The sequence below is a fragment of the Streptomyces sp. NPDC098789 genome (genome assembly GCF_044759975.1).
Taxonomy (GTDB): Bacteria; Actinomycetota; Actinomycetes; order Streptomycetales; family Streptomycetaceae; genus Streptomyces.
In genome coordinates this window covers 6,140-63,810 of sequence record NZ_JBIWAJ010000005.1, presented here as the reverse complement: position 1 = coordinate 63,810, position 57,671 = coordinate 6,140, and the positions used below count along the sequence as shown (strand labels likewise).

At 73.7% G+C, this 57,671-nt stretch carries 38 protein-coding genes and 2 riboswitches (1 of these 40 cut by a window edge); of the genes, 17 read left to right on the top strand and 21 right to left on the bottom strand.

Going from position 1 to position 57,671, the window contains the following annotated elements; translation table 11 throughout:
* Positions 1 to 1,592: the 5' portion of a PucR family transcriptional regulator gene (locus ACIQWR_RS12830; RefSeq protein WP_404007645.1), read on the bottom strand. Its footprint begins 94 nt before the window's first position; only the first 1,592 of its 1,686 coding nucleotides appear in the window; its start codon is at positions 1,590 to 1,592; the stop codon falls past the left edge of the window.
* 253 nt (positions 1,593 to 1,845) lie between these two features.
* Here ACIQWR_RS12830 and ACIQWR_RS12825 point away from each other — a divergent pair, with 253 nt between their 5' ends.
* The 8 genes from ACIQWR_RS12825 to ACIQWR_RS12790 all read left to right on the top strand — a co-directional run bounded on the left by ACIQWR_RS12825 (position 1,846) and on the right by ACIQWR_RS12790 (position 12,866).
* Complete coding sequence (locus ACIQWR_RS12825) at positions 1,846 to 2,742, top strand: FAD binding domain-containing protein (protein WP_399268368.1); 897 nt, start codon at positions 1,846 to 1,848, stop codon at positions 2,740 to 2,742.
* A gap of 2 nt (positions 2,743 to 2,744) precedes the next feature.
* Positions 2,745 to 3,353 carry a (2Fe-2S)-binding protein gene (locus ACIQWR_RS12820; protein WP_404007642.1) on the top strand — a complete coding sequence of 203 codons (609 nt, stop codon included), beginning with the start codon at positions 2,745 to 2,747 and terminating at the stop codon, positions 3,351 to 3,353.
* Positions 3,354 to 3,355: 2 nt separating this feature from the next.
* Positions 3,356 to 5,758, top strand: coding sequence for a xanthine dehydrogenase subunit D (pucD, locus tag ACIQWR_RS12815; protein ID WP_404007640.1), 2,403 nt, complete (start codon positions 3,356 to 3,358; stop codon positions 5,756 to 5,758).
* A gap of 337 nt (positions 5,759 to 6,095) precedes the next feature.
* The gene (locus tag ACIQWR_RS12810; RefSeq protein WP_404007637.1) at positions 6,096 to 7,559 is read left to right on the top strand and encodes an NCS2 family permease; all 1,464 of its coding nucleotides are present in this window, start codon (positions 6,096 to 6,098) and stop codon (positions 7,557 to 7,559) included.
* Positions 7,560 to 7,638: 79 nt separating this feature from the next.
* Positions 7,639 to 8,790 carry an XdhC family protein gene (locus ACIQWR_RS12805; RefSeq protein ID WP_399268376.1) on the top strand — a complete coding sequence of 384 codons (1,152 nt, stop codon included), beginning with the start codon at positions 7,639 to 7,641 and terminating at the stop codon, positions 8,788 to 8,790.
* Positions 8,791 to 8,922: 132 nt separating this feature from the next.
* Complete coding sequence (locus ACIQWR_RS12800; RefSeq protein WP_404007634.1) at positions 8,923 to 10,206, top strand: YncE family protein; 1,284 nt, start codon at positions 8,923 to 8,925, stop codon at positions 10,204 to 10,206.
* A 138-nt stretch (positions 10,207 to 10,344) separates the two neighbouring features.
* Entirely contained in the window at positions 10,345 to 11,565 is a 1,221-nt protein-coding gene (locus ACIQWR_RS12795; protein ID WP_404007631.1) for a glycoside hydrolase family 6 protein, read from the top strand.
* Between the two features lie 32 nt (positions 11,566 to 11,597).
* Positions 11,598 to 12,866, top strand: coding sequence for a GNAT family N-acetyltransferase (locus ACIQWR_RS12790; protein WP_404007628.1), 1,269 nt, complete (start codon positions 11,598 to 11,600; stop codon positions 12,864 to 12,866).
* Between the two features lie 27 nt (positions 12,867 to 12,893).
* Here ACIQWR_RS12790 and ACIQWR_RS12785 read toward each other — a convergent pair whose 3' ends face one another.
* Positions 12,894 to 15,149 (bottom strand): germacradienol/geosmin synthase, encoded by a 2,256-nt coding sequence (locus ACIQWR_RS12785; RefSeq protein WP_404007625.1) that lies wholly within the window; start codon positions 15,147 to 15,149, stop codon positions 12,894 to 12,896.
* 266 nt (positions 15,150 to 15,415) lie between these two features.
* Between ACIQWR_RS12785 and ACIQWR_RS12780 the strand changes: the two genes are divergently transcribed.
* The gene (locus tag ACIQWR_RS12780) at positions 15,416 to 16,387 is read left to right on the top strand and encodes a hypothetical protein (protein WP_404007622.1); all 972 of its coding nucleotides are present in this window, start codon (positions 15,416 to 15,418) and stop codon (positions 16,385 to 16,387) included.
* A gap of 125 nt (positions 16,388 to 16,512) precedes the next feature.
* Complete coding sequence (locus ACIQWR_RS12775) at positions 16,513 to 18,534, top strand: trypsin-like serine peptidase (protein ID WP_404007620.1); 2,022 nt, start codon at positions 16,513 to 16,515, stop codon at positions 18,532 to 18,534.
* A gap of 74 nt (positions 18,535 to 18,608) precedes the next feature.
* On the opposite strand, the gene ACIQWR_RS12770 is transcribed toward ACIQWR_RS12775, so the two are convergent.
* Positions 18,609 to 19,082, bottom strand: a complete 474-nt coding sequence (locus ACIQWR_RS12770; RefSeq protein ID WP_404007617.1) for a hemerythrin domain-containing protein — start codon at positions 19,080 to 19,082, stop codon at positions 18,609 to 18,611.
* A 29-nt stretch (positions 19,083 to 19,111) separates the two neighbouring features.
* Entirely contained in the window at positions 19,112 to 22,753 is a 3,642-nt protein-coding gene (cobN, locus tag ACIQWR_RS12765; protein WP_404007614.1) for a cobaltochelatase subunit CobN, read from the bottom strand.
* Between the two features lie 53 nt (positions 22,754 to 22,806).
* Positions 22,807 to 22,891, bottom strand: a riboswitch (cobalamin riboswitch).
* A gap of 240 nt (positions 22,892 to 23,131) precedes the next feature.
* On the opposite strand from cobN, the gene cobG reads away from it, so the two are divergent.
* From cobG to ACIQWR_RS12750, 3 genes are read left to right on the top strand one after another with little or no spacing between them, the layout of a single operon-like run.
* The gene (gene cobG / locus ACIQWR_RS12760) at positions 23,132 to 24,538 is read left to right on the top strand and encodes a precorrin-3B synthase (RefSeq protein ID WP_404007612.1); all 1,407 of its coding nucleotides are present in this window, start codon (positions 23,132 to 23,134) and stop codon (positions 24,536 to 24,538) included.
* Positions 24,539 to 24,545: 7 nt separating this feature from the next.
* The gene (locus tag ACIQWR_RS12755) at positions 24,546 to 25,193 is read left to right on the top strand and encodes a precorrin-8X methylmutase (protein ID WP_404007609.1); all 648 of its coding nucleotides are present in this window, start codon (positions 24,546 to 24,548) and stop codon (positions 25,191 to 25,193) included.
* A complete protein-coding gene (locus ACIQWR_RS12750) occupies positions 25,190 to 26,713 on the top strand; it encodes a precorrin-2 C(20)-methyltransferase (RefSeq protein ID WP_385775807.1) in 1,524 nt (507 codons plus the stop codon). Before ACIQWR_RS12755 ends, ACIQWR_RS12750 begins: the two co-directional genes overlap by 4 nt.
* Here the strand turns inward: ACIQWR_RS12750 and ACIQWR_RS12745 are convergent.
* The 3 genes from ACIQWR_RS12745 to cbiE are packed head-to-tail and all read right to left on the bottom strand — an operon-like array spanning position 26,701 to position 29,691.
* Positions 26,701 to 27,657, bottom strand: coding sequence for a cobalt-precorrin-6A reductase (locus tag ACIQWR_RS12745; RefSeq protein ID WP_404007606.1), 957 nt, complete (start codon positions 27,655 to 27,657; stop codon positions 26,701 to 26,703). The genes ACIQWR_RS12750 and ACIQWR_RS12745 overlap by 13 nt on opposite strands.
* Positions 27,647 to 28,396: a precorrin-4 C(11)-methyltransferase gene (gene cobM / locus ACIQWR_RS12740; RefSeq protein WP_404007603.1), complete on the bottom strand. Its 750-nt coding sequence runs from the start codon at positions 28,394 to 28,396 to the stop codon at positions 27,647 to 27,649. Before cobM ends, ACIQWR_RS12745 begins: the two co-directional genes overlap by 11 nt.
* Complete coding sequence (gene cbiE, locus ACIQWR_RS12735) at positions 28,393 to 29,691, bottom strand: precorrin-6y C5,15-methyltransferase (decarboxylating) subunit CbiE (protein WP_404007600.1); 1,299 nt, start codon at positions 29,689 to 29,691, stop codon at positions 28,393 to 28,395. Before cbiE ends, cobM begins: the two co-directional genes overlap by 4 nt.
* 192 nt (positions 29,692 to 29,883) lie before the next feature.
* On the opposite strand from cbiE, the gene ACIQWR_RS12730 reads away from it, so the two are divergent.
* The gene (locus ACIQWR_RS12730) at positions 29,884 to 30,816 is read left to right on the top strand and encodes an oxidoreductase (RefSeq protein WP_404007597.1); all 933 of its coding nucleotides are present in this window, start codon (positions 29,884 to 29,886) and stop codon (positions 30,814 to 30,816) included.
* A 19-nt stretch (positions 30,817 to 30,835) separates the two neighbouring features.
* On the opposite strand, the gene ACIQWR_RS12725 is transcribed toward ACIQWR_RS12730, so the two are convergent.
* Complete coding sequence (locus tag ACIQWR_RS12725; RefSeq protein WP_404007595.1) at positions 30,836 to 31,549, bottom strand: hypothetical protein; 714 nt, start codon at positions 31,547 to 31,549, stop codon at positions 30,836 to 30,838.
* Between the two features lie 117 nt (positions 31,550 to 31,666).
* On the opposite strand from ACIQWR_RS12725, the gene ACIQWR_RS12720 reads away from it, so the two are divergent.
* From ACIQWR_RS12720 to ACIQWR_RS12710, 3 genes are all read left to right on the top strand, one after another.
* Positions 31,667 to 32,314 (top strand): TetR/AcrR family transcriptional regulator, encoded by a 648-nt coding sequence (locus ACIQWR_RS12720; protein WP_404007591.1) that lies wholly within the window; start codon positions 31,667 to 31,669, stop codon positions 32,312 to 32,314.
* A 223-nt stretch (positions 32,315 to 32,537) separates the two neighbouring features.
* Positions 32,538 to 34,172 carry an esterase/lipase family protein gene (locus tag ACIQWR_RS12715; protein WP_404007588.1) on the top strand — a complete coding sequence of 545 codons (1,635 nt, stop codon included), beginning with the start codon at positions 32,538 to 32,540 and terminating at the stop codon, positions 34,170 to 34,172.
* A 288-nt stretch (positions 34,173 to 34,460) separates the two neighbouring features.
* A complete protein-coding gene (locus ACIQWR_RS12710) occupies positions 34,461 to 35,522 on the top strand; it encodes a phosphatidylinositol-specific phospholipase C domain-containing protein (RefSeq protein ID WP_404007585.1) in 1,062 nt (353 codons plus the stop codon).
* Between the two features lie 61 nt (positions 35,523 to 35,583).
* Here the strand turns inward: ACIQWR_RS12710 and ACIQWR_RS12705 are convergent, their stop codons facing one another.
* The 13 genes from ACIQWR_RS12705 to ACIQWR_RS12645 all read right to left on the bottom strand — a co-directional run.
* Positions 35,584 to 37,209 (bottom strand): ABC transporter ATP-binding protein, encoded by a 1,626-nt coding sequence (locus ACIQWR_RS12705; RefSeq protein WP_404007582.1) that lies wholly within the window; start codon positions 37,207 to 37,209, stop codon positions 35,584 to 35,586.
* Positions 37,210 to 37,349: 140 nt separating this feature from the next.
* Positions 37,350 to 37,838 (bottom strand): DUF4430 domain-containing protein, encoded by a 489-nt coding sequence (locus ACIQWR_RS12700; RefSeq protein WP_404007579.1) that lies wholly within the window; start codon positions 37,836 to 37,838, stop codon positions 37,350 to 37,352.
* Between the two features lie 40 nt (positions 37,839 to 37,878).
* Positions 37,879 to 38,017: riboswitch (cobalamin riboswitch) on the bottom strand.
* 66 nt (positions 38,018 to 38,083) lie between these two features.
* Positions 38,084 to 40,414 (bottom strand): immune inhibitor A domain-containing protein, encoded by a 2,331-nt coding sequence (locus ACIQWR_RS12695; protein ID WP_404007577.1) that lies wholly within the window; start codon positions 40,412 to 40,414, stop codon positions 38,084 to 38,086.
* A gap of 59 nt (positions 40,415 to 40,473) precedes the next feature.
* Positions 40,474 to 41,214 carry a 4'-phosphopantetheinyl transferase family protein gene (locus ACIQWR_RS12690; RefSeq protein WP_404007575.1) on the bottom strand — a complete coding sequence of 247 codons (741 nt, stop codon included), beginning with the start codon at positions 41,212 to 41,214 and terminating at the stop codon, positions 40,474 to 40,476.
* Between the two features lie 9 nt (positions 41,215 to 41,223).
* A complete protein-coding gene (locus ACIQWR_RS12685; protein ID WP_404007571.1) occupies positions 41,224 to 42,519 on the bottom strand; it encodes an MFS transporter in 1,296 nt (431 codons plus the stop codon).
* Complete coding sequence (locus tag ACIQWR_RS12680; protein ID WP_404007568.1) at positions 42,519 to 42,890, bottom strand: hypothetical protein; 372 nt, start codon at positions 42,888 to 42,890, stop codon at positions 42,519 to 42,521. Before ACIQWR_RS12680 ends, ACIQWR_RS12685 begins: the two co-directional genes overlap by 1 nt.
* Positions 42,887 to 44,173, bottom strand: a complete 1,287-nt coding sequence (locus tag ACIQWR_RS12675) for a glutamate synthase-related protein (protein WP_404007565.1) — start codon at positions 44,171 to 44,173, stop codon at positions 42,887 to 42,889. Before ACIQWR_RS12675 ends, ACIQWR_RS12680 begins: the two co-directional genes overlap by 4 nt.
* Entirely contained in the window at positions 44,170 to 45,198 is a 1,029-nt protein-coding gene (locus ACIQWR_RS12670; protein WP_404007563.1) for an asparagine synthetase A, read from the bottom strand. Before ACIQWR_RS12670 ends, ACIQWR_RS12675 begins: the two co-directional genes overlap by 4 nt.
* A gap of 56 nt (positions 45,199 to 45,254) precedes the next feature.
* Positions 45,255 to 46,529, bottom strand: coding sequence for a methylaspartate mutase (locus ACIQWR_RS12665; protein WP_404007560.1), 1,275 nt, complete (start codon positions 46,527 to 46,529; stop codon positions 45,255 to 45,257).
* Positions 46,526 to 46,948, bottom strand: coding sequence for a cobalamin B12-binding domain-containing protein (locus ACIQWR_RS12660; RefSeq protein WP_404007559.1), 423 nt, complete (start codon positions 46,946 to 46,948; stop codon positions 46,526 to 46,528). The genes ACIQWR_RS12665 and ACIQWR_RS12660 overlap by 4 nt, the downstream gene beginning before the upstream one ends.
* Before the next feature lie 176 nt (positions 46,949 to 47,124).
* A complete protein-coding gene (locus ACIQWR_RS12655) occupies positions 47,125 to 47,331 on the bottom strand; it encodes an MbtH family protein (protein WP_385787964.1) in 207 nt (68 codons plus the stop codon).
* Positions 47,328 to 53,684 carry an amino acid adenylation domain-containing protein gene (locus tag ACIQWR_RS12650; protein ID WP_404007556.1) on the bottom strand — a complete coding sequence of 2,119 codons (6,357 nt, stop codon included), beginning with the start codon at positions 53,682 to 53,684 and terminating at the stop codon, positions 47,328 to 47,330. The genes ACIQWR_RS12655 and ACIQWR_RS12650 overlap by 4 nt, the downstream gene beginning before the upstream one ends.
* Before the next feature lie 189 nt (positions 53,685 to 53,873).
* The coding region (locus ACIQWR_RS12645; RefSeq protein ID WP_404007553.1) for a condensation domain-containing protein at positions 53,874 to 57,671 on the bottom strand (3,798 nt) is incomplete at its 5' end.

Sequence of the window (57,671 nt, the reverse complement as noted above, 5' to 3'; positions counted from 1 at the left end):
CGCAGCGTGTTGACGTGCAGGTGCAGCCGGGTCGCACAGCGGGTCCAGGACCCGTCGCAGTCCAGGAACGCCTCCAGGGTTGGGATCAGCTCCGCCCGGTGGCGCCGGTCGTAGTCCCGCAGCGGGTCGAGCAGCCGCGCGGTGAAGGCGCGGCGCACGTCGTCCGGGACGAAGGGCAGCAGCAGGACGTGCGAGGCGAGCTCGTGGTGGCCCGCCGCGCAGACCCGGCCCGGTCGGGCGGCCGCGACCCGGCGGGCGTGCCGGGCCTCCTCCAGCGCCCCGCGCAGCCCCTCGGCGGAGTACACCGCGGCGCTGACGCCCAGCGTGAGCCGCCCGTCCTCGGCCAGACCGGCCGCCAGGGGCTCCCGTACGGTCGTCAGGAGCACGTCGGCGTGCAGGGCGGTGTCGGGGCCCTTCTCGTGCGTGGGCTCCCCGGAGTCCGCGGACAGCGCGGGCAGCGGTACGAGGGCGATCGCCTCGTCGCCCGCGTGGGCGACGGCGATCCGGTCGGAGGGCTCCGGACCCGACAGGGACGGGTCGACCAGGATCTCCTCCAGCAGCGACTGGGCCACGGGACCGCCGGGGATGTCCCCGCCGTCCCAGTCGACCCGGGCCACCACGACCTGCCAGTGCGGGGCGGCGCCCAGCCCGGGCAGCAGCACGGGGGCCGCGACCCGCAGGCGGGCCGCGATCTCGGCGGGCGGAGCGCCCGTCTGGACGAGCTCCAGCACCTCCTGGGCGAGGCGCCTGCGGACGGTGCGGGCGGCGTCGCGCCGGTCCCGCTCGACGGCGATCAGCTGGGTGACGCCCTGGAGCAGGTCCAGGCGCTCTGCGGGCCAGTCGCTCGCGTCGGCCTCGACGGCCAGCAGCCAGTCCGACAGCACGCTCTCGCGCACGTCACGGGCCGCCGGGCCGGTGCCCCGCCCGTGTCCCCTGATCGGGAAGAGCGAGTAGGTAATACCCTGGATGGAGATCCGGTGCGGGCCCCTGCGGCCGGTCCGGACCGCCGCCAGGTGTTCGCTGGCCAGCGCCGCGCAGATGCCGGGCGCCAGCGGTTCGCCCGCCCCGGCGATCTGCCGTCCCGTAGGGGACAGCACCCAGGCGCGCAGATCGAGGTCCGTGGTGAGCAGATCGAGGACCACATCGGGGCCACCGCCGGCGGGACCGGACGTCATCAGGCGCCGGTGGCGGTCCACGACGGCCGCGAGGTCCCCCGCGCGCTCCCCGGAGACCTGCCGCACGACGTACTCGGTGATCGTGGCGAATGCAACGTCTTCGTTCACGGCGAACAGCGGCAGCCGATTGCGCCGACAGGCTGAGACCAGATCGTCCGGGATGTCTCCCAGCTCGGCCTCGCCGGCGGCCAGGCCCGCCACCCCGGCGCTCGCGAGCAGTCGTGCGAACGGCTCGGAGTCGTCCGAATTTCGCCGCCAGGCCAGGCCGGTCAGCACGAGTTCCCCGCCGGAGAGGTATCGGCTGGGATCCCTCAGGTCCGTCGTCATGACGCCCCGGACCGTGCGGTCCAGCTCCTCCTGGCCGCCCAGCAGCCGCAGCCCCAGCGCCTCGGTTTCCAGCAGTGCGCGCAGCCGCATGATGTCGCCGCCGATCTGTCTCGATGTTGCCGTTGGAAATCGGGCAGGTCAGTGCATCCTGCCTTTCATACGAATCTACAAGACGAGGGAGGCCGTCAGCCAACTCCTTCATGGTTTCAGTGACTGCACCCGGGGGACGCGCGGCTTGTGTACTGGCTCCACACCGCATTAACAGCACGTGAACGACCAGTCGAGGGTCTTTGGGCCCGCTGGCTTGAAGTGATCGACACGATGAAGAAGAAGAGAGCCGCACATGGACTTCCTTCGCCCCGCCAGCTGGGAGGAGGCGCTCGCCGCTAAGGCCGAGTACCCCTCAGCTGTGCCGATTGCGGGTGGCACCGATGTGATGGTCGAGATCAACTTCGACCACCGTCGGCCGGAGTACCTTCTGGACCTGAACCGCATCGGCCTCCTGCGGGAGTGGGAGGTCGGCGAGGATGTGGTCCGGCTCGGCGCTTCCGTCCCGTACACGCAGATCATGGAGAACCTCCGCACGGAGCTCCCCGGTCTCGCCCTGGCCTCGCACACGGTCGCCTCGCCGCAGATCCGTAACCGCGGCGGCGTCGGTGGCAACCTCGGCTGCGCCTCCCCGGCCGGCGACTCCCACCCCGCGTTGCTCGCGGCGGGCGCGCAGGTCGAGGTGGAGTCCGTACGCGGTTCCCGCCTGATCCCGATCGACGAGTTCTACACCGGTGTGAAGCGCAACGCGCTCGCCGCCGACGAGCTCATCAAGTCCGTCCACATCGACAAGGCGGACGGCCCCCAGCAGTACTCCAAGGTCGGCTCCCGCAACGCGATGGTCATCGCGGTGTGCGCGTTCGGTCTGGCACTGCACCCGGAGACCCGCACGGTCCGCACCGGCATCGGCTCGGCCGCGCCGACCCCGATCCGTGCGAAGGCCGCCGAGGAGTTCCTGAACGCCGCGCTCGAAGAGGGCGGCTTCTGGGAGTCCGGCAAGGTCATCACCCCGTCGATCGCCAAGCAGTTCGGTGACCTCGCCTCCGGCGCGGCCAACCCGATCGACGACGTCCGCGGCACGGCGAAGTACCGCCGTCACGCGGTCGGCATCATGGCTCGCCGCCAGCTCGTCTGGACCTGGGAGCAGTACCGCGGTACCGGAAACGGCCGCTCGCTTGAAGGGGCTGCGTAATCATGCGCGTCAATTTCACTGTCAACGGCCGTCCGCAGGAAGCCGACGACGTCTGGGAGGGCGAGTCCCTCCTCTACGTCCTGCGCGAGCGCATGGGCCTGCCGGGTTCGAAGAACGCCTGTGAGCAGGGCGAGTGCGGTTCCTGCACCGTCCGCCTCGACGGCGTGCCGGTCTGTTCCTGTCTGGTCGCGGCCGGTCAGGTCGAGGGCCGCGACGTCGTGACCGTCGAGGGCCTGGCGGAGTTCGCCAAGCAGCGCGACGAGCACGGCCACGGCGGTGCCTGTGGCACCGGCGGCGGCTGCGGCAGCAAGGGCGGCGTCTCCCTGGACGCGGCCAAGCAGTGGCAGGCCAAGCCCGCCGACTCGCAGACCGGCGAGGGCGTGCAGCTCTCCAACATCCAGCAGGCGTTCATCGACGCCGGCGCCGTGCAGTGCGGTTTCTGCACCCCGGGCCTCCTGGTCCAGGCCGACGCGCTGCTGGAGGAGAACCCCTCCCCGTCCGACCAGGACATCCGTGAGTCCCTGTCCGGCAACCTCTGCCGCTGCACGGGCTACGAGAAGATCCTCGACGCGGTCCGCCTCGCGGCCGCCCGTCAGGGAGAGGTGGTCTGACCATGGCCCAGAACACGCGCACGGTCCCGGCGGGTACGCCGACCAACGTCACGCAGAAGCACACCAAGGGCGGCATCGGCGAGTCCACGCTGCGCCCCGACGGCACCCTCAAGGTGACCGGTGAGTTCGCGTACTCCTCGGACATGTGGCACGAGGACATGCTGTGGGGCCAGACGCTCCGCAGCACCGTCGCCCACGCCGAGATCGTCTCGATCGACATCTCCGAGGCCCTGGCGATGCCGGGCGTCTACTCGGTGCTGACGTACGACGACCTGCCCGCCGAGATGAAGAACTACGGCCTGGAGATCCAGGACACGCCGGTTCTCGCCAACGGCCGGGTACGCCACCACGGTGAGCCGGTCGCCCTCGTGGCCGCCGACCACCCGGAGACCGCCCGCCGCGCGGCCGCCAAGATCAAGATCGACTACAAGGAGCTGCCGCTCGTCACGGACGAGGCCTCCGCCCTCGCCCCCGGCGCGCCGCTGATCCACGAGGGTCGCGACGACCACCACATCGGTCACGTCCCGCACCCGAACATCGTGCACCGCCAGCCGATCCTCCGCGGCAACGTGGAAGAGGCCCGCAAGCGCGCCGACGTCATCGTCGAGGGCGAGTACACCTTCGGCATGCAGGACCAGGCCTTCCTCGGCCCGGAGTCCGGCCTGGCCGTGCCGTCCGAGGACGGCGGTGTCGAGCTGTACGTCGCCACCCAGTGGCTGCACTCGGACCTCCAGCAGATCGCGCCCGTCCTCGGCCTGCCGCCGGAGAAGGTCCGCATGACGCTCTCGGGCGTCGGCGGTGCCTTCGGTGGCCGCGAGGACATCTCGATGCAGATCCACGCCTGCCTGCTGGCCCTGGCCACGAACAAGCCGGTCAAGATCGTCTACAACCGGTTCGAGTCCTTCTTCGGTCACGTGCACCGCCACCCGGCGAAGCTCTACTACGAGCACGGCGCGACCAAGGACGGCAAGCTCACGCACATGAAGTGCAAGATCGTCCTGGACGGCGGCGCGTACGCGTCGGCTTCCCCGGCGGTCGTGGGCAACGCGTCCTCCCTCTCGGTGGGTCCGTACGTCCTGGAGGACGTGGACATCGAGGCGATCGCGCTCTACACGAACAACCCGCCCTGTGGCGCGATGCGCGGCTTCGGCGCCGTCCAGGCCTGCTTCGCCTACGAGGCCCAGATGGACAAGCTCGCGGCGAAGCTGGGCATGGACCCGGTCGAGTTCCGCCAGCTGAACGCCATGGAGATGGGCACGGTCATGCCGACCGGCCAGGTCGTGGACGCGCCGGCGCCGGTCGCCGAGCTGCTGCGCCGGGTCAAGGCCCGCCCGCTGCCGCCCGAGCGCCAGTGGGAGACCGCGGGCGAGGGTGCGGACGTCCGGGCGCTGCCCGGCGGCCTCTCCAACACCACGCACGGCGAGAGCGTCGTCCGCGGCGTCGGCTACGCGGTCGGCATCAAGAACGTCGGCTTCTCCGAGGGCTTCGACGACTACTCCACCGCCCGCGTGCGCCTGGAGGTCATCAACGGCGAGGCCGTCGCGATGGTCCACACGGCCATGGCGGAGGTCGGCCAGGGCGGCATCACCGTCCACGCGCAGATCGCCCGTACCGAGCTGGGCGTCACGCAGGTGACCATCCACCCGGCCGACACGCAGGTCGGCTCCGCCGGTTCCACGTCCGCCTCGCGGCAGACGTACATGACCGGTGGCGCCGTGAAGAACACCTGCGAGGCCGTCCGCGAGGCGCTCCTGGAGATCGGCCGTCGCAAGAACGGCTCCTACCACCCCGCGTGGGCCACCGCCGAGCTGCTGCTCGAAGGCGGCAAGATCGTCACCGACGGCGGCGAGGTCCTCGCGGACATCGCCGAGATCCTCGAGGACGAGGCCATCGACCTCGAACTCGAGTACCGCCACCACCCGACCGTCCCCTTCGACCTGGTCACCGGTCAGGGTAACGGGCACGTCCAGTACACCTTCGCCGCGCACCGCGCGGTGGTCGAGGTGGACACCGAGCTGGGTCTGGTCAAGGTCGTCGAACTCGCGACCGCGCAGGACGTCGGCAAGGCGCTGAACATGCTCTCGGTGGTCGGCCAGATCCAGGGTGGCACCACCCAGGGCCTCGGCGTGGCGATCATGGAAGAGATCATCGTGGACCCGAAGACCGCGAAGGTGCGCAACCCCTCCTTCACGGACTACCTGATCCCGACGATCCTCGACACCCCGACCATCCCGGTCGACGTCCTGGAGCTCGCCGACCCGAAGGCCCCCTACGGCCTCCGCGGCATGGGCGAGGCCCCGACCCTCTCGTCCACCCCGGCCGTCATCGCGGCGATCCGGCAGGCGACGGGTCTGGACATCACCAAGACCCCGATCCGTCCCGAGATGCTCACCGGAACCCTCTAGGGAATCCGGTCCCGCCGGGACCAAGACTCTCCGGGCGGTGTGACGCGGGAACGTCACACTTGCCGGTCGCACCGCCCGGAGTACGAAGTACCGCACCGCTCGCGGTCCGCTTCACCCGCAGTACCGGAAGTACCGCAACACCAGCAGTAACCGCAGTAACCGCAGTACCAGCAGTTACAGGCAGTACCAGTGGTAACGAAGTAGCAGCAGTACAAGAGCAGCTCACTTGCTTCGTCTCGGGCCGTCCCCCGGGTCGTGCAGCCAAACGCACCATCCCAAATCCCGCGTCTCCAATCTTTTCTGCGGGTGCCCCTTTGAACCTTGGGAGTTAGGCACCATGACCCAGTCGTCTGTGGAGCCCAAGACCACCGCGGAAGAGGCCGGCGACGGCTCTCTCACACCCGCCGGGCGTTCTTGGCTCGACCGGTACTTTCACATAACGCACCGCGGATCCACCGTCTCGCGAGAAGTGCGCGGCGGCGTCACCACCTTCATGGCGATGGCGTACATCCTCCTGCTCAACCCCCTGATCCTTTCGGGCAAGGACGTCGCTGGCGACACCCTGAGCCAGAAGGCCCTGATCACGGCCACGGCCTTCGCCGCCGCCCTGACCACCCTCCTGATGGGCTTCATCGGCAAGGTGCCGCTGGCCCTCGCCGCCGGCCTTTCCGTCTCGGGCGTGCTCTCCTCGCAGGTCGTGCCCCACATGACCTGGCCGCAGGCCATGGGCATGTGCGTCATGTACGGCGTGGTGATCTGTCTCCTGGTCGTCACCGGCCTCCGCGAGATGATCATGAACGCGATCCCCCTCGCGCTCAAGCACGCCATCACCATGGGCATCGGCATGTTCGTCGCCCTCATCGGCCTCGTGAAGGCCGGCTTCGTGGGCCACGGCTCCGAATTCGGTCCCCCCGTGAGCCTGGGCGCGACCGGCGAGCTCGCCGGTTGGCCCGTCCTGATCTTCGCCGTGACCCTGCTCACCATCTTCATGCTGCAGGCACGCAAGGTTCCCGGTGCGATCCTGATCGGCATCGTCTCCGGAACCGTCCTCGCGGTCATCCTCAACGCCGTGGCGGACATCGACCCCAAGGCCTGGCGCAGCGGCGCCCCGGAGCTCACCGGCTCCGCGGTCTCCATGCCCGACTTCTCGCTCTTCGGCAAGGTCGAGTTCGGCGGCTGGGGCGACGTCGGCGTGATGACGGTCGGCATGATCGTCTTCACCCTGGTGCTGGCCGGCTTCTTCGACGCGATGGCCACCATCATCGGCGTCGGTACCGAGGCCAAGCTCGCCGACGACAAGGGCCGCATGCCGGGCCTGTCCAAGGCGCTCTTCATCGACGGTGCCGGCGGCGCCATCGGCGGCATCGCGGGCGGCTCCGGCCAGACCGTGTTCGTCGAGTCCGCGACCGGCGTCGGCGAGGGTGCCCGTACGGGCTTCGCCTCCGTCATCTCGGGCCTGCTCTTCGCGGCCTGCCTCTTCTTCACCCCGATCACCCAGATCGTCCCGGGTGAGGTCGCCTCGGCCGCCCTGGTCGTCATCGGCGCGATGATGATGCAGAACGCCCGCCACGTGGACTGGTCCGACACGGCCACCGCCATCCCGGTCTTCCTGACCGTCGTGCTCATGCCCTTCACGTACTCGATCACCGCTGGTGTCGCCGCCGGTGTCATCTCGTACGTCGCCATCAAGGTGGCGCAGGGCAAGGCGCGGGAGATCGGTGGCTTCATGTGGGCGCTGACCGTGATCTTCGTGGTCTTCTACGCTCTCCACCCGATCGAGGGTTGGCTCGGCGTCAGCTGAGCCGTCCCGGCCTGATGCACCACTCCTGAACCCTCCACGCAATCCCGTCACCGGAAACCGAACCTCCGAGGAGGCCGCAATGCTGGACATCGCCGAAGAACTCAACCGGTGGGTCGAGCAGGGACGCGACTTCGCCGTCGCCACGGTCGTGGCGGTCGGCGGCAGCGCGCCCCGGCAGCCCGGAGCGGCCCTCGCCGTCGACAGCGAGGGCACCGCGATCGGTTCGGTCTCCGGCGGGTGCGTGGAGGGTGCGGTGTACGAGCTGTGCCAGCAGGCGCTCGAAGACGGCGAAACCGTCCAGGAGCGCTTCGGGTACAGCGACGACGATGCCTTCGCCGTAGGTCTGACCTGCGGCGGAATCATCGACATCCTGGTCACCCCGCTCCCCGTGAACTCCCCGGCCCGCGCCGTCTTCGAGGCCGCGCTGGCCGCCGCCGCCAAGGGCGAGGCGGCCGCGATCGCCCGGATCACCGACGGTCCCGCCGAGCTGATGGGCCGGGCGATCCTGGTTCGCTCCGAGGGCCCGTACGAAGGCGGCCTCGGCGGCCACCCCGAGCTGGACCGCACGGTGGCCGAAGAGGCCCGCGCGATGCTGGACGCGGGTCGGACCGCGACCCTGGAAATGGGCGCCGACGGGCGGCTCTGCGGCCGCCCCATCACCGTCCTGGTCGAGTCGAGCGTGCCGCCGCCGCGGATGATCGTCTTCGGTGCCATCGACTTCGCCTCCGCGCTCGTGCGGGTGGGCAAGTTCCTCGGCTACCACGTCACGGTCTGCGACGCGCGGCCCGTGTTCGCGACGAAGAACCGTTTCCCCGATGCGGACGAGATCGTGGTCGACTGGCCGCACCGGTACTTGGCGGCCACCTCGGTGGATGCCCGTACGGTCCTGTGCGTGCTGACGCACGACGCCAAGTTCGACGTGCCGCTGCTCGAACTGGCCCTGAAGCTCCCGGTGGCCTACGTCGGCGCGATGGGATCGCGGCGCACGCACGAGGACCGCAACGCGCGGCTGCGCGAGGTCGGCGTCACCGAGCTGGAGCTGGCGCGGCTGCGCTCGCCCATCGGCCTCGACCTGGGCGCCCGTTCCCCGGAGGAGACGGCCCTGTCCATCGCCGCCGAGATCGTCGCCAGCCGGCGCGGCGGCAGCGGACGCGCCCTCACCGGCGCGCACACCCCGATCCACCACGACGGCTCGGCCGCCGTCGTCGGCCGGATAGGCGTCGTCGCTTGAAGCGGTGACCACGGATCCGCGAAGGATCCACGTACTGAGCACAGGACGTGACCCCACGGGGGTTGCGTCCTTTTGCCGTTCCCCCTATTTTACCCGCCGGTAACAGCGCCTCCCCGCAACGGAGTTGAGCGAATGTCCCGGACCTCCTCGGTACGCGTCCTGTCGGCCGTCTGTGCCCTGGCCGCGGCCCTGCTCGCGGCGGGCCCGGCGCCCGCGGCCACCACCGCCACCGCCACGGTCACCGCCACCGCCACGGCCGACCCCGCCGCCCTGCGGGAGGTCCTCTTCGTCGGGAACAACTGGGAGGGGACCGCCGACGTACTCGCCTCCACCGGGGAGCTCGGCAAGGTGGGCCGGATCAACGTGATCCCGGACAAGGAGGAGCGGCTCCGGGAGATCTACCTCGACCCGGTCAAGCTCGGCTTCTTCCTGGGGATCCGCAACACCGCGGGCGAGGGCCACGACCAGTTCGTGGACGACATGTACACCACCCCGGACGGCAGCGCCGTCGTCGTCTCCCGCCCCAGCTTCGCCGACGTCGTCTCCGTCGACGTGCGGACGGGCCGGATCAACTGGCGCTTCCCGGTCGCGGGCTACCGGGCCGACCACATGGCGGTGTCGCCGGACGGGTCCCGGGTCGCGGTCTCCGCCTCCACCGCCAACACCGTGCACGTCCTGGACATCGCCACGGGACGCCGGCTCGGCTCCTTCGGCACCGGCGACAAGCCGCACGAGAACACCTTCACCCACGACGGCCGGTACCTGTGGAACAGCTCCATCGGTGACGTGACCTCCGCGCTGGACGCGCCCTGGCTGGACTGGACGAAGGGCGACCGGAAGATCACGGTCGTCGACGCGCAGACCTTCCGCACCGTCCGCGTGATCGACATGCGCGCACGGCTCGACGCCTTCGGCCGCTCGGACCTCTCCGACGCGGTCCGCCCCATGTCCTTCAGCCCCGACGAGTCGAAGCTCTACTTCCAGGTGTCCTTCTTCAACGGCTTCCTGGAGTACGACGTGGCCACCGACCGGATCACCCGGATCAAGACCCTCCCGGTGAACCCGGCCACCGACAGCGACCGCACGACCTGGGTCAACGACTCCCGCCACCACGGCATGTCGATGAGCCCCGACGGCGCCAAGCTCTGCATCGCCGGAACCATGGACGACTACGCGACGATCGTCGACCGGGCCACCCTCGCCGAGGGGCCCCTGGTGCCCGCCGACAAGCCGTACTGGGCCACGGTCGACGGGGACGGGACGGGCTGCGTGATCTCCGAGAGCGGCGCCGACCGGATCACGGCCATCGACTTCGCCACCGGGGCCAAGCGGGTCTCCGTCCCGGTCGGTGACCACCCGCAGCGCGTCCGGCTCGGTCACGTCCCGGCGCTCTGGACCGGCCCGGCCGCGCACTGACGGGCCCTGACGGGCACTGACGGGCACTGACGGGTGCGGACCGGTGAGAACGGCGCGGACCCACACGGGTTGCTCCGTTCGGCCGCCCGGGTAACGGCGCTTGACCCGGGCGCCGCGGCTGCGCGAGCGTCGTGGCGCATGCGCCACCGACACCTCGCCCGTACGGGCCTGCTCGTCGCCGTCCTCGCCGCGCTCACCGCACCGGCGTCCGCGGCCACGTCGTACGGCCCCGCCTCCCTCCCCGCCTCCGGTCCGGGCCGGCCGCTCTTCGCCCCCGCCGCCGACCCCGGGGCCGCCCGTCAGGCCCGGGAGCTGATCGCCGCCGGGCACCCGCGGGAGGCCGCCGGGATCACCGCGATGGCCGCCACCCCGCACGCCGTCTGGCTCGGCGACCAGAGCCCCGCCCGCGCGGAGGCCGAGGCGCGGGCCCTGACCACGCAAGCCGCCCGGCAGGGGGCGCTGCCCGTGCTGGCGCTCTACAACGTGCCGGGCCGGGACTGCTCTCAGTACTCCGCGGGCGGCGCCGCCGACGGCAAGGCCTACCGGGCCTGGATCGACGCGGTCGTCCGCGGGATCGCGGACCGTCCGGTGAGCGTGGTCCTGGAGCCCGATTCCCTCGCCCTGCTGCCCCGCGAGTGCGCACCGGGAGCGGGCGGTGCGGGCGCGGGGCCGGCCGGCGAGTCGGCCCGTACCCGCACCGCCGCCCGCTACGCCGAGATCGGGTACGCGGTCCGGGCGTTGGCGGCCGGGCCCGCCACCGACGTGTACCTCGATACGGGACACGCCGCCTGGCACACCGTCAACACCATCGTGCCCCGGCTCCGTCAGGCGGGCGTCGCCGACGCCACCGGCTTCGCCGTCAACGTCTCCAACTACCACTCCGACGAGGCCGGTAGCTGGTTCGCCACCCTCGTCTCGGCCTGCCTGGTCCACGTCGAGGCCGGCGGCCGGGTCGCCGACTGCCCCGACCAGTGGCGCCCGCGCGCCGAGGCCCGGGCCTGGCTCGCCGCGCACCTCGACGCCACCGCCCGGGCCCGGATGAAGCACTACGTCAGCGACACCAGCCGCAACGGCCGGGGCGCCTGGACCGCCCCCGCGGGCAAGTACCGGGAACCGCAGGAGTGGTGCAACCCGCCCGGCCGGGGCCTCGGCGCCCGCCCGACCACGGACACCGGCGACCCGCTGGAGGACGCCCGGCTCTGGATCAAGACACCCGGCGCGTCCGACGGGAACTGCCTGCGCGGCACCGCGGGTCCGCTCGACCCCGAACGCGCGGTCGTGGACCCCAAGGCGGGGGACTGGTTCCCGGACCAGGCGCTCGAACTCGTCAGGCAGGCGAATCCGGCCATTTTGAGGTGACCAGTCCGCAATGAGCGATTAGTCTCCCGATCATGGTGGACATGCGTGCGGAGCGGAGCGGAGACAAGTCGGTGGAGATTCGTGAGGTGCCCGAGGCGGATATCGACCGCGCCCTGGAACTCGCGTACATGGTCTTCCACGACCGCCCCGAGAAGGAGGTGCGCGAGCACCATCACACGATGCTGCTCGGGTGCGAGCGGCTCGCCGCCTACGACGGGGACGTGCTGGTCGGCTTCATGGCCGCGCACGACTTCCGGCTCTCGGTGCCCGGGGCGGACCTGCCCTGCCCCGGACTCACCTTCGTCTCCGTCGCCCCCACCCACCGGCGCCGCGGCGTCCTGACCGCGCTGATGCAGGAGATGCTGCGCCGCACGGCCGCCGCGGGGCGGCCCCTCGCCGCGCTGTGGGCCTCCGAATCCCTCATCTACGGCCGCTTCGGCTACGGCTCGGCGACCCGCGGCGCCACCATCGAGATCGACTCCACCCGCCCGCTCGCCCTGCGCATCACCCCCGACGGGCGCCCGCTGCGCCTGATCGACCCGGCCGACGCCCCGGCCGTCCTCGGCCCCTACCACGAGGCCTCCCGGGTCGCGCGGGCCGGACGCCCGACCCGCGACGCCTACCGCTGGCGCGAGGAATGGCTGCGGGAGGAGGACGAGGAGGACGAGGAGCTGAGCCCGCCGCGGATCATCGCGGTGGGGGAGGCGGGGCACCCCCTCGCCGGGTACGTCCTCTACCGCACGAAGCCGGAGGACGACGGCGGCCCCCTCAAGGTCCCCGGACTGGTCCAGGTCTACGAACTGGAAGCGGACACCCCGGCCGTGGCCGCCGCCCTGTGGAGCTGCCTGGCCGCCCTGGACCTCACCGGCAGGGTGGTCGCCTGGGGCCGCCCGGCCGACGACCCGCTGCTGCACTTCGCCGCCGACCGCGACCAGGTGCGGGTGACCGGCGAGTTCCCGGCGCTGTGGCTGCGGCTCGTCGACGTACGGGCGGCGCTGACCGCCCGTAGCTGGGCGGCGCCCGTCGATCTGGTGCTGGAGGTGGCCGACGTACGCCTGCCCGCCAACGCGGGTCGGTTCCGGCTGGCGGCCGGGCCGGCCGGGGCGACGTACGAGGCCACCGGTGTGCCCGCGGACCTGGCGCTCGACGTCCGCGACCTGGCGGCCTGCTACCTCGGCGGGACCCGGATCGTGGAACTGGTCTGCGCCGGGCTCGCCGAGGAGCGGACGGCGGGCGCGGCGGCGGCCCTGGACGACGCCCTGCGCACCCGCTTGTCGCCGCACACCGCCGACGAGTTCTAGTCCCCGGGGGGCCGGCGGGCCGGCGGATCAGGGAGTCGGTGCGGTCCTGAGCGAGTCGATCGCCCGGACCGCCGACATCCCGAAGTCCGGGCCCCACAGAGGGAGTCCGGCGCCGGATCCCGGCCCCTCCTGGACCGCCGGGGGCCGGAGCAGGTCCTCCTCGCGGTAACGCCGGGCCTTCTGGTGCCAGTTCAAGATGCCCGCGAGCCAGTCCTCCAGCTCGTGGACGTAGCCGTCGAGCCCGGCCCGGGCCTCCCGGTCGAGCTTCCAATCGTCGTAGAGGAGCGGCAGCTGGGTCCGTGCGATGTGCTCGAACTCCTCGGTGCGCCGGGTATGGAGGGCGTGGCAGATGCGCAGGGCCCGGGGGTAGTCGATGTCGAAGAAGTTCCGGGTGACGAGCACGTAGTTGTGCACCTCGCCCTCGACCTCGATCTCCTTCTGGTAGGAGAAGATGTCGTTGATCAGGCAGGCCGCGTCGGCCGCCGCGTTCTCCAGGGAGCGGATGGTCCCCGACCGGTAGATCTCCTCGGGGATGCCGCGGCCGGCCCGCCCGAGCCGGCACAGGTACATCGTGAGGTTGCTGCCGAAGGTGGCGCGCCGCATCTCGGCGTAGTCGACGGGGTCCGGGATCCGGTTCAGGACCTGGTTCTCCACCTCCCACAGCCAGCTCTGCAACATGTCCACCAGCGTGGCCCGGAATTCACCGCGCACGACGTGGTCCATGTCGGCGGCGGTGCGCTGCCACAGGTCGGCGAGCCCGCGCTCCAGCGCCGTCACCGGGGCCAGTGCCTCGGCGGGGTCCACCGTGATGATGCCGATCAGTCGGGCGGTGGCCGCCTTGGCGGCGGCCAGGTTCTTCGGCCGCGCGAAGGCGACGGGGTAGTAGTCGTCCCCGTACGTCCCCCAGCTCAGCCAGCACGCGTTGAGGGCGAGGGCCTCGGGCGTGGCGTCGGGGTCGATCCCGGCGGAGCAGAGCGCGAGGTCGTAGCCCCGGAACGTGGCCTCGTTCCAGATCACGGAGGCGGGGTCGCCGGGCTGCGGGTCGAGCAGGCCCATCCGGCGGCACCAGTCCACCGACTCCTCCAGCGCGTGCTGGTGGTGCGGGCTGAGCGCGAGGGCGAACGGCATGTGGAGGTCCGGGATCACGGACGGGCCGGTGCGCTCGTGGGGGACGTGGGTGAAGGAGCGGCGGCGCAGGTCCTGGGCGCGCGGGGCGAACACCGAGCGGACGTCGACGGCGGCGGCGGCGAAGCCGGAGGGGAGGAAGGGCAGGGTGAGGGGGGCGGCCGGCCGCGCCCCCTCGTTCATGTAGCGACTGGAGACCAGGTGCCAGGCGTGGCCGCCGGACTGCCAGTCCTGGAGGCCCTTGGTGTAGGCGAGGACCGCCGCGATCTCGGCGGGGTCCATGGCGTGGTCGGCGAAGAGCTGGGGGAGTTCGGCGAGCGCGGTGTGCTCGAACTGCTGGAGCCGGGAGGTGAGCAGGTCGTTGGAGGCCTCGGCCGCCTCCTGGGTGCCGCACTCCAGGAAGGTCTCCAGGACGAGCACGGCGTTGGAGAGTTCGCCCTCGTCGGCCACCTCGCGCTGATAGCTGAAGATGTCGTTCCTGATGTGCACCGCGTCGGAGAAGGCGTCGCGCAGCACCCCGAGCGGGCGCGCGTGCGCGACCCGGGCGGGCACCTCGGCGGACACGTACTCGATCAGGCCCGCGGACCAGGGGGCGCCGCCGACCTTGCGGCGCATCTCGATGTACTCCAGCGGGTTCGCGATTCGCCCGATGTTGATGTTGGCGAGCTCCCACATCGACTCGTTGAGCAGGTTCTTCGTGCTCAAGGAGAACCGTTCCCGCCAGTCCATCGACATGTGCGGGACCGTCCGCGCCCAGAGGTCGGCGAGGCCGGCCTCCACCGGGTTCGTGGCCCGCGGGAAGCCGTCGGCCAGGTCCATGGGCATGAAGGCGGCGAGCCGGTCCAGGTACTGCTTGGCGCCGTCGCGGTCCTGGGAGCGCTTGAACATTTCGAGGAAGTGGTCGTCGAAGAAGAAGACCCAGACGTACCAGTCGGTGACGAGGGAGAGGGCCTCGCTGTCGCAGTCGGGGTGGGTGTAGGAGCAGAGCAGCGCGTAATCGTGCGAGTCGAGGTCGTGTTCCTCCCAGACCCCGGACCCCTCCAGCATCTCCAGGTCCCGCGCCCACCGCTTGGTGTGGGCGCGGGCCGATTCGAGGTGCGGGTTCAGGCGCGCCGGGTACGGCACGTAGAAGTCGGGCAGTTGGAACGGCTGCGTCACGGGAGGGTCGGCCTTTCGTCGGGGGGCGCGGGGGCAGGTCCACCGCGCGCCCCCGCACGAGATCAGCACGGCCCCGCCCGGGGTGCGGGGGAGACGAGGGGGAGTTCACTTCATCAGGTGACGGGAGGGTCGTTCGGGAGCGCGCCGGGGCGGGAATGTGATGGAGATCGGCGCGCGGACTTGGCAGAGTGCACCCATGATCCGACGATGGCGGTTCGGGGCCGGTCGGCTCCGGGCGCCGCGGGTCCAGGGGGAAGGAAGACCGGATGCGACAGCCGTTTCGCGGGGCCGCCGGGGCGGTGTGCCTGACCGGGCTCGTCCTGTTCGGCGCGCTGGGCCCCGTGGGCCCGGTGGGTGCGGTGGGCCTCGCGGGGTCCGCCCGGGCGGCATCGCCCGCTCCGGCGCCCTCGACGTCGTCCTCCTCCTCACCCTCGTCCTCCCCGGCCACTACGGCGCCCGCCGGGCCCCGACTGGGCTTCTCCGGACCCTTCCAACTCGTCGAGACGGGCGGCCCGATCTGGATCGGCGTCGCCGGCATGCCCGAGGGCTGGACGGAGGCGGTCGCCTCCTCGCCCGCGCTGGTCGAGCCGGTACCCCTCGCCCCCGAGCCGCCCGGGCTGCCCGGCGGCGAGCCGGGGAACGGCCGCCCGGCCGACCAGGAGCACACCTACCGCGTCCGCGCGGACATCGCCCCGGGGACCTACACCGTCACCCTGACCAGTGGGGGCCGTCCGGTCGCGACCGCCCCGCTGACGGTCGTCGCGCCGGGCTCGGCGGACATCAGGCGCTTCGTCCTCGGCCCGCGGGAGGAGTTCCTGGGCGGCGACGCGTCGGTCGCCGTCCGTCCGGGGGCCGAGGCCGTGGTGGTCCTGACCGACGACCGGGCCGCGGACGGCGAGAACTCCCTGCTGGTCAAGTCCCCCGTGTTCGAGCGGCCGTTGAAGATCGTGCGGGGTGGTCCGGACGATCCGGGCTGCAAGTGCGACGACGGCGGCACCGTCTTCTCGGGGCACGCCCGCGTCCGCCACGGCGTGCGACCGGGCACCTACGACATGACCGTGGTCAGCCACCACGGCAAGGAGACCACCACCCGGCGGGTGACCATCGCCGGTGAGCCGGTGACGGACCCGAAGCCCTGGTTGATCGGGGGTGGGGCCGCCGCCGGGCTGCTCGTCCTCGCCGCGGTGGTCCGGACGGTGATCGTGCGGCGCCGCCGCCGAGGAGTGCACCAGGAGTGACGCCGCCCCGCTCCAGCCGACCGCTTCCGCCGCGGTCATGCCTGTCATGCACCTGACCAGATTTCCTCGTATCCCCTTCGTACCGTGTCCTGCTTCGTGAGTCCGGAAAGTGAACCTTGCACCCCTTGCACCCCTCATCCGATCGCATACGCCGCTTCGGCGTCTCGGTGGTCGGCGCCGCGCTGATCCTGGCGAGCGGCGGCTTCGTCGCCCGGGCGGAGCCCGCGGCCACCCCGGCCCCGACGCCCTCGGCGGCGGCCTCCGCCTCCCCGACGCGCACGCCCGCGCGCACGCAGGCGCCCGCGCCCCGGACGTCCGCTTCCCCCGCGCCGAGCGCCTCGAACAGCGCCTCGTCCAGCCCGTCGTCCAGCCCGTCGTCCAGTCCCTCGCCGAGTGGATCCCCGACCTCGGCCTCCGTGACCTGGACGGACGCGGACGCCGTCAGGTTCTGGACGCGTGAGCGGATGGCGTCGGCCGTCGACCCGGCCCGGCCCGCCGTGCCGCTGGGCGCGCGTACCGCACCCGCACCCTCCACGGCGCCCAAGCTGCCCAAACCGGGCTCCTTGTCCGCGGCCGCCTCGATGCCGACCGCGGAACACATCCTCGGACCCAAGTCCGTGGGCATCCTGTTCAGTTACGACGCCGATCCGGACACCGGCGAGATGCGCGCGCACGGCTGCTCGGCCAGCGTCGTGGACGGCCCGGGCCGCAACCTGATCCTCACCGCGGGGCACTGCGCCTTCGGCGGCGCGGTGGTCTTCGTCCCCTGGTACCGCAGCGAGTACGCCCTGGACAAGCAGACCTACGGCTTCTACCGGGTCGCGGAGTTCTTCCGGGACAACCGCTACGTCAAGAACAGCCTGGCGGCGGATTCGGACCTGGACTTCGCCTTCGCCCGGCTGCAGCCGTCCTCGGCGGGCAAGAACGCCCAGGACGTGGTGGGCGGCAACACGCTCGTCCGCACTCCCGGATACATCAACGACGTCACCATCGTCGGGTACCCCTCCAGCCACAACCCCGAGGACCACGCGGTGCGTTGCCCGGTCCGTACGGAGTGGCTGCCGGGCTTCTACCAGATCCAGGCCAAGTGTGCCGGGATGTGGGACGGGGTCTCGGGCGGACCCTGGTTCTCCAAGATCGACTGGACCTCGGGCGTCGGCGAGATCATCGGCAACGTCGGCGGCTTCAACGGCGGCGGCCCCAAGGTCGACAAGGCCGACCCGGCCTACAACGAGAACTCCTACAGCCCCGTGCACGGCGACTGGTTCTTCCGCCTCTACGACGAGGCCAAGAAGGGCCAGCACATCAACCGCGCCGGTGGCTACCAGCAGCCCGCGCTGCCCTACTCCATGGGCAACGGCGAGACCTGGTCGCACGCCCGGCTGCTGGCCTCCGGCGAGTACACCGGGGACGGCAAGGGCGACCTCGTCGTGGTGTGGACCGACGGAGAGGTGACGCTCTACACGGGTGACGGCACGGGCGGCTTCGCGGGCGAACGCCGCCTGGCCGCTCCCGGGCCGACCTGGCAGGGCGTCAAGTCCCTGACGGGCGGCGACTTCTCCGGCGGCAGCGGCTACGACCTGCTGGCCGTCTGGAGCAACGGCGAGGTGCGGATCCTGCCCGACATCGGCGCGAACGGCGTGGGCGGCGGCATCAAGCTGGCCGACTCCGGCTCCGTGTGGAGCCACGCCGACCAGATCGCGGCGGGCAACTTCGGCACCGCGAACAACGTCAGCGACCTGCTGGTGCGCTGGAGCGACGGCGAACTCACCGACTACACCGCCGTCGGTGACCGGGGCTTCGGCGTCGAGCACCAGCTGCTGGCCGCGAACGACAACTGGAAGCAGGCCACCCTGGTCACCGCGGGCGACTTCACCGGCGGCGCGAACTGGGACACCCTGGTGCGCTGGTCGGACGGTCGGGTCTCGCAGTTCCAGGAGACCGGACCCGGCGGCATCGGCAACGAGATCCAGATGGCTCCGCCGCAGAGCATCTGGACCCACGACGTCGTGATGACGGCGGGCAGCTACGACTCCAACGGCTGGGCCGACGACCTGCTCATCCGCTGGTCGGACGGCGAGACCACCATGTACGCGCACACCGGCGCCGCCTTCGGCGCCGAACGAACCCTGGTCACCCCGAAGTAGTACGGGCCCCGCGCTCCTCGTACCCGCGCCCCCGCCGTGCCCACGGGTACGACGGGGGCGCGGGCATGCGCCCGTCAGCCCGCCGGGCTCAGCTCGGCGCCCGGGTGGGCCGTGCGCCAGGCCGCGATGGAGAGGTCCCACTCGTCGCCCGTCAGGGCGGTGAGGGAGGCGGGGAAGAGGCCGTCCTCCTCCTTCGCGATGTGCTGGTGGAGGTCCGCGACCGCGGTGCGCAACAGGGCCACCTGCTCCGGCGAGGCGAGGTCCAGGTCGGCCAGGAAGGCCGCCAGTTCCCGGTGTTCGCCGGTCAGGGCGGCGATGTAGGCCGCGTACTCGGGGTCCTGCGACATGACCGCGAACAAGCCGTCCTCCTCACCCTTCCAGTGGGCGAGGAGGACGTCGGTCATCGAGGTGACCAGGGCGCGGACGCGGGGGAGGTCCCCCGCGTCCAGGGCGCGCAGGGCGTCGCCCGCCGCGTTCGTCACCGCCTCGTGCTCGGCGATGAACTCCTTGATCAACGGGATCTCGCGGCAGCCGCAGTAATGGCACATGCGTCCCAGGATGCGCCAGCCGCGAGCCGCTACTCCGCTTCCGCTTCCAAGTTGCCCTCCGTGTCCAGGTACACCTGGCGCAGGGCCTCCAGCGTCTCGGCGTCCGGCTTCTCCCACATGCCGCGGGATTCCGCTTCCAGCAGGCGCTCGGCGATCCCGTGCAGCGCCCAGGGGTTGGCCTCCTCCAGGAAGGCGCGGTTCTCCGGGTCCAGCACGTACGTCTGCGTCAGCTTGTCGTACATCCAGTCGGCGATCACGCCGGTCGTGGCGTCGTACCCGAAGAGGTAGTCCACGGTGGCCGCCAGCTCGAAGGCGCCCTTGTAGCCGTGGCGACGCATCGCCTCGATCCACTTCGGGTTCACCACGCGGGCGCGGAAGACCCGGGAGGTCTCCTCCACCAGGGTGCGGGTGCGGATCGTCTCCGGTCGGGTCGAGTCGCCGATGTACGCCTCGGGGGCCGTGCCGCGCAGCGCGCGGACGGTGGCCACCATGCCGCCGTGGTACTGGAAGTAGTCGTCGGAGTCGGCGATGTCGTGCTCGCGGGTGTCCGTGTTCTTCGCGGCCACCGTGATGCGCTTGTACGCCGTCTCCATCTCGGTGCGCGCGGAGCGGCCGCCCAGGCCGCGGCCGTAGGCGTAGCCGCCCCACACCGTGTAGACCTCCGCCAGGTCGGCGTCGGTGCGCCAGTCGCGCGAGTCGATCAGCTGGAGGATGCCCGCGCCGTAGGTGCCCGGGCGCGAGCCGAAGATACGGGTCGTCGCGCGCCGTTCGTCGCCGTGCTCGGCCAGGTCCGCCTGGGCGTGCGCCCGGATGAAGTTGTCCTCGGCGGGCTCCTCCAGCCCCGCCGCCAGCCGCACCGCGTCGTCCAACAGGCCGATGACGTGCGGGAACGCGTCGCGGAAGAAGCCCGAGATGCGCAGCGTGACGTCGATGCGCGGACGGCCCAGCTCCGCCAGCGGGATGGCCTCGACGCCCGTGACGCGCCGCGAGGCCTCGTCCCACACCGGGCGGACACCGAGCAGCGCGAGCGCCTCGGCCACGTCGTCGCCCGCCGTGCGCATGGCGCTCGTGCCCCACAGGGACAGGCCGACGGAGGCGGGCCATTCGCCGTTGTCGGTGCGGTAGCGGGTCAGCAGCGAGTCCGCGAGGGCCTGGCCGGTCTCCCACGCGAGGCGGGAGGGCACGGCCTTGGGGTCGACCGAGTAGAAGTTGCGGCCGGTGGGGAGCACGTTCACCAGCCCGCGCAGCGGCGAACCGGACGGGCCCGCCGGGACGAAGCCGCCCGCCAGGGCGTGCACCGCGTGCGTCAGCTCGTCCGTGGTGGCCGCCAGGCGCGGGACCACCTCGGTCGCCGCGAAGGCGAGGATGTCCGCGACCCCGGCCGGGTGTCCCGCGGCGACCGCGGCGACGGCGGAGGGGGCCCAGTCGGCGGCCTCCATGGCCTCGACCAGGGCGCGGGCCGTGGCCTCCACCTCGTCGGCCGAGGTGCGGGTCGGCGCGGCCTCGTCCAGGCCGAGCGCCTCGCGCAGGCCCAGGAGCGCCGTCGTACCGCCCCAGATCTGGCGGGCGCGCAGGATGGACAGGACCAGGTTGATCCGGTCGGTGCCCGCCGGGGCGCCGCCCAGCACGTGCAGGCCGTCGCGGATCTGGGCGTCCTTGACCTCGCACAGCCAGCCGTCGACGTGCAGCAGGAAGTCGTCGAAGCCGTCGTCGTCGGGCCGGGCCGCGAGGCCCAGGTCGTGGTCGAGCTTCGCGGCCTGGATCAGGGTCCAGATCTGGGCCCGGATGGCCGGCAGCTTGGCCGGGTCCATGGAGGAGATCTGCGCGTACTCGTCCAGGTGCTGCTCCAGGCGCGCGATGTCGCCGTACGACTCCGCGCGGGCCATCGGCGGCACCAGGTGGTCGACCAGGGTGGCGTGCACGCGGCGCTTGGCCTGCGTGCCCTCGCCCGGGTCGTTGACCAGGAACGGGTAGACGAGCGGCAGGTCGCCGAGCGCGGCGTCCGGCGCGCAGGAGGCCGACAGGCCGGCGTTCTTGCCGGGCAGCCACTCCAGGTTGCCGTGCTTGCCCAGGTGGATCATGGCGTCGGCGCCGAAGCCGCCGTCCTCGGCCGCGGCCTGGATCCAGCGGTAGGCCGCGAGGTAGTGGTGCGAGGGCGGCAGGTCGGGGTCGTGGTAGATCGCGATCGGGTTCTCGCCGAAACCGCGCGGCGGCTGGATCACGATGAGGAGGTTCCCGCGGCGCAGCGCGGCCAGCACGATGTCGCCGTCGGGGTCGCCGCCGGTCGTGGTGCGCGAGCGGTCCAGGAACATCGAGCCGGGCGCCTGCCCCCAGTGCTCCTCGACGCCCTCGCGCAGCTCGGCCGGCAGGGCGCCGTACCAGCGCCGGTAGTCGGCCGCCGGGATCCGGACGGGGTTGCGGGCCAACTGCTCCTCGGTGAGCCAGTCCTGGTCGTGGCCGCCCGCCTCGATCAGCGCGCGGATCAGCTCGTCGCCGTCGCCGGAGACCAGGCCGGGGATCTCCTCGACGGGACCGAAGTCGTAGCCCTCCGCGATCAGCCGGCGCAGCAGCGCGACGGCGCTGGCGGGGGTGTCGAGGCCGACCGCGTTGCCGATGCGGGAGTGCTTGGTGGGGTACGCGGAGAGGACCAGGGCGATCCGCTTCTCGGCGTTCGGGGTGTGCCGCAGGCGGGCGTGGCGCACGGCGATCCCGGCGACGCGGGCGGCGCGCTCGGGATCGGCGACGTACGCCGGCAGGCCGTCCTCGTCGATCTCCTTGAAGGAGAAGGGGACCGTGATCAGGCGGCCGTCGAACTCCGGCACCGCGACCTGGCTGGCCGAGTCGAGCGGGGACAGGCCCTCGTCGCTCTCCTCCCACGCGCTGCGCGAACCGGTCAGGCACAGCGCCTGGAGGATCGGGACGTCGAGGGCGGCGAGCGCGCCCGCGTCCCACGACTCGTCGTCGCCGCCCGCCGAGGCCTCGGCGGGGCGGGTGCCGCCCGCGGCGAGGACCGTGGTCACGATGACGTCCACCGTCGCCAGCTCGGCCAGCAGCTCGGGCTCGGGGGAGCGCAGCGAGGAGACGTACAGCGGCACGGGCACGCCGCCCGCCTGCCCGACGGCGTCCGAGAGGGCGTGCACGAAGGCGGTGTTGCCGCTCATGTGGTGGGCGCGGTAGTAGAGCACCGCCACCCGGGGCGACCCCGGCCCCGCGGCGGGCGCGGGCGAGGCCGCGCGCTCCAGCCGGCCCCAGGTGGGGGCGGCCGCGGGCGGTTCGAAGCCGTGGCCGGTGAGCAGCACGGTGTCGGACAGGAAGCGGGCCAGCTGCTCCAGGTTGGCGGGGCCGCCGTGCGCGAGGTAGGCGTGCGCCTCCGCCGCGATGCCGATGGGGACGGTGGACGCCTCCATCAGCTGGGCGTCCGGGGCCTGTTCACCGGTCAGCACGACGACCGGCCGGCTCTGGTCGGCGGCGAGGAGCAGGTCGAGCCCCTCCTGCCAGGCGCGCAGGCCGCCGAGGAGGCGTACGACGACCAGGTCCACGCCGTCGAGCAGCGCGGGGAGGTCGTCGAGGGGGAGCCGGGAAGGATTCGCGAACCGGTACGGGACCGGGCCGGCGTCCGAGGCGCGGGCACTGAGCAGATCGGTGTCGGACGTCGACAGCAGCAGGATCATGCGGCGGCGGGCCTTCCTCGGGGTTTCCGCGCCCCGGGCAGTGAGGACGACGGGAGTTCCTGACTCACCCGGAGGCGCCGTGGGCAGCTGCCGGGTTCACAGTGGCGGGACCGCGCCGGAATCGCACCGGGCTTCCTCCCATGTCGCCGTCCTCGGCGATGACGGGCCGAATGGCCCGTCGAGGGGTCATCCTAGGTGCCCGCGCGGACGAATGGCAGGTGGGGGCCGGGGTCGGGTGCGAGAGGGGACGCCGCGCCGGGGGCGCCCGGGGCGCGGGGGAGGGGCGTGACGGGGGCGGCGGCGGGCGGGAGCGGGGCCGCGGGCGGCGTGGTGACGGACACAGGTCGGGCGGCGCGGATCGTGGGTATGCTCGCCGCCATGCCCCCGCCCTCCTCCGCCGCGTCCCGGGACGAACCCGTCATACGGGACCGCGGCGACGCCTGCCCCGGTGCGCTGCGCCTGCACGCGGCGGACGACGGGCACCTCGCCCGGATCCGGATCCCCGGCGGTCTGCTCACGGCCGACGCGGCGCTGGCCCTGGCGGACGCGGCGGACCGGCTCGGCGACGGGCACCTCGACCTCACCTCGCGCGGCAACGCGCAGTTGCGCGGTCTCGGCGCGGGCTGCGGCGGCGAACTCGCCGCCCTGCTGACCGCCGCCGCACTGCTGCCCGCCGCGGCCGCCAGCCACGAACGCGTCCGCAACATCGTGGCGTCGCCGCTGTCCGGGCTCGACCGGCAGCGGCGCACCGACGTCACGCCCTGGGTCGGCGAGCTGGACCGGCTGCTGTGCGCGAGCGCGGCGGCCGCCGCGCTGTCCGGACGCTTCCTCTTCGCCCTCGACGACGGTCGCGGCGACGTGACCTCGCTCGCCCCCGACGTGCACGTCCTCGCGCTGCGCACGGGCGAGGCCGTGCTGTGGACGCACGACGACGGCGACGCGGTCCGCGTCGACCACCAGGACGCGCCCCGCGCCGCGCTGACGGTCGCCGAACACTTCCTCGACGCGGTGCGCGCGGCCGGGACCAAGGCGTGGCGGGTGAGCGAACTCCCCGCCGAACACCGACTGGAATCGGCTGAGTTGCTGGCCCGCCTGCGCGCGCGGGGGATCGCGGCCGAGCGCGCCGAAGGATTCGCGGCACGGACCGGCCCCGGCCCCGTACCCGGAGTGGTGGCGGGCCCCGACGCGGAGCGCGCAGCGCTCTCGGTTCTGGCCCCGCTGGGACGGCTGACCGGCGACCAGTGGCGCCTGCTGGCCGCCACGGCCGCCGCCGCGGCCGGGTCCCTGCGGCTCACCCCCTGGCGCGGGATCGTCGTCCCCGGGGTCGCCGCCGCCACGGCGCCGGCGGCCCTCGCCCGACTCGCCGCCGCCGGGCTGGTCACCGCGCCGGGCGACCCGTGGGAGAACGTGAGCGCCTGCACCGGCCGGCCGGGCTGCGCGAAGGCGCTGGCGGACGTACGGGCCGACGCGCGGGCCGTGCTGGCACGGTCCGGCGCCGCGGCCGGGGCGGCGCCCGTGCACTGGTCCGGCTGCGAGCGGCGGTGCGGACATCCGCGCGCCGCCGCGTGGGTGGACCTGGTCGCCGGGCCGCGGGGGTACGACCTCGCCGTGGTCGGCCGGTCGGGCCCCGGGGGACGGCCGGCGCGCGTCGAGGTACCGGCCGGAACCCCGGACCTGACCGCCGCCCTCGCGGAAGCCGCGGCAGCGGTAACAGCCCCAGCGAACACAGCAGTTCCAGCAGATCAGCAGTTCCAGCAGTTCCAGCAGATTCAGCAGCAGACGTAGTGAAGAGATGAGCGAGTACACAGTGTTCGAGTACGAGAAGGACGGCGCCGCGATCTACCGCCAGTCCTTTGCCACGATCCGCGCCGAGGCGGATCTCGCCGGGCTGCCGGCCTCGGTGTCGCAGGTCGCCGTACGCATGATCCACGCGTGCGGGATGACCGACCTCACGAAGGATCTCGGATACACGCCGGACGTCGTGCTGCGCGCCCGCGCCGCGCTGAACGCCGGCGCGCCCATCCTGTGCGACGTGCGCATGGTCGCCAGCGGGGTCACCCGTAAGCGGCTGCCCGTCGACAACGAGGTGATCTGCACCCTGTCGGATCCGGCCGTACCGGACCTCGCCGCGAAGATGGGGACCACGCGCAGCGCCGCCGCCCTCGAACTGTGGCGCGACCGGGGCCTGTTGGAGGGCTCGGTGATCGCGGTCGGCAACGCGCCCACCGCCCTCTTCCGGCTGCTGGAGATGATCGAGGAGGGCGCTCCCCGCCCGGCCGCCGTCATCGGAGTGCCCGTCGGCTTCATCGGCGCCGCCGAGTCCAAGGACGCGCTCGCCGCCCACCCCTCGGGGCTGGACCACCTGATCGTCCGGGGGCGGCGCGGCGGCAGCGCCATCGCCGCCGCAGCCATCAACGCGATCGCGAGCGAGGAAGAATGAGCACCACCGGCACGCAGACCGGGGCCGGACGGCTCTACGGCGTGGGCCTCGGCCCCGGCGACCCCTCGCTGATGACCCTGCGCGCGGTCCAGGTGATCGCGGAGGCGGACGTCGTCGCCTACCACAGCGCGCGCCACGGGCGCTCCATCGCCCGCTCCATCGCGGCCGCCCACCTGCGCGCGGACCACGTGGAGGAGCCGCTGGTCTACCCGCTCACCACCGAGAGCACCGATCACCCCGGCGGCTACCAGGGGGCGATGGAGGAGTTCTACGAGGAGTCCGCGGCCCGCCTGGCCGTGCACCTCGACGCGGGCCGGACCGTGGCCGTGCTCGCCGAGGGCGACCCGCTCTTCTACGGCTCGTACATGCACATGCACAAGCGGCTCGCCGACCGCTACGCGACCGAGGTGATCCCCGGGGTCACCTCCGTCAGCGCCGCCGCGGCCCGCCTGCAGACCCCCCTCGTCGAGGGCGAGGAAGTGCTGACGATCCTGCCGGGCACGCTGCCCGAGGAGGAACTGACGGCCCGTCTGGCGGCCACCGACTCGGCCGTGGTGATGAAGCTCGGCCGCACCTTCCCCGCCGTGCGGCGGGCGATGGAGAAGTCCGGGCGGCTGCCCGAGGCGCGCTACGTCGAACGCGCGACGATGGCCGGTGAGCGCACCGGCATGCTCGCCGACACCGACCCCGAGACGGTCCCGTACTTCGCGGTCGCCGTGCTGCCGAGCCGGATCGGCAACCCCGGCTCCCGGCCCGCGGTCGCGCCCGACGCGGTCGGCGAGGTCGTGGTGGTGGGCACCGGACCGGCCGGTCCGCTGTGGCTGACCCCCGAGACGCGGCGGGCGCTGGCCGACGCGGACGTGCTGGTCGGCTACACGACCTACCTGGACCGGGTGCCCGTACGACCGGGTCAGGTCCGGCACGGCTCCGACAACAAGGTCGAGTCCGAACGGGCCGAGTTCGCCCTGGACCTGGCCCGGCGCGGGCAGCGCGTCGCGGTGGTCTCCGGGGGCGACCCGGGTGTCTTCGCCATGGCCACGGCGGTCCTGGAGGTGGCCTCGCAGGAGGAGCACCGGGACGTCCCGGTGCGGGTGCTGCCCGGGGTCACCGCGGCCAACGCGGCGGCCGCCGCGGCGGGTGCGCCGCTCGGCCACGACTACGCCACGATCTCCCTCTCCGACCGGCTCAAGCCGTGGGAGGTGATCGCGGAGCGGCTGCACGCGGCGGCCGGGGCCGACCTGGTCATCGCCCTGTACAACCCCGGCTCGCGCAGCCGCACGTGGCAGGTGGGCAAGGCCCGGGAGCTGCTGCTGGAGCACCGCGGCCCGGACACCCCGGTGGTGCTGGCGCGGGACGTGGGCGGGCCCGAGCAGTCCGTCCGGATCGTGCGGCTCGCGGACCTGGATCCCGAACAGGTGGACATGCGGACGCTGTTGCTGATCGGCTCGTCCCAGACGCGGGTGGTCCGGCGCGGTGACGGGCGGCAGATCGTCTGGACGCCGCGGCGCTACCCCGAGTAGGCGGTGCGGGCGTCTGTGCCTGCGCTTGCGCCTTCGCGCAGCCAGGACGCGGCGGCGTCGACGGACGTGGCCACCGGTACCCCCTGCGGGACCGGTGGCCGGTCGACCACGAGCACCGGGATGCCGGCCTCGCGGGCGGCGGCCAGTTTCGGAGCGGTCGCGGAGCCGCCGCTGGCCTTGGTCACCAGGACGTCGATCCGGTGCTCGCGGATCAGGGCGCGCTCGCCGTCGAGGGTGAACGGGCCCCGGTCCAGCAGGACGTGACTCTGCCGGGGGGCGGGGGCCGTGGGGGCGTCGACCGAGCGGACCAGGAACCAGGTCGCGTCGAGGTGGGCGAAGGCGGCGAGCCCCGTCCGTCCGGTGGTCAGGAACGCGCGGCTGCCCAGCGCGGGCAGCGCGGCGGCGGCCGCGGCCAGGGTGGGGACGTGGTGCCAGTCGTCGCCGTCGGAGGGTTCCCAGGCGGGGCGGCGCAGGGCCAGCAGGGGGGTGCCGGTCGCGGCGCAGGCGCTGGCCGCGTTGAAGCTCATCCGCTCCGCGAAGGGGTGCGTGGCGTCGACCACGGCGTCGACGGCGTGCGCGCGCAGCCAGGCGGCGAGGCCGTCGGGGCCACCGAAGCCGCCGATGCGGGTGGTTCCCGGGGGGTGGGTGGGGCGGGTGACGCGGCCGGCCAGGGAGTTGGTGACCTGGAGGTCGGGGGCGTGCGCCGCGAGGGTTTCGGCGAGGTGGCGGGCCTCGGTGGTGCCGCCGAGGATCAGGACGTGGCGGGGTGCCGGTGCCTCCGGCGGGTGGGCTGGGTTCGGCTCGGCCGGGGCCGTGGGGCCGCTCGTGCGGGCCGGTGTGGCCTCCGGCGGGTCCTCAAACGCCGGACGGGCTGGATGTGGCTCGGCCGGGGTGGGATGTGGCTCGGCCGGGGATGGATTCGGTGGGGGGTTGCTAGCAGACATGGCGGTTGCGGGCGGGGGAGTAGAGGTGGCTGTCCGGGAACTGGTCGGCGGCCAGAGTGCGGCCCACGATGATGACCGCCGTGCGGACCAGGCCCGCCGACTTCACCGCGTCCGCGATGTCCGCGAGCGTGCCGCGCAGGATCAGTTCGTCCGGGCGGCTGGCCATCGCCACCACCGCCACCGGGCACTCGGCCCCGTAGTGCGGGGTCAGTTCGTCGACCACGCGGTCGACGTAGCGCGTGGCCAGGTGCAGCACCAGGAGCGCCCCGCTGCGGCCCAGGGTCGCCAGGTCCTCGCCCGCCGGCATCGGGGTGGCCTGCTGGGCGATCCGGGTCAGGATGACCGTCTGGCCCACCGTCGGCACCGTCAGCTCCCGCTTCAGCGCCGCGGCCGCCGCGGCGAACGCCGGTACGCCTGGGACGACTTCGTACGGGATCCCGGCCGCGTCCAGCCGCCGCATCTGTTCCGCGACCGCGCTGAAGACGGACGGGTCGCCGGAGTGCAGGCGTGCCACGTCCAGCCCGGCCGCGTGCGCGGCGGTCAACTCGGCCAGGATCTCGTCCAGGTTGAGCTGCGAGGTGTCGACGAGCCGGGCGTCCGCCGGGCATTCGGCCAGCAGTTCGCGCGGGACCAGGCTGCCCGCGTACAGGCAGACCGGACTGGCCGCGAGTCGACGCGCGCCGCGCACCGTGATCAGGTCGGCGGCCCCGGGGCCCGCTCCGATGAAGTACACGGTCATGTGCGGTCCTCTCCTGCTTCCTGTGCCGACAGCTCTTCCGTCGGGTCCTGCGCCGCCTTCGTCACCGACCACTGGGTGACCGCCATGGCCTGGCGCCAGCCCGTGAAGCCGCCGACCGCCACCGCGTGCGCGACGGCGAGTTTGACCAGGTCGCCGCCGTGGCGCCGGTACCACCGCGCGAGCAGCGCCTCCGACTCCAGCGTGACCGTGTTCGCCACGAGGCGGCCGCCCACCGGCAGGGCCGACCACACCGCGTCGAGCAGCCCCGGCGCGGTCAGCCCGCCGCCGATGAACACCGCGTCGGGCGCGGGCAGTGCGTCGAGGGCCGTCGGTGCGGCGCCGAGGACGACGCGCAGGGCCGGTACGCCCAGGGCGTCGGCGTTGCGGCTGATCCGCGCCGCCCGCTCCGGATCGCGCTCGACCGACACCGCCCGGCAGGACGGGTGGGTGCGCATCCACTCGATGCCGATGGATCCGGACCCGCCGCCGATGTCCCAGAGCAGCTCCCCGGGCGCGGGCGCCAGGGCCGCGAGGGTCGCGGCCCGGACGTGGCGCTTGGTGAGCTGGCCGTCGTGTTCGTAGGCGGCGTCGGGCAGGCCCGGGCCGGCGCCCAGGCGCTGCGCGCCCGCGGCCCGGCGGCAGTCGACGGCCACCACGTTCAGCGGGTCGCCGGGGGCGTGTTCCCAACCGTCGGCGGCGCCCTCGTACGTACGCTCGTCAGCGGATCCGAGCCGTTCCATGACCCGCATCCGGCTCGGGCCGAAGCCGCGCTCCCGCAGCAGGGCGGCGATCTCGCCCGGGCTGCCCGCGCCGGCGCTGAGCACCAGGACCCGGCGGCCCTGGTGCAGGGCCGCGGCGAGCCGGGCGACCGGGCGGCCCACGACGGTGACCACCTCGGTGTCCTCCACCGGCCAGCCCGCGCGGGCGCACGCGTAGGACACGGACGAGGGGTGCGGGAGCACCCGCAGGGCGTCCGCGCCCAGCTCCTCGGACAGGGCGCGGCCGATCCCGTAGAACATGGGGTCCCCGCTCGCCAGCACCGCGATCCGCTGCCCCGCGTACTTCTCCAGCAGTCGGGGGACGGCCGGGCGCAGCGGGCTCGGCCACGGCACCCGCTCGCCCCCGCACTCGGCGTCGGGCAGCAGCTCCAGCTGGCGCGGCCCGCCGATCAGCACCTCGGCGGCGGTCAGGGCGGCCCGGGCGGTACCGGTGAGCCCGGCCCAGCCGTCCGCGCCGATGCCGACGACCGTGACGGGCGGCCCGGTCGTCGCGATGGGGAGTGGCAGGGGGCTCATGGTGCGGTACCTCGGGGGAAGGGGGGTGGAACCGCACTCTACTGGCCCCTGCCGGACCCCCCGGACCGGGGGTGACCACGGCGGATGCCCGGCCCACCGGCCGCCGCGGCGCCGGTGGGGGGTAGGGTGCGGGACGAGGTTGTTACCGAAGGTAACTCCGATGTTTTCGGGAGTTCGGGAGAAGGAGCCGGCATGCCGGGCTGGACAGCGAGCGACATCCCCGACCAGAGCGGCCGCACGGCCGTGGTCACCGGGGCCAACAGCGGGATCGGCTACGTCACCGCCCGCGAGCTGGCCCGGCGCGGGGCGCGGGTCCTGCTCGCCTGCCGCAGCGAGGCCCGGGGCCGGGCCGCCGAGGAGCTGCTCCGGCGGGAAGTGCCGGGTGCGCAGGTCGAGTTCGCCCCGCTCGACCTCGCCGACCTGGCATCCGTGCGGGAGTTCGCCGCGGGCTTCGACGCCGGACACGGCGCCCTCGACCTCCTCGTCAACAACGCCGGGGTGATGGCCCTGCCGTACGGGCGGACCGTCGACGGCTTCGAGACCCAGATCGGGGTCAACCACCTCGGGCACTTCGCCCTCACCGGACTGCTCCTGCCACACCTGCTGCGCGCACCCGGCGCCCGGATCGTCTCGCTCTCCAGCGGCTTCCACGCCCTGGGCGACGTCGACCTCACCGATCTGCACGGCGAGCGCGGCTACCGCCGTTGGATCGCCTACGGCCGCTCCAAGACCGCCAACCTGCTCTTCGTGCACGAGCTGTCCCGCCGCCTCGCCGCCGCCGGCTCCGACCTGGTGGCGGCCGCCGCCCACCCCGGCTACGCCGACACCAACCTGCAGACGGCCGCCGCGAAGCAGGAGGGGCGCCGGGTGACCGAGCGGGTGATGGGGTTCGCGAACGTCGTCATCGCGCAGCCCGCCGCGTCGGGCGCGCTCCCCACCCTGTACGCGGCGACCGCGCCGGGGGTGCGTCCGGACGCCTTCATCGGTCCCAAGCTCGGCTGGCGGGGCGCGCCCGTCCCTTCGTGGCGGGCCAAGTGGACCCTGGACGACGCCTCCGCCGCGGCCCTGTGGTCCGCCTCCGAGCAGCTGACGTCCGTCTCGTACGGCCTCGGGGCGCAGCGGTAGCCCGGCCGGTGGGCGGAGCTCAGGCGCGGGCGGCTGCGGCGGCGACGATCCAGTTCCTGAACTCGACGGCGTAGTGCCGGAGGTGGTGGTCCAGGACCTCGTCCGGGCAGGTGCGGGGGAAGTAGACCGTCAGGTTCGCGGTGAAGCCGTCGGCGGTGTCGCCGAACTGGATCAGCGCCCGCCCGCCGACGGTGCCGTCGGCCAGGAAGAGGTTCGAGGACATCTTGCGCGGAAAGTCCGACTCGGGGAGGAGCTCGTCCGCGTCCGCCGCCCAGGCCAGCTGGTCCGTTCCCCAGCCGCCCATGTAGAAGTCGGCGACGTGGGGACCGATGTTCTCCACCACGCGCGCCCCGATGGAGTCGGTGCCCATCACGTAGTGCTCGGGGTGCGCCGCGAGGAGCGCGCGCTCGTCGCCGGCGAACGCCCGGTCCATCCAGGCGAGGAAGGCGCCCGAGCCGAGGCCCCTCGCCGCGAGCACGGTGGTGCCCGCCTTGAAGCTGCCGCCGGAGGTGCGAGCGCACTCGCGCAGGAACGCATTGCCCTCCTCGATGTCCGGGGCCAGGAGGTCGAGGAGCCCTTGGCGGCCCAGCAGCGTCCGGAAGCGGTCCAGGGCGCGGCGGGCGTAGAAGAGTTCGAGGTCGTCGATGCTGCCTGCATCCGCGGGCCCGGTCTCCAGCGTCACGGAGACGGGCGGGAGCGTCCGGGGGGTCGGGGGCGTCTGGTCGTCTGTCATGGTCGCACCTCCACTGAGATGTGAATGTGAATTCACGTTCACATGGTGAGGGTACGCCGAAGGGCGCACCGGTTGTCAAAAGGGCCTGCTGGGAGCGCCGCGGCTACCATGCGGCACATGACCGAGGAGACGGACCGCCCAGCGTCCTACCGAGAACCCCGGCAGGCACGCAGCGCCGCGACCTTGGCCCGCGTACTGCGGGCGGCCGAGGAGATCGCCTCCTCGGTCGGCCTGGAGGAGATGACGATCGCCGCCGTCGCGGACCGCGCGGGCGTCGCGGTCGGCACGATCTATCGCCGCTTCGAGGACAAGGAGCAGCTGATCGCCGCCCTGTCCGAGCGGATGCTGGAGCGGCGCGAGGAGTACGTGGCGGAGCGACTGCGCACGGCCGAGCCCTCGCTCTCCGGCGTCATGGACGCCTACGCGCACGCCCTGCTCCAGTCCTTCGCCGACAGCAGCGGCCTCTTCCCCGAGCTGCTGCGCGCGCGGGAGGCCCGTTCCTTGGAGCGCGGGGCCAGCACCATCGCCGAGATCCACCGCCTCCTGCTCGAAGCGGCGGCCCCGTACGCCGACCAGATCCGGCGCTCCTCGCCGCAGGCGGCCCTGGACACCGCGGCCCGCGCCGTCCTCGGCGCCTGCTTCCACAACTCCGTGCGCCCCGACCCCGCCACGGGTGAAGCGGCCAGGCGCCGGTACGCCGACGAGCTCAGCGACATGGCGATCGCCTACCTCCTCACCCCCGACCGGCGCCGGCCCGCCGCCTGATCCGCTCCGTGCGCCGTAGCTCGGGGGACGACGGCCTCGGAAGTCGACTGCCCGGGCGCGGACTTCCACGCCCGGGCGCGGAATTCGACTGCCCGGGCGTGGAAGTCGACTGCGCGAGCCCGCGGGAGCCAAGGCCGTCGTGCGCACCCCTCGCAAACTGATCGCCTCGGGGCTACCTTGCTACCCGCCAGTCACATTACGGTGACGCAGCCCTAGGAGAGCCATGCGCCGTGCCGCCCGGACGCTGCCCCCTGCTCCGTCCGTCCTCCCCACCGGCCCCCCGCCCGTGGCCCTGTTCACCCCGCTCGCCGTCGTTCTGGCGCTGATCGTCACGCTGCTGGCGGCCCCCTTCGCCCGCGCGGCGCCCGCGCCCGCGGCAGCGCCCGCGGCCACCGCGCAGCAACGCACCCCCGTGGTCCTCGTGCACGGCTACGGGGACACTGCGGCCTCCCTCGACGGGCTGGAGGACTACCTCCACGCGCAGGGCTGGCTCTCCGCCGACCTGGCCGAGTTCGGCTACGACTGGGCCGCCACCAACGCCTCCAACGCCGGACGCTTCGGCGCCTTCCTCACCGAGCGCTTCGGCGACCGTCCGGTCGACATCGTCGCGCACAGCATGGGCAGCCTGCTCACCCGCAGGTTCCTGAAGGACGGCGGGAGTTCGCGGGTGCGTTCCTGGGTCTCCCTCGGTGGCCCCAACCACGGCGCGGGCGACGCCTCGCCGTGCGGCCCCTTCGGTACGTTCTGCGACGTCCACGCCGCCTCGCTCGCCGAGATGGCCCCGGGCAGCGACCTGCTCGACTCCCTCAACGCGGGCGACGAGACCCCCGGCGCCACCCGCTACACCACCTTCAGCTCCGCCTGCGACCAGCAGATCCCGCCGGGCGACAGCCGGGCCCCGCGTTCCACCGAGCTCGCGGGCGCCGTCAACCACGTCCTCCCGGAGGGCGACAGCGGCTGCCCCTCGCACTTCGGCCTGCTCGGCAACGACTGGGTGCGCCGGCACATCGTCGAGGAGTTCTCGATCGATCCGGTGCGCACGGTGGAGCTGCGGACCGGCCCGTTCAGGATCACCGTCGACGAGGCGCGCTTCACCTCCTCCGGCGAGAGCGGCCCGGAGCTGTACGACGGGCTGACCCTCACCACGGACGGCGCCGGCCGCTCCCTGTGGCACCGCGACCGGTCCGGCGCCACCGCCTTCCCCGCCCACGACCCCTGGTTCGGCCTCGACGACACGGCCCGGAGCCAGGTGTTCACCGGCGGGGCCACCGTCACCGCCTACCTCACGGACGCCGACTACACCGCGGGCAACAACGACGACGTGATGGCCGCGGGTCGGATCCACTGGGACCCCTCGCTCGGCTTCGGCCGCCGCACCGCCCGGTTCCTCGGCGTGGACGGCGGCGAGGCCACCGTCACCTATACGGTCACCCCCGCCGCCGGGGTGCCGCAGTGCCGGGTACGGGTGGACGCCGCCGAGCTGACGTACTTCGACGACGGCACGACCCGTCCCGCGCTCTACGGCTCCCTCACCGTCCGCGCCGCCGACGGCGTCCGCGCCGCGCCCTGGTCGCGGTCCGGATCCGATCCGTCCACCTTCCCCAACAAGGGCGCCCGCAGCGATCCCGACCCGTACTTCTACCAACAGGTCGGCACGGGAGCGACGTACGGCGGCCCGGCCCCGCTGGAGATCGGGGTGTACCTCTGGGACCACGACGCCTCCTCGGCCGACGACCTGGTCGCCCGGGGCACCGTCGCCTGGGACCCCTACACCGACCGTCCCGGCACCCGGACCAGCGACTTCTACGGGGACGACGACGGGCACGTCAAGGTGACCTGGACGGTCACCTGTCCCTAGGGCGTGTTTCGAAAGTCCCGCCTGGCTCGCGACGCCTGGTACCGCACCTCGCGGCGTTGTCGGAACGCCCGATTACGTCCAGTAGGCGGGCATTCCTCCGCCTTGCGATGCACGGCACCAGACGCCGCGAGCCGCGCCCTTCGGGCGCCCGGCGCCACTTTCGAGACACGCCCTAGACCGGGCCACCCGCGGGCCACCCGTGGTCCTCCCGTTCTTCACCCAACTCCCTTACGCTCCAGCCGACTTGCCGCCGCACCGGCGTCGGCTGGACCCGTAGGGGAGAAGCCCATGAGTTCCCGCAACCGGACGGCCGCGGTGGTCACCGCCGCCCTGGCCGTCGTCCTCGCGCTCACCCCGGCCGCGGCCGGCGCCGCCCCCGCGCCGGCCGCGGTCCCCGGCGCGGGCCTGCCCTTGGCCGGGTCCACCGGCGTCGGCGTGCACAACGCCTACGAGAAGGCCAAGTACCCCTACTTCGCCGACGCGTTGGACTCGGGCGCCGCGATGCTCGAACTCGACGTGTGGACCAACTTCTTCGGCAGCTCCTGGCGGGTCTCCCACAGCAACCCGATCGGCAACGACAACAACTGCGAGAACGCCACCACCCCCGCCCAACTGCGCACCAAGTCCCGCAACCAGAACCTCGCGGGCTGCCTCGCCGACCTGCGCAGCTGGCACGACGCGCACCCCGGCCACCGCCCGGTCATCCTCAAGATGGAACTCAAGGACGGCTTCGCCGCCAACCTGGGCCGCGGCCCGGCCGACCTCGACGCGCTGCTCGGCGCCCGTCTGGGCGACGCCCTCTACCGGCCCGGCGACCTGGCCGCGGGCCATCCCGACCTGGACAGCGCCGCGCGCGCCGGAGCCTGGCCGAGCCGCTCCGACCTCGCCGGGAAGTTCCTGATCGAGCTGATCCCGGGCACCGTGGAGGAGGGCAACAGCGCCGACACCCTCTGGACCGACCGCGAGTACGCCACCCACCTGCGCACTCTCGCCGCCGCCGGACGGCTCGGTCAGGCAGCCGCCTTCCCCGCGGTGCACCGGGCGGAGGCCGGCGATCCCCGCACGCGCTACGCCGACGCCACGCTGCGCCCCTGGTTCGTGGTCTTCGACGGGGACGCGAGCGCCTACACCGCGCCCGCCATCGACACCGGCTGGTACGACCGCAACCACTACCTGCTGATCGCCACCGACGCGCAGGGCGTCGCGCCCGCCATCGACGGCACCCGGCCCACCGAGGCGCAGGCCCGCGACCGGGTCGCCCTGCTCGCCGGGCAGTACCACGCCTCCGTGGTCTCGGCCGACTGGTATCCGCTGCCCGCCGTGCTGGCGAGCGTGGTGCCGCGCGGCTGACCACCCGTCGGACGGCCGCCGGCCGGCCGCCCGCGACGACGGCCGGGTCCGGCCCCCCGGGTCACGGGCCCTCCAGCATCCCCGCCACCTGCTCCACGGTCAGGCAGGGCAGCGGAGCCAGGATCCGGGCGACCTGGGGGGCGAAGGTCTCCGAGGTCGCCAGCACCTCGGCGGCCGGGCCGTCCGCGAGGGTCTCGCCCTGCGCCATCAGCACCACCCGGTCGGCCGCCCGCACGGCGAACTCGACGTCGTGCGTGGCGATCAGCACCGCCGTGCCCCGCGCCGCCAGCTCGTCGACGATCCGGATCAGCGCCGCCTTGGCGCGGTGGTCCAGGCCGCGCGTCGGCTCGTCCAGCAACAGCACCCCCGGCGTCGCGGAGAGCCGGACGGCGAGGACGAGCGCCAGCTTCTGGCCCTCGGAGAGGTCCCGCGGGTGCATGGCGTCGTCGACCCCGGGCGCCAGCAGGTCCAGCAGCTCCCGCGCGGAGCGCACGCCGGAGGCGGCCGACTCCACGTCCACCTGGGCGAGTTCCTGCCGTACGGTCACCCGGCTCAGCAGGTCGGTGGGCGTCTGGGTGACCATCGCGACCAGGTGCCGGACCTCGGCGGCCGGGAGCGTCCCGGGGTCCCGACCCCCCTCGCCCCCGACCGTCACCGTGCCCGAACGCCGCGGCCCCGACCCGTGCAGGGCGTGGAGCAGCGAGGATTTGCCGCAGCCGCCCGGTCCCATCAGGGCGGTGACCTCCCCGGCGCGCAGCACCAGGTCCACCTTGTGCACCGCGGGCAGCCCCATGTGCGTCACGGTCAGCCCGCCGGCCCGCAGCGCCTCGCCCCCGCCCGCCGGTGCGGCGGGGCGCACCGGAGCCGGTGTCCGCCCGGCCAGTCGGGTCCGCAGCCGGGCCGCGGCCGGGCGCGCCTCCTGGTCCGACAGTGGCAGGGGGGTCCAGCCCGCGAGCCGCCCCAGCTCCACCACGGGCGGCGCGACCGTCGACGTACGGAAGACCTCGGCGGGCCGCCCGGACACCACGGTCCCGTCCCCGGGGAGGTGGATCACCCGGTCCGCGTACTGCGCGACCCGCTCCAGCCGGTGCTCGGAGAGCAGCACCGTCATCCGCAGTTCGCGCACCAGTCGGGTGACGACCGCCAGCACCTCCTCGGCCGCCGCCGGGTCGAGGGCCGAGGTCGGCTCGTCCAGCACCAGCACCCGGGGGTGCGCGGTCAGCACGGAACCGATGGCCACGCGCTGCTGCTGGCCGCCGGACAGCTCGTGCAGCGGTCGGTGGCGCAGCCCGGTCAGGTCCAGCAGGGCGAGGGTCTCCTCGATCCGCGCGCGCCGCACGGCCGCTTCCACGGAGAGCTGTCCCATCGCGTAGGCCAGCTCCTCCTCGACGGTGTCGGTGACGAAGCCGTCGAGCGGATCCTGGCCCACCACACCGACCAGGTCCACGAGTTCACGCGGTGGATGCTCGGCCGTGTCCCGGCCGCCGACGGTCACCCGGCCGTACAGGGTGCCGCCGGTGAAGTGCGGGACGAGTCCGTTGACCGTACCCAGCAGCGTCGACTTGCCGACGCCGGTGCGCCCGACGACCAGGCACAACTCGCCTTCCTCGACGGTCAGATTCACGTCCCGCAGCACGGATCGGGGCGCGTCGTCGTACTTCACACTGACGTTCTCGAAGCTGATCACGGGGATTCCTTGGCGGTGCGGACCAACTCTGGGGCTACAGAGGTCGGTTGAGGTAGCTCGGATGGTAACCGACACCCTTGACGGGGAGTACCCGCCGAAGCACACGCGTCCCGCGCCGAAGGAATCCCCGTGGCCGCCCGCTAGAAGGAGGTCCAGGTGAAGGCGACCTCGTCACCCGTCTTGATCTTGAACTGGCAGCCGCCGACCGGGGTGGAGGCGCCGTTCACCGAGATGTTCCAGTACGCCGTGCCCCCGCCGGAGACGTTCTTGACGGTGTCCACCGAGAAGTCGTCGAACGACGCGTACCAGGTGCCGTCCCAGCCGAAGTGGCGCTGGCGGGCCGCGTCGTCGAGGGCGGCGGTGGGCGTGGGGACCGGGCTCGGGTTCTGCGCGCCGTTGGTGCCGTCGCACTTGTGGGTGCCGCCGGTCGCGGTCGTCACCTCGTGCCCCTTGGTCAGCACCAGGCCCTTGAAGAGGTTGCCGTCGGGGCCCTGCACGGTGAGGCGCACCAGGACCGGGGCGTTGGTGCGGGCGGCGGTCGTGTGGGCGACGGCCGGAGCGGCGGCCGTCAGTGCCAGCCCGAGGGCGGCGGCGGTGACGGCGGTACGGCGTATGAGCATGCTGCGCATGGCGGGGTGCCTTTCTTCGCGCTGTAGTCCGTGACAGTGGAAGCGTTCGGCGTGCCGTGGCAGGTGCTCCGACTCGCGGCCCGCCGCCCCGAGGGGCAACGGGCCGCACACGGTTGCAGGTCAGCGCCGGATTCGCACCGGCTTCCCCTGGTCACGCACGCATGAAGTTGTGGATCGTACGGCCGCCGGGATCCGGTCACCCGGGCCCGATCGGCCGTGCACGGTCATCATAGGGGCACGTCGGGTCAGGGCGAGGGGCTCACCTGCACGGTGGTCAGCGCCCCGCCCGACGCCTCCTTGACCACCGCGATCCGGGTCCCGGTGTCCGGCACCTTCACCCCGACCTGCGGCAGATCGGCGTTCCAGTAGCCGCCGTGCCGGTCGTCGAAGACGGGCACGCCCGGCCGGGCGGGCACCACCAGCGGCGCTCCCGCCTTGTGCAGCACGATCCGGTCGCTCGGCCGCAGCGAGAACGTCGCGTCGAAGGTCTGCGCCCGCGCGTTGACGAGCGACCCGTCCGTGAACCGCAGCGCCCCGGGCCGGGCGTCGACCGGCAGCAGCAGGCCGCCGCCGGGGTGCGCCTTGGTGGTGTTGTCGCTGTACGCGGTGTCCCACAGCCAGATCAACACGCCCTGCTGGTAGGGGTAGAACTCCACCGAGTCGTCGCCCTGCCCGAAGTTGTACGGTCCCGTTCTGAGGTACTCGCCGAAGCCGGTGTAGCGCCGGTTCTCCACCACGTAGGCACGCGGGTGCTGCTCGGTTCCGTAACGGCCTTCGGTGCGCGACCACTTGATTGCCGTCCAGCCGTTCGCCCCCTGCTCCGCGCCGTCGCGCAGCAGCTCGCGGCCGTCCGCGGTGATCCGCAGGTCGTCGAAGGCGACGCCCTTGCCGTGGGTGTTGCTGTCCGAGGTCACCCGCAGTCGCAGCGAGACGTGTCCGCCCGCGTACGCGCCCAGCGGCACGCCGAGTTCGGTCCAGCCGCCCGAGGCGCCGGAGATCCCCTTGGCGGGGATCGCGGCGCCGCCGACCGTGCCGGGCAACGCCGCCCAGGTGGTCCCGCCGTCGGTGGAGGCCTCCACGGTCAGGAAGTCGAAGTCCTGCTCCACGTCGTACCAGACCCGGGCGTCGAGCCGGGCCGGGGCGCCGGCCGCGAGCCCGGTGAGGTCGACGGAGCGCGTGAGCGTGTTGTCCATGAAGTCGCCGGTGCCGCTCCACCACTGGGCCGCGCCCTCGTAGGGATCGGCCAGCTCGGTACGGGTCACCGAGGGCGGCAGGTGCACCAACAGGGCTTGTGGATCGTCGGTGTTGTAGCCGGAGACGCCGAGCACGGCCTTGGTCCTGCGGCCCGCGTCGGCTTCGGTGTATTCGAGCCAGCCCAACTGGAGCTTGCTCCAGGCGTCCAGGTCGCCGGGGAAGGCGCCGGTGGTGCCCCGGCCCTTGCCGAGGTAGGAGGCCGAGGACATCAGCGACCAGAAGTTGACGCTGTTGTCCCCGTCCGAGCTGTAGAGGTCGGGCAGGCCCAGGTCGTGGCCGAACTCGTGGGCGAAGAGCCCGACCCCACTGTTCTCGCCGCCGGTCAGGTAGTCGCCCGCCCAGATCCCGGTGTCGCCCACCGGCGTGCCGCCCGCCTTGTTGCCCGCGGGACCCGCCGTGCCGGCCTGGTCGTAGTACGCGAACCAGCGGTGCGCCCAGACGGCGTCCTTGCCCTGGGCGCCGCCGCCCCAGGTCTGGTCCTTGCCGGCGTGCACGATGACGAGGTGGTCGAGGTAGCCGTCCGGCTCGTTGAAGTCGCCGTCGTGGTCCGCGTCGTAGCGGTCCCACACGTCGTACTCGGCCAGCTGGGCCTTGATCTGGGCCGCCGTGCGCCCCTTGGCGACCTCACCCCGGTACCAGGCGTCGGTGGCGTCGCGGACCAGGTCCCAGTTGGTGCGGCACTGGCCGGGTTCGGCGCAGTTGTCCGTGCCGTAACGGGCCTCGTTCCAGGGGAGCTTGACCCAACCGCTGACCTGGCCGTCCATGGCGTAGCGACCGGAGGACTGGAGGTCGTAGTAGGAGCGCAGGCTGACCGCGCCGGGGGCGTCGGAGAAGAACTGCTGCTGGTAGGAGGCCCGGCTGAAGTCCTTGCGCCACAGGGTGTGGTTGTCGGAGGCGCCGGGCTCGGGGATGGTGTTGTGCCGGGGGCCCGGCGTGCCGCCGAAGCGCGGCTTGCCTTCGTACTGCGTGGTGGTGTCCACCTGGTCGCCGAACTCGGCCAGGATCACGAACACCTTGTCCTTGCGCTCCTGGGCCAGCTCCACGTAGCGCTTGCCGACCTTGGCGGTGCGCGGGAGGGTGCCGTCCGGCTCGGCCCGCAGGGCTCCGGCCCCGGCGCCGGGCCCCGCCGCGATCGCTTCGAGGGCCTGGCGGCGCAGGGCCTGGCGCTGGAGTTCCAGGGGCGACGGCGGCGGGGCCGCCGCCTGTTCGCTCTGCACGAGCTGGGGGGCGGGTGGGACCGCGGCGAGCGCGGTGGGGGAGAGCGCGGGGGTGGCGAGGAGGGCGAGGGCTATCGCCGCTCCCGCCGCGACGAGTCTGCGCAACGTGGCTGACCTTTCTGGGAGTTCGGCCGGGGCGCAGGTAATATTTCACATGTCACAGGTCACGCATAGGGGTTGCGCAGTGCCACCGCCGCGCAGTGCCCCTCCGGCACCAGGACGTCCGTCAGCGCCCAGTCCGCGAGCCGGGCCGGAACGGGCCCCGAGCCCACGTAGTCGGCCGCCGGATCCTCCGAGAGGCCCACCCCCAGCCCCTTGAGGTACGCCTCCTTGCGCGTCCAGACCCGGGTGAAGGCCAGGGGCCGCTCCGCGGCGGGCAGCACCGCCAGCTCGGCCGCCTCCCGCGGGTGCAGCACGTCCGCGGTCTCGGCGATCGTGCGCGCCGAAGGCACCTCCTCCACGTCCACCCCGACCGGGACGCTCGCGAAGGCCAGCAGGCTCAGCCCGTGGCAGTGCGAGAGCGAGAAGTGCAGTGCCCCACCGGGCAGTACGGGCCGACCGTGCGGCTCCTGGCAGTGCGCGCAGGGTGCCCGGTCCACCGTCACCGCCCGCGGGGCGATGCCGAGGTAGGCGCCCAGCAGGCGGCGCAGCGCCACGTGGGCGCAGACGTACGCGTCACGGTCCGCCGCCCGGACGAACTCGGCGGCCCGGGCCAGCTCCTGGGCGTCCAGCGTGCCGGGCGCGTGCCGGGCGGCGTGCGCCCGGTAGCCGGTGGTGTCCACCAACCACAGGTCGGGTCCCGCGGGCAGCAGCGCGGCCCGTGCCGGGCCGGGGTCCGACAGTCGCGACGGGACCAGCAGGTCGGCGGTGGGGGGACGCGCTGCGCGCGTCGTGAGGATCGTCATCGTCGCGCCTCACACGGACGCGGGGACGGGAGCGGGGGCGGCGGCGGAGAGGGCGGCGCTCTCGTCCGGCTCCCCGGTCTTCACCGGGGTCCGCAGCGCCATCACCGCGGCGACCGGCGAGACGAAGGCGATCGTCCCGCACACCAACCAGGTGGTCTGCACCCCGAGGAAGAGCGACAGACTGCTGAAGACGGCGATCGAGATCGGCGCGGTACCGATGCCCGCCAGCGACAGCGTGGACATCGCCGCGCCCATCCGGTCCTCCGGCGCGGACTGCTGGTAAAGGGTCACGATCGCGGGGCCGTTGAGCCCGGAGAGCAGACCGACCGCGGCGGCCACGACGGTGAGCGAGAGCACCGAGGGCATCAGCGCCATCACCAGGATCCCGGCCGCCAGACCCACGCCGGTCACGACGAGGCGTACGAACATCGAGATGCGGTGGGCCAGTACGGCGCCCGCGGCGCTGGAGCCCAGCGCGCCCACGCTGAAGGCGGCCAGCACCACGCCCACCGCGCCCACGCCCCAGCCGCGCTGGTGCACCAGCAGCGGCAGGGCCACCTCGGCGGGCCAGCTGAAGGCCATGTCCAGGCAGAGCGAGGCGATGAACATCCAACGCAGTCGCGGGTGCCGGGCCAGCAGGCGGAATCCGTCACCGGAACGCCTCATCAGCGAGACGCCGGGCTCGCGGGCGGGACGGGTGAACCCGTGCGTGACGTGCAGCAGGCAGCCGAGCCAGATCGCCCCGGTGACCGCCCCGACCACCATCGCGACCCACAGCTCGCCGACCGTGATCAACCAGGCGCCGGCCGGCGCGCCCAGGATGGGTGCGACGCGCAGGACCATGGCGTAGAGGGAGTTGGCGCGGGCCAGCTGGTCCCCGCGGGCGAACATCGGCAGCAGCACCCCGGAGGCGGGACCGGCCAGACCGAGCAGGACGCCCTCGATCAGCGCCATCGTCACCAGCGGCCACAGCTGCTGCGCGGTGGCGGTGACCACGGCCCCGGTGGCGAGCAGGACGACCCGGGCGCTGGTGGTGCGCAGCAGGACGAAGCGCGGGCCGAGGGTGTCGGCGACCGCCCCGCCGAAGATCAGCATGAGGGCCCGGGGCACGGTGGCCGCGAGCATCAGGAGGGTCACCGCCCGGGTGCCGCCGAGCTGCACGGCGGTCCAGTTCATCGCGATCAGCAGGGCGAAGCTGCCCAGCTGGACGGCGGCCTGGCCGCCGACCAAGGAGCCGACCCGGCCCCACTGCACGGGGGCGGCGGCGGGCGCGGGGGCAGGCGTGGGTGTGGTGTTCGTATCCATCAGGCACCGCTTCTGTGAGGGGTGGAGGGGAAGGACGAGGAGGCGGCGGCCGGGGTGCTCCGGGCGCCGCGCAGGGCGAGCGCCACGGCCCGCCGGGCGGCGTGCGCGAGGGCTCCGGGCCGGGGTGCGCGGTCGTACGTACGGACCTCCAGGCGGCCGCCGAGATGGCCGAGGCCCGCTTCGGCGAGGGCCCGGGCGGCGGCGCTCCCGGCCACCCGGACGACCCGCGGCGGCCCGGCCACGGCCACCCCGGGCAGCTCGCCCGGCCGGAACACGGCGCGCACCCGGCCCGCCCGCCGCCCGGGCCCGCCGCGCCGGCGTTCGCGCGCGCGGTCCCCGGGGCGGGACGCGGAGCCGCGCGGGGCGCTCATGACCGGGACCCGGCGGGGGCGTCCGCGGGGAGCCGCGGTTCCCGCGGGTCCCACAGGTCCTCGGGGGACAGGTCGGCCGTGTGGTACTTGCCCAGCGCGCTGGTCAGCAGCCGGACCTCCAGGGCCAGCGCGGCCACCAGCCGGACCAGCCCCTCCTCGGGGTCCTCGTCCACCGCGAGCAGGGCCGCCCGGCCCAGCCCCACGGCGCTCGCGCCCAGGGCCAGCGCCCGCACCGCGCGGCCGCCCTCCCAGATCCGGCCCGTGGCCAGCAGCGCCCCGCGCGGCCTGCCGATCCGGCGCAGGCACTCGGCGAGCGGCAGGCCGACCTGGTCGAGGAAGACCCGCGGCGCCCAGCCGGTGCCGCCCTCGGCGCCGTCCACGGTCACCGCGTCGGCGCCCGCGGCCCAGGCGGTGGCGGCCGCGGCCGCGATGTCCCGCCCGGGATGGAACTTCACCCAGGTCCGGGCCAGCGGGAAGTTGTTCCGCATGAAGCGCAGTTGCTGGCGGACGATCTCCTCCGTGAAGGTGCCCGGGCTCGCGCACCGCAGGTGCCCGCCCGCGCCCAGCAGCTCCCGCACGGTGAACTTCCCGGCGAGCCGCTCCGCCTGCGCGGCGTCGACCACGGTCATCCCGCCGAGCCCCGGCTTCGCGCCCTGTCCGACCTTCAGCTCGAAGCCCAGCCGGCCCGAATCGCGCAGCGGCCGGGTGCCCGGATCGCTGTAGAGCAGGTTCCACACCTCGGAGTCGGCGTCCTCGGTGGACTGCTGCACCACCACCCCGCCGACCCCGTCGGCGAGGTTCTCGGCGTACGCGGCCACCCGCGCCAGCAGCGCCGAGCGCATCCCGTCGCCGCCGCGCCGGTAGCCGTGCACCGGCACCATGTTCTCGCCGATCACCATCGGGATGCCGAGCCGGGCCGCCTGCGCGCCCGCGGCCACGCCGAGGTCCCCGCTGCCCGCCCGGGTGGAGCCGAACGCCGAGAGGTACAGCGGGAGTTCGGCGGCGAACCCGCCGACCTTGGTGCGCAGGTCCACGTCCTCGAAGGAGGGCTCCCGGCCCAGGTCGATCAGTTTCTCCAGCCGCCGCGGCATGAACACGGGCGGCGTCGGCCGCAGCGCGTCCAGTGCGTCCGCCGGGTACGGCCCGTCGATCGGATCCGCTTCCCGGGCCCCGTACAGCCGCGTCCCGTAGGTGTCCGCGGGCGGGAACACCTCGGCCGTCCCCGCGCGGGCCCGGGCGCGCACCGCGCGCTCCGGGAAGCCGGCCGCCGTCAGCGCGCTCACGGTGCGATCACCCCCGGCAGCTTCGGGTAGGCGCTGACCTGCCACAGGGCGTCGAGCCCGGTCAGGAAGCGGACCAGGCGCTGGAGCCCCATGCCGAAGCCCGCGCTCGACTGGATCCCCTCGCGGGCCAGTTCGAGGTACCAGGCGTACTTCGCCGGGTTCTCGCCGCTCTCCCGCATCCGGGTCACGAGCGTCGCGTAGTGCGATTCGCGCTCGCTGCCGCTGACCAGCTCCCCGTAGCCGCCGGGGGCGATCAGGTCGAAGTTGCGCAGCAGGCCCGGGTGGTCGGGGTCCTCGCGGTCGTAGAAGCCGCGCGAGCCCTTCGGGTAGTCGTTGATGAAGAACGGCCGCTCGGCCTCCAGGGAGAGCACCTTCTCGCCCGCCCAGTCGATCTCGGCGTCCGGGCTCTGCGGGTGGCCCCGGCCGATCAGCCGCGCCACCGCCTCCTCGTGCGTGCAGGCGTCGTACTTGCCCGACCGCAGCTCGGCGAAGTCCATCTCCTCGCGCCCGAGTTCGCGCAGCACGTCGGGGACGGCCGTCCACACGTGCTCGGCCACCCGGGTCAGCAGCCCGGCCGCGATCTCCTGCGCGTCGTGGCGCGAGCCGCCGGCGATCTCCACGTCGATCTGGTGGAACTCGACCAGGTGGCGGCCGGTGGTGGCGGTCTCCGGCGGCTCCACCCGGACGTTCGGGGCGATGTAGAAGAGCTTCGGGAAACCGCGCAGCGAGGCCTGCTTGTAGAGGATCGCGCTGGTCATCAGCTTGTACGGCTCGCCGTAGTAGTCGACGTCCAGGGCCTTCGCGCCGCGCCCGCCCGGATCGGTGACCGGGCCCACCAGCGGCGGCAGCAGCTCCACGAATCCCTCGCCGCGCAGGAACTCCCGGGCGGCGTACAGGACTTCCTGCTGGACGAGCATCGCGGCCCGCAACTGCGGCGAGCGCAGGTGCTCCCCGAGCGGGGGCGGGGTGTGCGGTGCGTCGGTGGACATCGCGGTGGTGGGCGGGGTGGCGCCGTAGGGCTCCATGTCGACTCCTGTGAGTGTGCGGGTGCGTCGGTCGGTCAATGGCGGGGCGGGGGCGGTCACGCGGGGACCGGTACGGCGTCGAAGCGGCGCGCCACGTCGTGGACGGCGGCCAGCAGGCCGTCCGCGGTCATCGGGGCGGCGCCGCCCGGCGGGCGGTAGGCCCGCACCGGCATCGCGCCGACCTCGGACCAGCGCAGCCGCCCGCCCGGGTCGATCACGCTGCGGGAGCGGCCCGCGTTGTCCGGGTGCAGGCAGAAGGGGACGTCCAGCAGGCCGCGGGCGAAGGCCAGTTTGAGGCTGCGGTCGAGGTCCTCGCCCAGCTCCAGCACGGCCTCCACGAAGGCGCGCGCCTCCCGGTAGACCTCGCTGTCGCCCGCGGCGTCGACGTCGCCCGGCTCCGCGGGCCCCTCGGCCAGGGCCGCGGTCGCCGCCGCCGTCTCCAGCGCCCGTACGTTCTCCGACACGGTCGGGATCCGGTACGCCTCGGCGGCGGTCTTGACGATGAGGCGGTGCGCCCCGGCCCGCACCGCGAGCTGCGCCGAGGCCTCCAGCAGCCGGGTCGCCCCGTCCTCGGTGCCGGGGAAGACCCCCATGTAGGTGTAGAGCACCACGTGGTGGTCCACCCCGGCCGGCAGGAACTCCCCGGCCAGGCGGCGCAGCGCCCGTACCGCTTCGGTGTCCTGCACCGGATCGGTCTGCTGCGCGTAGCTGAGGGAGACGCTGCTGATGCCGTGCCGGGTGAAGAACAGACCCTCCAGCAGGCTGATCGCCACCAGCAACCCCGGCGGGCAGAGCTGGCCGAGCATGCAGCCGCCGAAGCTCTCCAGGTGCGGTACCCGCGGGGCGGGCACCAGGGCGGCCAACAGCTCGCAGCAGCGGGCCCAGTTGTCGACGGACTCCGCGAGCGGGGTCCGGCCGTAGGGCAGGCAGTACGAGACCGGCCCGCCCTCGGTGGCGTCCAGCCCGGCCGCGGTCAGCGCCCGGATGATCGACTCGGGCCGCGAGGAGCCGTGCCGCACCTGGACGGGGAAGCCCGGGTCCAGCACGCCGTCCAGCAGCGACCGGGTCAGGGCGGTCGGGTGGGTCGCGATCGGGTAGCCGTTGAGCGGGGTGCCCTCGGCCAGCGCGGCCCGGGCGGCTTCCTGATCGCCGACCCGGGTGTAGCTGTCGATGGTCAGGGTGCCGACGGTGGTGGCGACGGCGGACTTCGTGCGCTCCAGGCCGTCCCGCATCCGGGCGGGGTCGCTGAACCCCATCCGGGGCTGGACGACCAGCGCTCCGGCGGCCGCCGCGTCGGCGACGAAGGAGCCGAAGGAGGTGGCGCCGCTCACGCGAAGACCCGGATGCCGGTGAGCGAACCGAGGTACTCCCGCAGGGCCGCCACGTCGCCGTCGTCGAAGACGGCGTCGCATCCCGCGTCGAGCAGCCGACCGCGCTGCACGGGGTCGGCGGTCCCCGCGACCCCGAGCTTGCCGCCGATGACGACGGGGAAGGCGTGGTCCGCGCGGCGCAGCGTGCGCACCGCGCTCAGCCCGTCCCGGTATCCGTGCCCGTTCACGCTGCTGATCACCACGAGGTCCGGTTCCCGCTCGGCGCAGGTCTCGGCGAGCAGCCGGTCCGGGACGCAGGGGCCGAGATTGTGCACCCGGTGCCCCTCCTCCTCCAGCAGCAACTGGAGATAGACCAGATTCCATGTGTGGGAATCCGATGCCGTACCCGTCAGCAGGATGTTCAAAGTCCGTCGTCGCATACGGTGAATATAGAAAGCGGAGCAGGGCCCGAGGGGAAGTTCCGGCGGCAGTATTGCGGTATTACCCGGCCTGTCCGGTCGCTCGTCCCGCAGCCGATATCGCGGCGCAAAAAGCCGCCGGGCCGCGCCCCGGAGTGCGGGACACGGCCTGGCGGCAGGTGGAATGCGTACGGGGGTCAGGCGTACTGGGCGACCAGGCTCTTCGGCCGGATGTCCGTCCAGTTCAGCTCCACGTAGGCGAGCGCGTCGGCCCGCGAACCGTCCGCCCAGACCACGTCCCAACCTGCGGGAACGGTGGCGAAGGTGGGCCACAGGGCGTGCTGGCCCTCGGCATTGACCACCACGTGGAAGGTGCCCTCGGCATTGTCGAAAGGATTGGTCATGACAGACTCCTCAATTTCTCGGAAAGGATACGGCCGATCAGGGCCAGCGGTTCGGGTTCGCCCATTCTGGTGTGCGGAACTCCGATGACATGGTTCTCCACACTGCCCTCGACATAGGGAATCCAGTGCTGTGCGAGAGTGTTTTCCGTCTTCCCGTCCTCCAGTGCCCCGAGGAACAGCATGTCGGTGGCGACCGGGCGCGGAGAATAAAGGTTCATGATTTCTGCGTGGTCGATGGAGGCGCCGATCACGGACCGGATCTCCCCGTCGGAGAAGGCGCCCAGGACCGGGTCCTGCAAGCGGACCAGACCGATCAGGGCGTCCACGTCGAAGGGGGCGTCCTCGGGGACGTCCGCGTCGTCGCCGACCAGCATGTCCCGCTTCTGCGCCGGGGTCATCCGGCGCCGCTCGGCCTCGGTCGGCATCAGGTGGACGTCCATCATGGCCAGCAGCTCGGTGCGTTCGCCCAGCTCGGCCAGCCGGACGGCGAGCGCGTGGGCGATCGTGCCGCCGAAGGACCAGCCCAGGAAGCGGTACGGGCCGTGCGGCTGGACCTCGCGGATCCGCGGCAGGTAGTCGGCGACCATCTCCTCGACGCTCTGCGGACTGTGCCCCAGCTCGCTCAGCGCCCGGGCCTGGATCGCGTACAGCGGCTGGTCGGGGCCCAGGTGCTGGGTGAGACCGGCGTACGACCAGCCCACGCCCGTACCGGGGTGGAGGCAGAACAGCGGGCGGCGGGTGCCGCCGGTGTGCAGCGGCAGCAGGACCCCCATCGGGTCGAAGCCGCTCGGCTCGTCACCGAGCAGCCCGGCCACGGTCGGCGTGCGGAACAGGTCCCGCACGCCCAGCTCCAGCCCCAGGACGGTCCGCATCCGGCTGACCAGGCGCACCGCGAGCAGGGAATGCCCGCCCAGGGTGAAGAAGTTGTCGTCGATCCCGACCCCCTCCACCTCCAGCACCTCGGTGAACAGGCCGCACAGGACCTCCTCGCGCGGGGTGCGCGGCGGGCGGCCGGTGGGGCGCGCCGCGCGCGGCGGCGCGGGCAGCGCCCGGCGGTCCGGCTTGCCGTTGACGGTCAGCGGGATCGCGTCGAGCAGGACGACGGCGGAGGGGACCATGTGCTCGGGCAGTTCCCCGGCGGCCCAGCGCAGCAACGCCGGTTCCGTCAGGGTGTGTTCGGCGCGCGGCACCGCGTAGGCGACCAGGCGCTTGCCGCCGGGGCCGTCGTCGAGGACCACCACCGCGACCTGGCCGACGCCCGGGTGCCGGGCCAGGGTCTCCTCGATCTCGCCCGGCTCGATCCGGAAGCCGCGCAGCTTGATCTGGCCGTCGGCCCGCCCGATGAAGCGCAGTTCCCCCTCCGGGGTCCACTGCACGAGGTCGCCGGTGCGGTACATCCGCCCGCCGTCCGCGCCGAACGGGTCGGCGACGAAGCGCTCGGCGGTCAGTGCGGCCCGGCCGATGTATCCCCGGGCCACCTGGCTGCCCGCGATGTACATCTCCCCGGAGACGCCGATCGGGACCGGCCGCATCCGCTCGTCCAGGACGTGGATGCGGGTGTTGTCGAGCGGCGCGCCCAGGAACACCCCGGGCAGCGTGCGCTCGGTCAGCCCGATGCGCTGGTGGTGGGAGGCGAAGGTGGTCTCGGTGGGGCCGTAGGAGTGGACCAGGACCGTCTCGGGGCAGTGGTCCAGGACCCGTTGGAGGGCGCTGGGGGAGGCGACGTCGCCGCCGGTCCACACCTCGTCGAGGAGCTTGAGGGTGTCCAGGCCCTCGTCCGCCATGATGTGGAAGAGCCCCATCGTGAAGTAGGCGGCGGTGACCCCGTAGGTGCGGATGGTGTGGTCGAGTTCGGCGACGTCGGTGCCGTCGCCGGGGGCGATCACGAGCTGTGCGCCGCCCAGCAGCGGGACCCACAGCTCGTAGGTCGAGGCGTCGAAGCCGATCGCCGAGTGCACCAGCATCCGCCGGTGGTTGGCCAGGTCCCAGCAGCGGTCCGTGACCAGCTCGACCACGTTGCGGTGGGTGACCCCGACGCCCTTGGGGCGGCCGGTGGAGCCGGAGGTGAACATCACGTACATCAGGGCGTCCTCGCCGACCACGGTCCCCGGGTCGGTGGCGTCCCGGTCCACGGCCAGCTCGTCCACGGCGAGCACCGTGACACCGGCGGCGGCCTCCTGGCGCACCGGAGCCGATCCGGTGTGCGCCCGCTGCGTCAGCAGCACCCCCGCCGCCACGTCCTCCATGATCATCCGCACTCGGGTGTCGGGCAGTCGCGGGTCCAACGGCACATAGGCGGCGCCGCACTTGAGGATGGCGAGGGCGGACACCAGCAGCAACGGCGTACGGTCCATCAGCACGCCGACCGCGCCGTCCCGGGCGACCCCCGCCGCGATCAGGTCGCGGGCCAGGGAGTTGGCCCGCGCGTCCAGCTCGGCGTAGGTCAGGCTCTCGTCCTCGAAGGACACGGCGATCCGGTCCGGGGTGCGCCGGGCCCGCGCCGCGAACACCTCGTGCACCACCCCGCACGCCGCGCGCGGCGTCGCGGTGTCGTTGTACCGCGTGACCAGCCGATGCTCCTCCTCGGCGGACAGCAGCGGCAGGTCCGCCAGCCGCAGCCGCGGGTCCCGGGCCACCGCCTCCAGGATCCGTGCCAGGTGCCCGGCGAGCATCCCCGCCGTCCCCGCGTCGTACAGGTCCGTCGCGTACTCCAGTACGCCCTCCAGCCCGCCCGGCGTCCCGTCCGCGTCCCGCAGCTCCCGCAGCGCGACCGTCAGGTCGAACTTGGTGAAACCGGAGTCCGAGCCCACCGGGGAGCCGGCCAGCGCCGACCCGGCCGGGATGCCGGACTCCGCCGGGTGCACCTGCACCAGGGCCTGCACCAGCGGGTGGTGGGCCGTGGAGCGGACCGGGTTGAGCCGCTCCACCACCAGGTCGAACGGCAGCTCCTGGTGGGCGAAGGCGGCGAGGTCGCCCTCCCGGACCCGCTCCAGCAGCTCCGTGAACCGCGGGTCGCCCGAGGTGTCGCAGCGCAGCGTGAGGGTGTTCACGAAGAACCCGACGAGGTCGTCGAGCGCCTCGTCGTCGCGCCCGGCCACCACCGTGCCCAGCGGCAGGTCGGTCCCGGCGCCGTGCCGGGTCAGCGCCGCCGCGAAGGCCGCCTGGACCACCATGAACAGCGTCGCCCCGTGGTCCCGGGCCAGCCCCTCCAGCCGGGCGTGCGTGTCCGCGTCCAGCCGGAGCGCGGTCGCGGCTCCCCGGTGCGAGGCCTCGGCCGGACGGGTCCGGGCCGCGGCGAGCTCCAGTACCGGGGGCGCGTCCGCCAGCCGCTCCTGCCAGAACGCCACGTGCGCCTCGGCCGCCGGCCCCGCGAGCCGCTCGCGCTCCCACAGCGTGTAGTCGGCGTACTGCACCGGCAGCGGCTCCCAGCGGGGCGCGGCCCCGGAGGCGCGGGCCCCGTAGGCGGCGGCGAGGTCGGTGAGCAGCGGTCCGCTGGACCAGCCGTCGGCCGCGATGTGGTGCACCAGCAGCACCAGCACCTGCGCCGGTCCGGCGGCCCCGTCGGCCGGTACGTCGATCAGCGAGGCCCGGAAGGGGATCTCCGCCGCCAGGTCGAAGACGTGCCCGGCGGCGGCGTCGATGGCCGCCTCCAGCTCCCCGGCCGACGCCGTCACCCGCTCCAGCACCGGCCGCCCGGGCTCCGTCACCCGCTGGTACGGCTGCCCGTCCACCGCCGGGTACACGGTGCGCAGCACCTCGTGGCGCCCGGCCACGTCCGCCAGGGCCGCCACCAGCACCGCGGGGTCCAGCGGGCGTTCCAGACGCAGCGCGAAGGGCAGGTTGTAGGACCGGCTCGGGCCCTCCAACTGGTCCACGAACCACAGCCGGCGCTGCGCGTAGGACAGCGGCATCCGCTCCGGCCGCTCCCGGACCCCGGTGCGGGCCAGGGCGGTGCCGGGGGCGGGCGCGGCCGCACGGGTGAGGCGGCGGGCCAGCCCGGCGGGGGTCGGCGCGAGGAACAGGTCGCGGATGCGCACCTCCACCCCGAGGACCGCCCGGATCCGGTTGACCAGCCGCACGCCCGTCATCGAATGCCCGCCGACCACGAAGAAGTTGTCCTTCGGGGCCACCCGCTCGCGCCCGATGACCTCCGCGAACAGCGCGCACAGGGTCGTCACCAGCTCCTCGGGAACGGGCTCCCCGGCCGCCGGCGCGTCCTCCCGCGCCGCCGGTTCCGCGGCCGCCGCGAGGCGCTCCCGGCGCCGGGCCAGGTCCGCGCCCTCCGCCTCGGTGAGCTGCGCGAGCCCGGCCGCGGGGGACGCCGGATCGGCGGCCGCCCGGGCGAGCGTGCGCACGTACAGGTCGAGCAGCGACTGCGCGGTGGAGGCGTCGAAGAGGTCCGTGGCGTACTGCCACCACACCTCCAGACCGGCCGGGGCGCCCTCGGCGTCGCGCAGCTCCACGCAGGAGGCGCTCAGGTCGAACTTGGCCGCCTCCAGGCCCGGTTCGGCGAAGCGGCCGGTCAGCCCGCCGCCCAGCGGGACGCCCGCGTCCGCGGCGCCCTGCGCCTGCGCGGTCAACATCACCTGGAAGAAGGGGTTCGCGGCGAGCGAGCGCACCGGGTTCAGGTGCTCCACCAGCAGGTCGAAGGGCAGCTCCTGGTGGGCGTAGGCGGCGAGGTCCGCGTCCCGCGTCCGCTCGACCAACTCGGCGAAGCTCACCTCACCGGCGGTGTCCGTGCGCAGCACCAGGGTGTTCACGAAGAAGCCGACCAGGTCGTCGAGGGCCTCGTCGCCGCGCCCCGCGACCGGGGTGCCGATCGCGACGTCGGATCCGGCGCCCGCGGCCGACAGGGCCAGCGCGAGGGCGCTCTGCAGGACCATGAGCATGCTCGCGCCGTGCTCCGCGCCCAGCTCGGCCAGGCGCCGGTGCGCATCGGCGTCCAGCCGGGCCACGAGGGTGGCGCCCTCGCCCGAGGGCTCGGCGGGCCGCGGCCGGTCGGCCGCCAGCTCCAGCACGGTCGGCATCCCGTCCAGGGCGCCGCGCCAGTGCTCCAGCAGCCGCTCCGGGTCCTCCAGCAGTTCGCGCTGCCACAGGGTGTAGTCGGCGTACTGGACCGGCAGCGGCTCCCAGTCGGGTGCGGCCCCGGCCAGCCGGGCCCCGTAGGCCGTGGCGAGGTCGCGCAGCAGCGGGGTCACGGACCAGCCGTCGGTGGCGATGTGGTGGGTCAGCAGGGCGAGCACGGCGGTGTCGTCGCCCGGCAGGAAGAGTGCGGCCCGCAGCGGGAGTTGGGTGGCGAGGTCGAAGGTGCCCGCGGTGAAGCGGGCCACCAGCGCCGCGACCTCCGTCGGCGCGCAGGCCCGCTCCGCGAGCGGCAGCGGCGGGGCCTCCAGCACGTGCTGGTAGGGCTCGGAGTCCACGGCCGGGTACACGGTCCGCAGCACCTCGTGCCGCTCGATCACGTCCACGAGGGCGGCCGCCAGCGCCGCCCGGTCCGGTACCCCGTCCAGGCGGAGCACCAGCGGCAGGTTGTAGGTGGCCGAAGGGCCCTCCAGGCCGCCCAGGAACCACAGCCGGCGCTGCGCGTACGACAGCGGCACCCGGTCCTCGGCGTCGAGGACCACCCCGTCGAAGACGCCCTCCTCGGCCGGGGCCGGCGCCTGCGCGGTGGCCCGGTGGGCGTCCAGCAGCCGCACCCGGGCGGGGTCCACCGCCCGCTGCCACCGCGCCACGGCATCGGGCTCGGCGGGGGCGCCGTCGATGACCACCGTGCGCAGCGCGGGCGGGAGTTCGCCCTCACCGGCGGCCAGCGCGCGGGTCAGCTCGCGGAAGTGGGCGGTGGGCAGGTCCAGTACGGTCGCCCCGTGCGCGGCGGCGCCCGCCAACAGGCCCGCGGCGTCCGGCGTCTCCTCGTCGCGCAGGACGAGCGTGGCGCCCGCGGTCAGCGCCGGGAGGACCCCTTCGACGCCGTGCGGCGCGGGGCCGGACCGCAGGACGCGGTCCTCGGGTCCGATCGGCCCGTACTCCCGCTGCCGGGCGACCGGTTCGCCGCCGGCGCGCAGGGCGGCCAGCAGGGCGACGACCGCGTCGACGCCGAGCGGCCGGGCGGACCCGGCGGCGGAGCCGGACCCGTCGGCCGCGTCGGATCCGGTCGGCTCCTCGGCGTGGAGCGCTACGGCCAGGGCGAGCTGCCCGTAGCTGACCCGCCGGTCGCCGTGCACCAGGGCCGTGCGCTCGGGACGCGCGGCGACGGCGGCGTCGAAGCCGTCCAGCGCGCCGGGTCGGGGGGCCGGGGTGATCGCCGGGCCGCCGTCGTCCGGGACGGCGGCGGCGGTAGGGGCGGTCGAGGGCATCGCGGAAGCCTCCAGGCGAGGGGGAAGGTGAGGAGAGGAGACCGCGAGAAGGATCCTCTCGACTCCGTGCCCCCACGCTAGGTACGCGCCGTCCCTCCGGACGGCAGTCCCCCCGGCAGCTCCGGTCCCACCGGCCTGCCGCCCCAACTGCCGTACGCCCCGCCTTCCGGCCCCCCCCCGACGTCCCGCCTAGGCCCGCCGGGTCCGGGCGCCCGCCTGGGTGCGCCGGCGCAGCGGCGGCGGGACCGGCACCGGGACGAGCGGCGGCGGCGTGGCGGCGGCCCGCGCCAGCAGGGCGGCCAGCCCGGCCGGGGTCGGGTGCCGGAACACCTCCCGCAGGGTGAGCTCCAGGCCCAGCTCGGCCCGTACCCGGTTCACCAGCCGGACCGCGAGCAGCGAATGCCCGCCCAACTTGAAGAAGTTGTCGTCCGGACCGGCCGCCCGCCCGTCCAGCACCTCGCTGAAGAGCGTCAGCAGGGTGGCGAGCAGCGGGTCGGGGGTCCCGGGACCGGGCGGCGAGGGGGGCTGCGGCGCGCCCGCCCGGGGGACGCGGACCGTCGCCGGGACCGCGTACTCCGGCAGTCGCTGCGCCGCCCACTCCTGGAGCTCGGCCTCCGAGGCGGCGCCGGTCACCTCGGCGACCACCCGTCCGTCCGCCACCCGCACCTCGGCCCGCAGCACCCGCGGGTGCGCGGCGAGCACCTCGGTGACCCGGGCCAGGTCGATCCGGTAGCCGCCGGCCCACGGCCGTTCGCCGCGCAGGTCGGCCGGCGCGGCCAACCGCCCCACGCGCAGCGCCGGATCCGCCGCGAACGCGTCCAGCGCGGCCACCAGCAGCTCCGCGAGCCGCCGCGCGCCGGTCTCCTCGTACAGATCGGTGGCGTACTCCAGCACGCCCGTCATGCCCCGCGGCCCGCCCGCCCCCGCCACCGGCTCCTGCGTGAGCGCGAAGGTGAGGTCCGCTTTGGCGGTGCGGGTCCCGAAGGCCGGCTCCGCGCCGGACAGGGGACCACCGGCCGCCGCGTCCCGCGCCGCGGGGTCCGTGGTGTGCAGCTGCATCATCACCTGCACCAGCGGGTGGTGGGCGGCGGACCGGTGCGGGTTGAGGTGCTCGACCAGCCGGTCGAAGGGCACGTCCTGGTGGTCGTAGGCGGCGAGGTCCGCCTCCCGCACCCGCCCCACCAGCTCGGTGAACGTCGGGTCCCCGGCCGTGTCCGTCCGCAGCACCAGCGTGTTCACGAAGAAGCCGACCAGCGGGTGCAGCGCGTCGTCGCCGCGCCCCGCCACCGTGGTGCCGAGCGCCAGGTCCGTGCCCGCCCCGCAGCGGTCGAGTACGGCCGCCAGCGCGGCCTGGACCACCATGAAGAGGGTGGCCCCCTGTTCGTGCGCGAGCCGGGTCAGGCGCGCGTGGGTGTCCGCGCCCACCGCGAAGCCGGTCACCGCGCCCCGGCCCGAGGGCTCGGCGGGCCGGGGCCGGTCGGTCGGCAAGTCGATCAGCGGCGCCAGCCCGGCCAACGCCTCTTGCCAGTAGGCCAGTTCGTGCTCGGCCCCGCCCAGCAGTTCGCGCTGCCACAGGGTGTAGTCGGCGTACTGGACCGGCAGCGGCTCCCAGTCGGGTGCGGCCCCGGCCAGCCGGGCCCCGTAGGCCTCGGCGAGGTCGGCGAGCAGGCAGTCGGTGGACCAGCCGTCCGCCGCGATGTGGTGCAGCAGGACCACCAGGGTCTGCTGCCCGGTCGGCTCGTCGGGCAGGAACAGCCAGGCCCGCAGCGGCAGGTCGCGCGCCAGGTCGAAGACGTGCCCGGCCGCCTCGTCGACCGCGGCGGACACGTCCGCCGGGCGGCCCAGCTCCAGCTGGGGCCGGGCCCCGGACAGGACCCGCTGGTACGGCTCCCCGCCCTCGGCCCCGTAGACGGTCCGCAGGACCTCGTGCCGCTCGGCCACGTCGGCCAGGGCCCCGGCCAGTGCGGCCGGATCCAGCTCCCGGTCCAGGCGCCGCACCAGCGCGATGTTGTAGGTCGCGGAGGGTCCTTCGAGCTGGTCGACGAACCACAGCCGGCGCTGCGCGTAGGACAGCGGGATGCGGTCGGGGCGTTGGTGGGGTGGTACGGGCGTGAGGGTGGGCCGGGGTGTTGCGTCGGCGCCGGTCTGGTTCTGGGTGTGGGTGAGGCGTTGGTGGAGGGTGGTGGGGGTGGGGGCGAGGAAGAGGTCGCGGATGCCGAGGTCGAGTCCGAGGGTGGCGCGGATGCGGTTGACGAGTTTGCTGGCGAGGAGGGAGTGGCCGCCGTTGCGGAAGAAGTTGTCGTCGCCGTCGTGGTGGGTGCGGCCGAGGGTTTCGGCGAAGAGTCCGCAGAGGATCTCCTCGCGGGGCGAGAGGGTGCGGGGAGCGGCGCTCCGGGCCCGCTCGGCCTCGGCCTGCGCCGCGGCCCGGGCGGACCGTGCGGTGAGCGCCGCGAGGTGGGAGCGGCGGGCGTCGAGTGCGGCGCCCTCCTCGGTGGTGAGCAGGTCGAGTCGACCCAGGCGTGCGGTCGGATCGGTGGCGAAGGCGGTGAGGGTGCGGGCGAAGACGTCGAGCAGGAGGCGCGCGGTGGACGCGTCGAAGAGGTCCTCGGCGTACTGCACCATCAGGTCCAGGCCCGCCGGATCGCCCTCGGCCGTGCGCGTCTGCGCGCAGTGGAAGGACAGGTCGAACTTGGCGGCCCCCAGGTCGGTGCTGGTGGCCCGGCCGGTCACCGGACCGAGGGCGACGCGGTCGTTCTCGGCGTCCGCCACGGTCAGCATCACCTGGAAGAACGGGTGCCGCCCCAGGGCCCGTTCGGGGGCGAGGTGCTCGACGAGCAGGTCGAAGGGCAGGTCCTGGCGGTCGTAGGCGGCGAGGTCCGCGTCCCGCACCCGCTCGACCAGCTCGCCGACCGCGGGATCGTCGGACAGGTCGGTGCGCAGGGCGAGGGAGTTGACGAAGAAGCCCACCAGATCGTGCAGGGCCTGGTCCGGGCGGCCCGCCACCGGGGTGCCGATGGCCAGGTCGGCGCCCGCGCCCGTCGCGGCCAGCGCGGCGGCGAGCGCCGAGCGGGCCACCATGAAGAGGCTGGCCCGGCTGCCGCGGGCCAGCGCCGCCAGCGCGCGGTGCGCATCGGCGTCGAGCCGGGCCGTGAGCAGGGCCCCCTTGCCGGAGGGCTCGGCGGGGCGCGGCCGGTCGGCGGGCAGGTCGGCCGCGGCCGGCAGCCCGTCGAGGGCCGTGCGCCACTCGGCCAGCTGCCGGTGGGACAGCGCGGTCGGGTCGGCGGGGTCCCCCAGCAGCTCGCGCTGCCAGAGCGCGTAGTCGGCGTACTGGACCGGCAGCGGCTGCCATCCGGGGGCGCTCCCGGCCGACCGGGCCCCGTACGCCTCGGCCAGATCGCGCAGCAGCGGGGTCAGGGACCAGCCGTCGGTGGCGATGTGGTGGACCAGCAGGACCAGCACCGAGGTCCCGTCGCCCGGCAGGAACATCCGTGCCCGCAGAGGCGGTTGTTCGGTCAGGTCGAAGCTCTCCCGACCGGCGGCGGTGACCAGCTCGTCGAGGGTCCCGGGCGTGCAGGAGGTCAGGTCGATCCGCGGACCGGGGCCGTCGGGCAGGTACGCGTACGGCTCGCCGCCCTCGGCCGCGTAGCGGGTCCGCAGGATCTCGTGCCGCTCCACCACGTCGCCCAGCGCGGCCTGGAGCGCCCCCGCGTCGGGCACGCCGTCCAGGCGCAGCACCACCGGCGCGTTGTACGTCGCCGACGGGCCCTCGACCTGCCCGACCAGCCACAGGGCCCGCTGGGCCGCCGACAGCGGGATGCGGTCGGGGCGTTGGTGGGGTGGTACGGGGGTGAGAGCGGGGCGGGGCGTGGCGCCGGTCCGGGTGTGGGCGTCGGTGAGGCGTTGGTGGAGGGTGGTGGGGGTGGGGGCGAGGAAGAGGTCGCGGATGCCGAGGTCGAGTCCGAGGGTGGCGCGGATGCGGTTGACGAG

Coding starts and splice junctions, on each gene's coding strand:
- ACIQWR_RS12825 (WP_399268368.1), top strand. CDS start 1,846: ATGGACTTCCTTCGCCCCGCCAGCTGGGAGGAGGCGCTCGCCGCTAAG.
- ACIQWR_RS12820 (WP_404007642.1), top strand. CDS start 2,745: ATGCGCGTCAATTTCACTGTCAACGGCCGTCCGCAGGAAGCCGACGAC.
- pucD (WP_404007640.1), top strand. CDS start 3,356: ATGGCCCAGAACACGCGCACGGTCCCGGCGGGTACGCCGACCAACGTC.
- ACIQWR_RS12810 (WP_404007637.1), top strand. CDS start 6,096: ATGACCCAGTCGTCTGTGGAGCCCAAGACCACCGCGGAAGAGGCCGGC.
- ACIQWR_RS12805 (WP_399268376.1), top strand. CDS start 7,639: ATGCTGGACATCGCCGAAGAACTCAACCGGTGGGTCGAGCAGGGACGC.
- ACIQWR_RS12800 (WP_404007634.1), top strand. CDS start 8,923: ATGTCCCGGACCTCCTCGGTACGCGTCCTGTCGGCCGTCTGTGCCCTG.
- ACIQWR_RS12795 (WP_404007631.1), top strand. CDS start 10,345: ATGCGCCACCGACACCTCGCCCGTACGGGCCTGCTCGTCGCCGTCCTC.
- ACIQWR_RS12790 (WP_404007628.1), top strand. CDS start 11,598: ATGGTGGACATGCGTGCGGAGCGGAGCGGAGACAAGTCGGTGGAGATT.
- ACIQWR_RS12780 (WP_404007622.1), top strand. CDS start 15,416: ATGCGACAGCCGTTTCGCGGGGCCGCCGGGGCGGTGTGCCTGACCGGG.
- ACIQWR_RS12770 (WP_404007617.1), bottom strand. CDS start 19,082: ATGTGCCATTACTGCGGCTGCCGCGAGATCCCGTTGATCAAGGAGTTC.
- cobN (WP_404007614.1), bottom strand. CDS start 22,753: ATGATCCTGCTGCTGTCGACGTCCGACACCGATCTGCTCAGTGCCCGC.
- cobG (WP_404007612.1), top strand. CDS start 23,132: ATGCCCCCGCCCTCCTCCGCCGCGTCCCGGGACGAACCCGTCATACGG.
- ACIQWR_RS12755 (WP_404007609.1), top strand. CDS start 24,546: ATGAGCGAGTACACAGTGTTCGAGTACGAGAAGGACGGCGCCGCGATC.
- ACIQWR_RS12750 (WP_385775807.1), top strand. CDS start 25,190: ATGAGCACCACCGGCACGCAGACCGGGGCCGGACGGCTCTACGGCGTG.
- ACIQWR_RS12745 (WP_404007606.1), bottom strand. CDS start 27,657: ATGTCTGCTAGCAACCCCCCACCGAATCCATCCCCGGCCGAGCCACAT.
- cobM (WP_404007603.1), bottom strand. CDS start 28,396: ATGACCGTGTACTTCATCGGAGCGGGCCCCGGGGCCGCCGACCTGATC.
- cbiE (WP_404007600.1), bottom strand. CDS start 29,691: ATGAGCCCCCTGCCACTCCCCATCGCGACGACCGGGCCGCCCGTCACG.
- ACIQWR_RS12730 (WP_404007597.1), top strand. CDS start 29,884: ATGCCGGGCTGGACAGCGAGCGACATCCCCGACCAGAGCGGCCGCACG.
- ACIQWR_RS12725 (WP_404007595.1), bottom strand. CDS start 31,549: ATGACAGACGACCAGACGCCCCCGACCCCCCGGACGCTCCCGCCCGTC.
- ACIQWR_RS12720 (WP_404007591.1), top strand. CDS start 31,667: ATGACCGAGGAGACGGACCGCCCAGCGTCCTACCGAGAACCCCGGCAG.
- ACIQWR_RS12715 (WP_404007588.1), top strand. CDS start 32,538: ATGCGCCGTGCCGCCCGGACGCTGCCCCCTGCTCCGTCCGTCCTCCCC.
- ACIQWR_RS12710 (WP_404007585.1), top strand. CDS start 34,461: ATGAGTTCCCGCAACCGGACGGCCGCGGTGGTCACCGCCGCCCTGGCC.
- ACIQWR_RS12700 (WP_404007579.1), bottom strand. CDS start 37,838: ATGCGCAGCATGCTCATACGCCGTACCGCCGTCACCGCCGCCGCCCTC.
- ACIQWR_RS12690 (WP_404007575.1), bottom strand. CDS start 41,214: ATGACGATCCTCACGACGCGCGCAGCGCGTCCCCCCACCGCCGACCTG.
- ACIQWR_RS12685 (WP_404007571.1), bottom strand. CDS start 42,519: ATGGATACGAACACCACACCCACGCCTGCCCCCGCGCCCGCCGCCGCC.
- ACIQWR_RS12680 (WP_404007568.1), bottom strand. CDS start 42,890: ATGAGCGCCCCGCGCGGCTCCGCGTCCCGCCCCGGGGACCGCGCGCGC.
- ACIQWR_RS12670 (WP_404007563.1), bottom strand. CDS start 45,198: ATGGAGCCCTACGGCGCCACCCCGCCCACCACCGCGATGTCCACCGAC.
- ACIQWR_RS12660 (WP_404007559.1), bottom strand. CDS start 46,948: ATGCGACGACGGACTTTGAACATCCTGCTGACGGGTACGGCATCGGAT.
- ACIQWR_RS12655 (WP_385787964.1), bottom strand. CDS start 47,331: ATGACCAATCCTTTCGACAATGCCGAGGGCACCTTCCACGTGGTGGTC.
- ACIQWR_RS12650 (WP_404007556.1), bottom strand. CDS start 53,684: ATGCCCTCGACCGCCCCTACCGCCGCCGCCGTCCCGGACGACGGCGGC.